31 protein-coding genes (2 of these 31 cut by a window edge) are annotated in these 57,671 nt (G+C 42.5%); 16 read left to right on the forward strand and 15 right to left on the reverse strand.

All coding sequences use genetic code 11. The annotated features are described in order from the left end of the window. Window positions 1-611, forward strand: the final stretch of a protein-coding gene (locus tag BUB08_RS04640; RefSeq protein ID WP_072999367.1) for a PD-(D/E)XK nuclease family protein. Its footprint begins 2,257 nt before the window's first position; only the last 611 of its 2,868 coding nucleotides appear in the window; its start codon lies off the left edge, out of view; it ends in the stop codon at window positions 609-611. On the opposite strand, the gene trmD is transcribed toward BUB08_RS04640, so the two are convergent. From trmD to BUB08_RS04655, 3 genes are all read right to left on the reverse strand, one after another. Continuing rightward, window positions 608-1,303, reverse strand: coding sequence for a tRNA (guanosine(37)-N1)-methyltransferase TrmD (trmD, locus tag BUB08_RS04645; RefSeq protein WP_072999369.1), 696 nt, complete (start codon window positions 1,301-1,303; stop codon window positions 608-610). The genes BUB08_RS04640 and trmD overlap by 4 nt on opposite strands. A 53-nt stretch (window positions 1,304-1,356) precedes the next feature. Continuing rightward, a complete protein-coding gene (locus tag BUB08_RS04650) occupies window positions 1,357-2,100 on the reverse strand; it encodes an SIR2 family NAD-dependent protein deacylase (RefSeq protein WP_072999370.1) in 744 nt (247 codons plus the stop codon). A 74-nt stretch (window positions 2,101-2,174) separates the two neighbouring features. Beyond that, window positions 2,175-4,865 carry a bifunctional acetate--CoA ligase family protein/GNAT family N-acetyltransferase gene (locus BUB08_RS04655; RefSeq protein ID WP_072999372.1) on the reverse strand — a complete coding sequence of 897 codons (2,691 nt, stop codon included), beginning with the start codon at window positions 4,863-4,865 and terminating at the stop codon, window positions 2,175-2,177. Window positions 4,866-6,114: 1,249 nt separating this feature from the next. Here BUB08_RS04655 and BUB08_RS04665 point away from each other — a divergent pair. Then, window positions 6,115-7,503 (forward strand): hypothetical protein, encoded by a 1,389-nt coding sequence (locus BUB08_RS04665; protein WP_072999376.1) that lies wholly within the window; start codon window positions 6,115-6,117, stop codon window positions 7,501-7,503. Between the two features lie 1,090 nt (window positions 7,504-8,593). Here the strand turns inward: BUB08_RS04665 and acs are convergent. The 3 genes from acs to BUB08_RS04680 form a co-directional block, all read right to left on the reverse strand. Then, window positions 8,594-10,519: an acetate--CoA ligase gene (acs, locus tag BUB08_RS04670; RefSeq protein ID WP_072999378.1), complete on the reverse strand. Its 1,926-nt coding sequence runs from the start codon at window positions 10,517-10,519 to the stop codon at window positions 8,594-8,596. Window positions 10,520-10,775: 256 nt separating this feature from the next. After that, a complete protein-coding gene (locus tag BUB08_RS04675) occupies window positions 10,776-11,135 on the reverse strand; it encodes an acyl-CoA thioesterase (RefSeq protein ID WP_072999379.1) in 360 nt (119 codons plus the stop codon). A gap of 25 nt (window positions 11,136-11,160) precedes the next feature. Next, window positions 11,161-12,522: an acetyl-CoA hydrolase/transferase family protein gene (locus tag BUB08_RS04680; protein ID WP_072999381.1), complete on the reverse strand. Its 1,362-nt coding sequence runs from the start codon at window positions 12,520-12,522 to the stop codon at window positions 11,161-11,163. A gap of 470 nt (window positions 12,523-12,992) precedes the next feature. Here BUB08_RS04680 and BUB08_RS04690 point away from each other — a divergent pair, with 470 nt between their 5' ends. The 5 genes from BUB08_RS04690 to BUB08_RS04710 all read left to right on the forward strand — a co-directional run bounded on the left by BUB08_RS04690 (window position 12,993) and on the right by BUB08_RS04710 (window position 24,271). Next, entirely contained in the window at window positions 12,993-15,206 is a 2,214-nt protein-coding gene (locus BUB08_RS04690) for a polysaccharide lyase family 8 super-sandwich domain-containing protein (protein WP_072999385.1), read from the forward strand. Between the two features lie 10 nt (window positions 15,207-15,216). Next, complete coding sequence (locus tag BUB08_RS04695) at window positions 15,217-17,220, forward strand: alginate lyase family protein (RefSeq protein WP_083570609.1); 2,004 nt, start codon at window positions 15,217-15,219, stop codon at window positions 17,218-17,220. A 12-nt stretch (window positions 17,221-17,232) separates the two neighbouring features. After that, a complete protein-coding gene (locus tag BUB08_RS04700; RefSeq protein WP_072999387.1) occupies window positions 17,233-18,633 on the forward strand; it encodes a BNR-4 repeat-containing protein in 1,401 nt (466 codons plus the stop codon). A 79-nt stretch (window positions 18,634-18,712) separates the two neighbouring features. Further along, a complete protein-coding gene (locus tag BUB08_RS04705) occupies window positions 18,713-22,231 on the forward strand; it encodes a sulfatase-like hydrolase/transferase (protein ID WP_072999389.1) in 3,519 nt (1,172 codons plus the stop codon). A gap of 105 nt (window positions 22,232-22,336) precedes the next feature. Next, on the forward strand, window positions 22,337-24,271 hold the full coding sequence (locus BUB08_RS04710; protein ID WP_072999391.1) for a heparinase II/III domain-containing protein: 1,935 nt from the start codon (window positions 22,337-22,339) through the stop codon (window positions 24,269-24,271). 192 nt (window positions 24,272-24,463) lie between these two features. On the opposite strand, the gene BUB08_RS04715 is transcribed toward BUB08_RS04710, so the two are convergent. The 7 genes from BUB08_RS04715 to BUB08_RS04750 form a co-directional block, all read right to left on the reverse strand. Continuing rightward, window positions 24,464-25,543: a glycoside hydrolase 5 family protein gene (locus BUB08_RS04715; RefSeq protein ID WP_072999393.1), complete on the reverse strand. Its 1,080-nt coding sequence runs from the start codon at window positions 25,541-25,543 to the stop codon at window positions 24,464-24,466. A gap of 94 nt (window positions 25,544-25,637) precedes the next feature. Continuing rightward, window positions 25,638-26,660, reverse strand: a complete 1,023-nt coding sequence (locus BUB08_RS04720) for a family 43 glycosylhydrolase (RefSeq protein WP_072999394.1) — start codon at window positions 26,658-26,660, stop codon at window positions 25,638-25,640. 276 nt (window positions 26,661-26,936) lie between these two features. After that, the gene (locus BUB08_RS04725; protein WP_072999396.1) at window positions 26,937-28,082 is read right to left on the reverse strand and encodes a SusE domain-containing protein; all 1,146 of its coding nucleotides are present in this window, start codon (window positions 28,080-28,082) and stop codon (window positions 26,937-26,939) included. A gap of 33 nt (window positions 28,083-28,115) precedes the next feature. After that, complete coding sequence (locus tag BUB08_RS04730) at window positions 28,116-30,041, reverse strand: RagB/SusD family nutrient uptake outer membrane protein (protein WP_072999398.1); 1,926 nt, start codon at window positions 30,039-30,041, stop codon at window positions 28,116-28,118. 29 nt (window positions 30,042-30,070) lie between these two features. Further along, window positions 30,071-33,478, reverse strand: a complete 3,408-nt coding sequence (locus BUB08_RS04735; protein WP_217651560.1) for a TonB-dependent receptor — start codon at window positions 33,476-33,478, stop codon at window positions 30,071-30,073. A 130-nt stretch (window positions 33,479-33,608) separates the two neighbouring features. Further along, complete coding sequence (locus BUB08_RS04740) at window positions 33,609-34,787, reverse strand: FecR family protein (RefSeq protein ID WP_072999400.1); 1,179 nt, start codon at window positions 34,785-34,787, stop codon at window positions 33,609-33,611. A 327-nt stretch (window positions 34,788-35,114) separates the two neighbouring features. Next, entirely contained in the window at window positions 35,115-35,714 is a 600-nt protein-coding gene (locus BUB08_RS04750) for an RNA polymerase sigma factor (protein WP_072999403.1), read from the reverse strand. A gap of 426 nt (window positions 35,715-36,140) precedes the next feature. On the opposite strand from BUB08_RS04750, the gene BUB08_RS04755 reads away from it, so the two are divergent. The 8 genes from BUB08_RS04755 (at window position 36,141) to BUB08_RS04790 (ending at window position 55,931) form a co-directional block, all read left to right on the forward strand. After that, window positions 36,141-40,286 carry a hybrid sensor histidine kinase/response regulator transcription factor gene (locus tag BUB08_RS04755; protein ID WP_072999405.1) on the forward strand — a complete coding sequence of 1,382 codons (4,146 nt, stop codon included), beginning with the start codon at window positions 36,141-36,143 and terminating at the stop codon, window positions 40,284-40,286. A gap of 157 nt (window positions 40,287-40,443) precedes the next feature. Further along, window positions 40,444-42,759, forward strand: coding sequence for a fasciclin domain-containing protein (locus BUB08_RS04760; protein WP_175549947.1), 2,316 nt, complete (start codon window positions 40,444-40,446; stop codon window positions 42,757-42,759). A gap of 44 nt (window positions 42,760-42,803) precedes the next feature. Continuing rightward, the gene (locus BUB08_RS04765; RefSeq protein WP_072999408.1) at window positions 42,804-46,058 is read left to right on the forward strand and encodes a SusC/RagA family TonB-linked outer membrane protein; all 3,255 of its coding nucleotides are present in this window, start codon (window positions 42,804-42,806) and stop codon (window positions 46,056-46,058) included. A gap of 11 nt (window positions 46,059-46,069) precedes the next feature. Next, window positions 46,070-47,539 (forward strand): RagB/SusD family nutrient uptake outer membrane protein, encoded by a 1,470-nt coding sequence (locus BUB08_RS04770; RefSeq protein WP_083570589.1) that lies wholly within the window; start codon window positions 46,070-46,072, stop codon window positions 47,537-47,539. A 1-nt stretch (window position 47,540) separates the two neighbouring features. Further along, the gene (locus BUB08_RS04775) at window positions 47,541-49,115 is read left to right on the forward strand and encodes a fasciclin domain-containing protein (RefSeq protein ID WP_072999411.1); all 1,575 of its coding nucleotides are present in this window, start codon (window positions 47,541-47,543) and stop codon (window positions 49,113-49,115) included. Between the two features lie 14 nt (window positions 49,116-49,129). After that, window positions 49,130-50,671 carry a fasciclin domain-containing protein gene (locus tag BUB08_RS04780; RefSeq protein WP_072999413.1) on the forward strand — a complete coding sequence of 514 codons (1,542 nt, stop codon included), beginning with the start codon at window positions 49,130-49,132 and terminating at the stop codon, window positions 50,669-50,671. Between the two features lie 117 nt (window positions 50,672-50,788). Beyond that, window positions 50,789-54,055, forward strand: coding sequence for a SusC/RagA family TonB-linked outer membrane protein (locus BUB08_RS04785; RefSeq protein WP_175549948.1), 3,267 nt, complete (start codon window positions 50,789-50,791; stop codon window positions 54,053-54,055). A gap of 28 nt (window positions 54,056-54,083) precedes the next feature. Then, window positions 54,084-55,931, forward strand: coding sequence for a RagB/SusD family nutrient uptake outer membrane protein (locus BUB08_RS04790; RefSeq protein WP_175549949.1), 1,848 nt, complete (start codon window positions 54,084-54,086; stop codon window positions 55,929-55,931). A gap of 79 nt (window positions 55,932-56,010) precedes the next feature. On the opposite strand, the gene BUB08_RS04795 is transcribed toward BUB08_RS04790, so the two are convergent. Further along, window positions 56,011-56,958 carry a hydrogen peroxide-inducible genes activator gene (locus BUB08_RS04795; RefSeq protein ID WP_072999418.1) on the reverse strand — a complete coding sequence of 316 codons (948 nt, stop codon included), beginning with the start codon at window positions 56,956-56,958 and terminating at the stop codon, window positions 56,011-56,013. Window positions 56,959-57,053: 95 nt separating this feature from the next. Here BUB08_RS04795 and BUB08_RS04800 point away from each other — a divergent pair, with 95 nt between their 5' ends. After that, the gene (locus tag BUB08_RS04800) at window positions 57,054-57,494 is read left to right on the forward strand and encodes a Dps family protein (protein WP_175549950.1); all 441 of its coding nucleotides are present in this window, start codon (window positions 57,054-57,056) and stop codon (window positions 57,492-57,494) included. Between the two features lie 108 nt (window positions 57,495-57,602). Here BUB08_RS04800 and BUB08_RS04805 read toward each other — a convergent pair whose 3' ends face one another. Beyond that, window positions 57,603-57,671, reverse strand: the 3' portion of a protein-coding gene (locus tag BUB08_RS04805) for a hypothetical protein (RefSeq protein WP_072999421.1). 1,104 nt of this gene lie beyond the right edge of the window; 69 of the gene's 1,173 nt are visible here — the last part of the coding sequence; its start codon lies beyond the right edge, outside the window; its stop codon occupies window positions 57,603-57,605.

Consider the following 57,671-nt stretch of genomic DNA (forward strand, 5'->3'; position numbering starts at 1 on the left):
CTGCTGCGAAAACGGTGAAGCTGGAGGGGAAAACCGTGCTGATTTACGAAAATATAAAAACCTTTATTCAGCGGTTGCTTGAAATTGATTTGGAACTGGCACCTTTTGAACTGGTTGCGCTGGAAGGGGGTTACTACACCACATTGCAAGTTAACGTTGGCGAAAAAACTTTGCAGGTTCCTGTTGGTGGCAAAATCGACCGGGTGGATCGGGTAAACGGAAAGCTGCGAATTATTGATTACAAAACAGGAAATGTGGAGTCGTTTTCTTTTAAAGAATTGGGCGAGCTTTTCGAAAAAGACAAAGAAAAACCGAGAAAGGAAATTCTGCAGGCGCTGATTTATTGTCTGGTGTACGTTAAAGAAACCGGGAAAACAGAAGACATTCAGCCGGCGATTTACAGTCTGCGGAAGTTTTTCGATGAAAAGTTTTCTCCGGAGATAAAACAAGACAGGCATGCTGTTGCGTTTCATCAGCTGGAAAAAGAATTTACGAAACAACTTCAGGTTTTAATTTCTGAAATTTTTTCGGAAACCGGACGGTTTTATCAAACGCCGCATGAAAAATATTGCCAGTACTGCCCGTACAACAAAATTTGCCAGCGGTATTAATCCTGTTCTCCCATAAACTTTTTGTACAAGTCGGGGCGCAGTGTTTTTGTGCGTTCAATGGCCTGTTGCTGTTTCCAGTCGTCAACCAGCTTGTCGTTGCCGCTAAGCAATATTTCCGGCACTTTCATTCCTTTGTACTCTGCCGGCCTGGTGTACACCGGCGGGCTCAGCAAATTATCCTGAAAAGAATCGGTGAGGGCAGATGTTTCGTCAGAGAGCACGCCGGGCAACAACCGCACAACACTGTCGGTAATTACTGCTGCAGCAAGCTCGCCTCCGGTAAGTACGTAGTCGCCAATGGAAATTTCTTTGGTAATAAAGAGGTCGCGCACCCGCTGGTCAACACCTTTGTAATGCCCGCAGAGGATAATTATGTTTTCTTTTAACGAAAGCATATTTGCCTCCTGCTGATCGAATAATTTTCCGTCGGGAGTAGTAAAAATAATTTCGTCGTAGTGGCGCTCCTTTTTCAACGTTTCAATGGCTTTTTCGATGGGCTGAATTGCCATTACCATTCCTGCTCCTTTGCTGAAGGAATAATCATCAACCCGGCGGTGTTTGTCGTCTGAAAAATCGCGCAGGTTGTGCAGATAAATTTCGGCCAGCCCTTTCTCCCGCGCCCGTTTTATAATGGAATGATCAAGAGGGCTTTCAATCATTTCGGGCAGTACAGTTATGATGTCGATACGCATATGAGCAAATTTTTATGCAAAAGTAGCTTTTTTGGGGAAAGGAAGAAGGATTGTTACAGATAGAGCATTTCGCCAATTTCCTTCATGGCATCTGCGGCGCTCGCTTCAATAAAAATATCGGTAATGGTGTTTGTGAATGGCGACGGCTTAATGTTTATCTCGATGATTTTCGCATCGCTGTTTTTTGCTATTTCCGGTATTTCAGCAGCCGGCAGCACTTCTGCGTTGGTGCCAATAACGAGAAGAAGATCTGCTTTTTTTGCTTCGTTAAAAGAATGGCGTTTGGCGAAATCGGAAACGGGTTCGTTAAAAAATACCATGTCGGGTTTTAAAACTCCTTTGCACACAAAGCAGGTTGGCGGCAGAAAGTTCAAATCGGCAAAACTCATGTCGTATTCAGAGCTGCACTTGGTGCAAACAAGCTGGCGGTATGTTCCGTGCAGTTCGCACACTTTTTTGCTTCCGGCCTTTTGGTGCAGGTGGTCGATGTTTTGTGTAATAATGAATTCCAGAAAACTGCGCTTTTCCATTTTTGCCAGAACTTCGTGTGCAATGTTGGGAGAGGCATCGCTTAGTTTATCATAAAAAATGTCTTTGATTTTTTTCCACGATTGCAGCGGTCTTTTTTGAAAATACTCAATTTCCAGAAAAATGGGATGCGTGGTGTTCCACAATCCTCCGGCGCCTCTGAACGGCGGAATTCCGCTTTCCACAGAAACTCCTGCGCCGGTAAAAGCCACCATGTATTTCGATTTTCTGATTAGTTCAATCGCTTCGCTGATTTTTTTCAAATCCATTTGCCTGTAAATAAAAACTCCCGGCAGCTTTGGTTTCAGCTGCCGGGAGTATTAACATTTCAGAAATTAAAAAGTTAATTTTCTGTCAGGTCTTTTTTAACCGAAACGCTTCCGTCTTCGTTAAAATGAATTTTGAAATTCAGTTTTCTGAATACAGAGAGCATAGGTTTGTTGTCCTGGGTAGTTTCAGCCAACAGCGTTTTTATCTGTTTTTGTTTTGCAATTTCTGCGCAATACGCTGTAATCATATTCCCCAACTCTTTTTTCTGCCATTTGTCGTTAATCAAAATAGCATATTCCATTGTTTCCAAGTCGGGGTCGGCAATAAGGCGTCCTACACCAACCAGTTTTTTCTTGCCTTCTTCTTCAATTTCTGCTACAATTGCCACTTCGCGGTCGTAATCGATAAAACAGAATTGAGTGGCTACCTGGTGAGATTCGAAAGAGAAATCGTTTCTGAAACGGTGATAAATTGACTCTTTCGAGCAACCTTCGAGCATTTCCTGCCACATCGGTTCATCTTCCGGTTTTATGGGCCTCAGTGTGATTGTCTGACCATCTTTCAATTCGCATGTTTTTACCATGCTTTCCGGGTAAGGTTTCAAAATCAGGTGGTCGTAATCTTTAACCGGGTTTTTCATGATTTCTTCGTCAACCACAATACGTGCATCCAGTGCAATAACGTCGGTGTTTGTAACAATCAACGGGTTGATGTCGAGTTCTGCAATTTCCGGATAATCTGCTGCCAGGTACGACATGCGGATGAGCACTTCAATAAGTTTGTCGATATTTTTCGGTGCATCGCCACGCCAGCCTTTCAGCAATGGATAAATTTTCAGCGATTCCAACATCTGGCGCGCCAGTTTTTCGTTCAATGGAGGGAATTCCAGCCTGTTGTCTTTAAACAGTTCGGCTGTTGTGCCACCCATACCAACCAGCATTACAGTACCAAATGCTTTGTCTTTTTTAATTCCCACAATCAATTCGATGGCACCTTTGGTGTCTACCATTTTCTGGATGGTAACTCCGTCAATCCGTGCGTCGGGCTGTTTTTCCGAAACGGTTTTCATCATGTTACGGAAAGCGGCACGTACCATTTCTTCACTTTTGATGTTAAGCGCTACACCGCCAACATCAGATTTGTGAGTAATATCGGGAGAGTAAATTTTCATTACCACCGGGTAGCCTTTGTCTTCCGAAACGCGAACAGCTTCGTCTTCGTTGGCTGCCGGAATTGGGCTTGTGGTATCAATGCCGTAATCGTTAACAAGCATTTTTGAATCGTCTTCGTTCAAAATTCTTGCTTTCGGGAAAACGTCTTTCAGGTATTTTTTACGCAACTCGTTGCGGTCGTATTCAAAAGAAACAGGAACTTCTTTCGGTGTTTCATAAAGCATAGAGAGGTTTTGCGAGTAATCGGAAAGCGTCATGAATGCTTTAATAGCCTGTTCCGGAGCCTGGAAACTGGATATTCCTGCGTTGTTGAAAACCTGCATTCCTTCGCGCATACTTGCGCCACCCATCCAGGCTGTCATAATTGTTTTTGTTGTTTTTGAAGCCAGTTCAGAAATGGCTTCTGCAATTGCTGTAGGAGCGGTCATTGCCTGCGGTGTCAGCAGAATAAGAGCTGCGTCAACGTTTTCATCGTCAAGAACGATTTCGGTTGCAGTGGCAAATCTTTCAGGAGTAGCATCACCCAGTACGTCAATCGGGTTACCGTGCGACCAGAACGGAGGAAGGTATTCGTTCAACCTTTCCATGGTTTTGTCTGAAAGTTTAACCAGTTTTCCGCCCAGCGAAATGAGTGAGTCGGTTGCCATAACTCCGGGACCTCCGGCGTTGGTAACAATGGCCAAACGGTTTCCTTTAGGCATTCTTTTACGCCCTACCAGGTCGGTAAAGTTGAAAATATCGCCAAAGTCGAAAACCCTTGCAAGTCCGGCTCTGCGGAACACTGCATCGTAAATTGAGTCTTCAGAAGCCATTGCTCCGGTGTGGGATGCTGCTGCTGCTGCCGATTCCGGGAAACGTCCTGATTTGTAAACGATAATCGGTTTTTTCCTGGAGAATGCACGTGCAGCCGACATAAATGTGTGCGCATCGGCAATGGATTCAACGTAAAGTACAATCGATTTTGTTTCGGGGTCTTGTCCGAAATAGTCAATAAGGTCGCCAAAACTTACATCCATGGAGTTACCGATGGATACAAAATTGGAGAACCCGATGTTTGATTCGTAAGCCCAGTCGAGTACTGATGTACAAAGTGCACCCGATTGTGAAATGAAAGCAACATGACCTTTTTTAGGCATGCCTGCAGCGAAACTTACATTCATGTTTAATCCAGGTACCAAAATACCCAGGCAGTTTGGCCCAATTACCCGCATGTCGGGAAATTTAGCCCTTTCGTCTTTTACTTGTTGTTCCAGGATTTTCCCTTCTTTCCCGGCTTCTTTAAAGCCTGCCGACATGATGATGATTCCGCGAATTCCTGCTTCTCCGCATTCGCGAACAATCTGAGGAACAAATTTGGCAGAAGTCATAATCACAGCGAGGTCAGGTACTTTCGGCAAACTCTTTACATTCGGAAAACAAGGAATACCTAATACAGCTTCGCGTTTTGGGTTTACCGGGTAAACAACTCCGTTGTATCCTCCGCTAACCAAATTACGCAAAGTAATTCCTCCAACACTGTCAGGATTGTTGGAAACTCCGATTAAAGCAATTCTCTTTGGCTTAAAAATACTGTCTAAACTCTTGATGGCCATTGGTATATTTTTAAATTATTTGAACGTCGTTTAATGAATAATTAAGTTTTTTAGAATATTTTGCAAAAATCTTTAAAAAAAGTCGTGTAAAAAAATTTTACAGTCTTTTTTATCTGAATCACGGGCAATTGTTAAGATGTGTTTTACTCTTTAAGCGGATTGCCCTTTTTTGCAAAATTTGTGATTATATGTTTAAAAACAATCCTGCAATGACCTGTTTCATAACATTGTTTTTGAATGTCTTTCCGCTTTTGTGAAATTGCGTTATTCTTTTTTTCCGGAGGAGTGGAAATAAGTGAATCCGTGCTCCTGTTTTGTCGCGTTTTCGGGGGATCCAAAAGATGGAGACTGCCGGCGGGAAAACGCCCGCTGCTCCCAGTGGTATTTTGACGTTGTCAGGTGCTGCGCACGCTGACAAGTCGAAGTCCATGTCACAAACCTGTCAACGTCGTTAGACTTGACAGCGTTGAATAACCGATTTTGTATAGAACGTACGCACTTTTGCCTTGATGCAAAAGTTCCAAAAAATCAAGGCTGCGCCTGCTTCGCACGAAAAAGCTACGTTTGCCGGCTAAAATCTTTGAAACTTCTCGTCGTTCCTCCTCGCCAAACAACAAAGATTTTTAAACGCCGTCTGCACTTGTTTTTCGGCTCACCAGCCGAGGCCGGGGAAACTGCTTTGTGTTTATAATTGTGAATAAACGAAGAACGTTTTCGGGCTGAAAGCCCAATTTATTTCAGCCCGAAGGCAACGCCTCGGGAACCGGAAGCCCAACCGGCCTCCGCGCCCTGAAGGGGCAGATTAACAGGATTTGTTTTTGCGCTGTTAGGCGTTGAATAACCGATTTTGTATAGAACGTACGCACTTTTGCCTTGATGCAAAAGTTCCAAAAAATCAAGGCTGCGTCTGCTTCGCACGAAAATCTACGTTTGGCGGCTAAAATCTTTGAAACTTCTCGTCGTTCCTCCTCGTCAAATAACAAAGATTTTTTTCGCCGTCTGCACTCGTTTTTCGGCTCACCAGCCGAGGCCGGGGAAATTGCTTTGTGTTTACTATTGTATTTGACGTTGTCAGGAGCTTCGCACGCTGACAAGTCGAAGTCGAAGCCGCCAACCTGTCAACGTCGCCAGACTTGACAGCGTTGAATTAACTAAAACTTCAACCATCTGGCACATAGTTCTTACAGCGTTGAATTAACAGCACGATTCCGAAAAATGATTACCTTTAAGCAACTAAAAGTCAAACACCATGTTACCATCATTCCTTTTTCCTGCCAAAGCTGCGTTGCCTGTTTTTTTGCTCTTTTCTGTTTTGTCTGCCGGTGCGCAGGAGTTCGCTTCTGTAAAAAATGATTCTCAGGAAACCCTAGAAATAATTACCTGGAATTCCACTGCTGCCGAACCATTCAACTATGAAATTCATCCTGTAATGGACCCATATTCAGTAGTTGACCCAACAAGAGGAGTCTACGGTGGAGCAGATTTCCATAACATGGACGCACAACAAAAAGAAGATTTCTTCCAATCCCGAATCAAAGCAAATGTTAGAAAAATAAATAATGGGTATTACAATGATTGTGTAATATATTCAAAAGTGTTACAATTAAATTTTACTGGCTTAGAAAATTTTACTAACTTTGGGGGAGTTGATGACAATCAGGATGGGCTTTATGAGGGATACGATTATTATAACCCCTTAGTTGAACTTGGAAAAGAAAATTTACCTCTTTATTTAATTGGTACAACAACAAGTGACGGAAGGCCACACATGATTGTGGGGGCATATACGGGACCAAAAGAAAAAGGAATAGAACACGACGCAACAAAATGGAACCAATGGAGTTTTTGGAATTTTGAAGATGGAGAAAAAATTGTTCCAGCTTATGGACCAATGGATCCAAATGGCCCCTGTGAAATTATGCAATTAATTTACAAACCTCATACGGATTTATTTAGTGTTAATCCAATTTTAAGTTTTAAATTAGAAAATGGAGTGGGAATTTTAAACAAAACATTCGGAGAACCTGGAAACGAACAAGGATATGATCCAAGAATTTTAAGAGACAACGCCCACCAAAGTAAAGTAAAATTAAGCCAAATAGAAAATAAAATCTTCACAGACAAAGAAGACATCTACTTTGAAGACCCCGCAATCGAAACAAACATAAAACACTACTCACCAACACTAGAAAGAATATTGTCCGACACAATAAAAACAAGCCCAAACTATTATTCATTCAAAGTAACAGACATTGCAAAATACAAAATCGGACGTTGGAACACAGACCCCACTTCCCCAACTTTTTTAAAAAACCTAAGCGACACATCCTCATACATAGTAACAGTCGACCTAACATCAGGAATAGAAGAACTCCAAACAGAAAACAAAAAAATTGACCTAGACTTCTGGGGTGATTCAAAATTAGTCGTATCAACAAAAGACTACCTAAGACAAGGAGAAATTTACATCTACGACATGAACGGAAAAACAATCGATGTCTTACGAGTAAACGACTTAATGCCCGGAGAAGAACGACAAATCAATTATTCGGGTTTTCTTCAATTTGTTCCGGGCGTGTATTCCATAAGTTTTATAGGCAATGGTTCGGTAGCCACCGTAAAGTTTGTTAACCGGTAACAAAAGTGTTTTGACGTTGTCAGGAGCTTCGCACGCTGACAAGTCCAAGTCGAAGTCACCAACCTGTCAACGTCGCCAGACTTGACAGCGTTGAATAACCGATTTTCGTATTGTATCTACGCACTTTTGCCTTGATGCAAAAGTTCCAAAAAATCAAGGCTGCGTCTGCCTCGCAAGAAAAAGCTACGCTTGCCGGCTAAAATCTTTGAAACTCCTCGTCGTTCCTTCTCGTCAAACAAGCAAAGATTTTTTACGCCGTCTGCACTTGTTTTTCGGCTCACCAGCCGAGGCCGGGGAAACTGCTTTGTGTTTATGATAGTATTTGACGTTGTCAGATGCTTCGCACGCTGACAAGTCGGAAACCTGTCAACGTCGTTAGACTTGACAGCGTTTAGATAAACGAAGAACGTTTTCGGGCTGAAAGCCCAACTTATTTCAGCCCGGGGCAACGCCTCGGGAATAGGAAGAACAACCGACCGTCGCGCCCTGAAGGGGCAGATTAATAAAATTTGTTTTTGTGGGGGGTCCCGTTGTAGTTGTATTTGACGTTGTCAGGTGCTGCGCACGCTGACAAGTCGAAGTCGTAAACCTGTCAACGTCGCTAGACTTGACAGCGTTGAAAACTGAAACGACAGTTCGTTTTCGGGCTGAAAGCCCAACTTATTTCAGCCCGAAGGCAACGCCTCGGGAACCGGAAGAACAGCCACCCATCACGCCCTGAAAGGGCAGATTAATAAAATTTGTTTTTGTGGGGGTTCCCGTTGTAGTTGTATTTGACGTTGTCAGGAGCTACGCACGCTGACAAGTCAACGTCGTAAGACTTGACAGCGTTGAACCGAAAAATATTGGGCGAGAAGCTCTGTCTGAAATAACCTACTTCTGCAAAAGCATAAAAGATGCTGTTCAAAAAGTGACATAAATTAGGATGAAACTTTCAATTTATAATCAATTTTGTTTTACTTCCAAACCTCCCATAAAGAGGGAGGCTTAAAGTCCCCTGCAGGGGATTTAGGGGTGAAAAACTAAATGGATACTTCCAAATTGCAGTTTGATTTCATTCCTAAAAGATTTTTGACACAGCCTCTTTTTTTTAGCGTTTTACTTCAACTTTGGCTCCGTTTATTATGGTGTCAACAATTCCCGGGTCGAGCAGGGTTGAAGTATCGCCCAGGTTGGTGGCGTCTCCTTCGCCGATTTTCCGGAGAATGCGCCGCATAATTTTTCCGGAGCGGGTTTTGGGAAGCCCGCTTACAATCTGAATTTTGTCGGGTTTGGCAATGGGCCCGATGAATTTATTTACGGTTTCCCTGATTTCATTTTCGATGCCGGCCATTTCTCTGTCTGTCAGTTCTTCGCAAATAACGTAAGCGTAAATGCCAGCGCCTTTAATATCATGAGGGTAACCAACCACTGCCGATTCTACCACTTTGGGATGCTGGTTAATGGCGTCTTCCACCTCAGCCGTTCCGATGCGGTGCCCGGAGACGTTAATAACATCGTCGATGCGGCCAATGATGCGGTAGTACCCTTCTTCATCGCGTTTGGCGCCATCGCCCGTAAGGTAAAGGCCCCGGTACGAAGAGAAGTAGGTGTTGTAACAACGTTGGTGGTCGCCGTAGGTTGTACGCAACATTCCCGGCCACGGAAATTTAATGCACAAAATACCTTCAACACTGTTCCCTTTCAGCTCATTTCCTTCCGGGTCGACCAAAATGGGCTGGATGCCCGGTAACGGCAGTGTGGCCAGCGACGGTTTTGTGGGGGTGATTCCGGCCAGTGGCGAAATCATGATTCCACCGGTTTCTGTCTGCCACCAGGTATCCACAATTGGGCATTTGCCTTTTCCAATCATGCTGTGGTACCAGCGCCACGCTTCTTCGTTAATGGGTTCGCCAACGGTTCCAAGCACTTTAAGAGAGCTTAAATCGTGGCTTTTTACCCATTCGTCGCCTTGGGCAACCAGCGCGCGGATTGCTGTAGGCGCGGTGTAAAAATGTGTGACTTTGTATTTGTCAACAATATCCCAGAACCTGCCGGCATCGGGCCACGTTGGTACGCCTTCAAACATAATTGAAGTAGCGCCTGCCAGCAACGGCCCGTAAATAATGTAGGAATGACCGGTAACCCAGCCGATGTCTGCGGTGCACCAGTAAACATCGCCGTCGCTGTACTGAAATACATTTTTAAATGTGTATTCAGAATAAATCATGTACCCGGCCGTGGAATGCACTACGCCTTTGGGCTTTCCGGTTGAGCCGGATGTGTAAAGGATAAAAAGCATGTCCTCTGCATCCATCTCTTCTGCTTTGTTTTCAGTACTTGCGTTTTCAATTAAATCGTGCCACCAAACATCGCGGCCTTCTACCCAGTTAATATGTTCTTCGTTGGTTCGGTGCAGAACAACTGCCTTTTCAACAGTGGGGCAGCTTTGCAGTGCTTCGTCTGCAATATTTTTCAGGTGAATGGATTTGGCTCCCCTGAAACCACCATCGGATGTGATTAGTATTTTCGATTTTGCGTCGTGAATTCGGTCGGCCAAAGCTGATGCCGAAAAACCGGCAAAAACGATGGAATGAACAGCCCCGATTCGGGCGCAGGCAAGCATGGCAATGGCCAGCTCGGGAACCATCGGAAGGTAAATGGCAACCCGGTCTCCTTTTTCAACGCCAAGGCTTTTTAGGGCATTGGCAAATTGTTTTACTTTATCAAAGAGTTCTTCGTAGGTGAATTTCAATGTGTCTTCATCCGGATTATTGGGCTCCCAGATCAGCGCTGTCTGGTCTTTCCGCATGAACATGTTCCGTTCAAATATATTTTCGGTGATGTTCAACTTTCCGTTTACAAACCATTTGACATCGGGCGCGCCATCGCCATCAAATTTCCAGTCGAGAACACGATCCCATTTTTTGCGCCAGTAATAGTTCTCGGCAATGTTGCTCCAAAAGCCTTCGGGGTTGGCAACACTTTCCTGGTATTTTTGGAAATATTCTGCAAGACTAGTTATTTTATCCACCATCCTGAATAGATTTAAAAAGTTTGACTTAATTTATTAATATAGAATAAGTCAATAGCACGCTGTTTTGTTCGTTAGGGGATGCCAAACTTTTTAAAATGCCGGTTTTTAGTGCTTTTTTTTGATGAGGATTTGGATGTTTTTATCTGCCCTGGTGGCGGGTGAAATAAAGGAAAACAGAAGCTGAAAAAACAATCCCGGGCAATGAATTGAATCGCTGCCTGGGATATTTTTTTTGTGATACTATTTGCAATTTTGCTCAAATACTATTGAGCGATTTTTTTGCTCCGTTTTCGTCCAGATTGACAAAAGTGATGTGTGTTGAAAAAATAATATCCATATCTGCATGACACTTACTTTGGCAATAAACATTTACAAAATACTGAACCGAAGTATTTCCTTCAAGCGATTTTTCAATAACGAATTTTAAAATTGCACCTTTCCGCACACTTCTTTTAAAGGTGACTTTGTCGAGGCCAACAGTAACAAAACTGCTTCCCGGATATTCGAGAGTTGCCGCAATCCACGCGTATTCATCAATCCATTTTAATAAATGACCGCCATACAGATATCCGTTTTGATTGAGGTCTCCCGGTAAAACCAATTTGTAATTTTCCATAAAGTTTTAACGAACTAAATTATTTTTATTTTTCTATTGCTTCATAAGGAACAAATCCTTTGGGGCTTTTGTTGCTCAAAGCTTCTCTGGGTTTGTAAAATTCCGGGCTGTCGTATATTTTTCGCAACAGCATTTCTTTTGTGTTCGGCTCGGCAAGGTGTGCGATTCCGATGGCATGTTCCGCCAGGTTCAGTCCCATGGGGTTGAATACACCATTTTCGGTGGCAATTACAACCGGGTCGGCAGCAATTGCAGTGGTTGTAATTCCTTCGGGACACATGTCAATAATTTTTGATATGCCGTTGTTGGTTGTTGATTCCATGGCAATTATTGCGTACCCGTTTTTCGATAAAATTGAACCGCGCAGAAAATCGGCCTGGCCACCAATTCCGCTGTAAATTTGCCGTCCTTTTAGCGAGTCTGCCCAGATGTTTCCATGAAGGTCAACGCCAATGGCGCTGTTAATGGCCACCATTTTATGTTGTTGCGCAATGCGTAAAACATTGTTGGTGAAATTGCACGGACGGTTTTGTATGGAACTGTTGTAGTCGAGCCAGTCGTAGCCCGCTTTGTCTTTTGCCAGAAAAATTGAGGAAGTGGAAAAATTGACGTCAGAGAATTTGTTGGTGACAATTTTTTTCTCAATCAGTTTTTGCATCGAATCGGTAAAAAGTTCCGTGTAAATGCCAATGTCTTTTACTCCTTTGTCGATTACCGCATCTGTAACGGCTTCGGGCACTTTCCCGATTCCATATTGCAGCGTGCATCCGTCGGTAATAAACAGCTCGGTAATTAGCCGGCCAATTTTGTGTGCGGTTTCATCCGGCCGCAAATAGGGAATTACCGGAAGCGGGTAGTCTGTATCAATAAGAAAATCGATGTTCGACTCGTCGATGGTGGTTCCCAATATAAATGGCATTTGTTTGTTGCGTTCGGCAATTACAATCCCTCCGTTGGCTTTTGCAGTATTAACAGCAGCCTGAATTCCTTCAACCGTTGTTCCGTAGCTGTAATTTCCGCCTTTATCGGGGCCGCTGACCTGAATGAAAACGACATTTGGTTTCAGAAAGTTTTTAATCTGAAACGGCACGTTTGAGAGGTGCATCACCTGGTAAGTGGCCATTCCTTCGTTAAGTGCGTTTCTGGAATACGGCCCGGAAAAAATTACCCGGTGTTTAATCCGCTGGCAGGATTCTTCGCTAAACAATTCCTGGATGTCTCCCAGTAGTAAAATGCTGATTAACTCAACATCTCTGATTGACGTATCGCTGGCCAGTTGCTTCAGAAGAGTTTGCGGACTTGCGGCATTGCCTCCGGTATATATTACAGAACCGGGTTTTAAAACTGCTGAATTAACGGCTTCCGATACATGTTTGATGATTTTCATACCATTAAAATTGTTCGTTATTAACTGTGTCTTTTAAAACGTGCATTTTAATCATTAACCTTTAGCGTCAAAAAATTATCATGCGCTTCAATTTTTTTTTGATTTCCATTTTTGCGTCGACAAGTTAAAGCTATTGCATGTAACAGGACAAGAAAAAAATCATGTTATATTCTCGCGCCTGGTTGTCCCTTGTATGTTTTTAAACAGTATGTGCCTTTGCTTCTTTTTGTTATCGGGATTGACGAAACTTGTAAAGCGAAAATGATATTTAAAGAAGTATTAAATAGACAAGGCTTGTCTTTCACGTTGTTTTTTTTATATATTGCTACAGAAAATCATCAGATTGTACCGCTTGTTTTCTACGCTCTGTTAGTTCTATTTCGTGGAGAAAAAGAGAAAATCAAGATTTCTTACAGAAAGCATATTTGAGATTTTTTACCAATAAAACGAAAATCAATAAATCGGATTTTATGACTATCAATCTAAAACCAGTAGCCCTGCTTTTTTGCTTGTTGTTAGCCCATTCTGCACAAAGTGACGATTTCGTGTTGATAAAACAACGCGTATTCCAAAATCTGATGGAAACGCCTGTCGACAAAAATGAGGTGGCAAATCTGCTTAATTCCATTCAGGAAAACGGTACCTGGCCCGACATCAATTATCAGGATGTGTCGCGCGAGGGATTTCAACACAGCCGCCACTCTGCAAATATTGTAACGCTGGCAAGGGCTTACAACACAAAATCATCCCGGTTTTTTAAAAGTACGAAAGTGAAGAATGTAGTTGAACTGGCGTTGAAAAACTGGGTGGACCACGATTATATTTGCGACAACTGGTGGCACAACCAGATTGGCACCCCAAACAACCTTGTGCATGTGATGCTGCTTATCGGCGATGAGTTGCCGAAAGATTTGGTGGAAAAAGCGCAGCCCATCATTAACCGGGCAAATATTGATGCGCCGGGTGCGCGCCCCGGAGGAGACCGAATTAAAATAGCAGGAATTCAGGCCAAAAATTTGCTTTTTCTCGGAGACCGGGAAACTTTTGACGAGGTAGTCAGGGTAATCGAAAATGAGATAAAATATGTAGAATGGATCGGACGGAAATATGGATATACATACCGTATTAATAGCAGCGGGTTTGCCAACCGGTCGGCCGGCGGGCGCGGGATTCAGTACGGAAACAGTTTTCATCATCGGGGCGATGGCGTAAATAATACTCTTTCTTACGGATTGAGTTATGCTGATGCGTTTGTGGAGTGGGCTGTTTATACGGCAAACACACGGTATTCATTTGCCGATGACAAACAGGAACGGTTGGTCGATTATTTCCTGGATGGAATCTGTAAAACTTCCATCTATGGAAAGTTCCCCGATCCGGGAGCAAAAAATCGCAGTGTCTGCCGTCGTGGAACTTTGCGCCCGTACAGCGCCAAAACCGCTGAAAATTTGTTGCTTGCTACCGCGTATCGAAGAAAAGAGCTGAAGGAAATAGCTGATATCAGAAATCAGGGAATTAAGCCAACTGTTTCCCACGCTACTTTTTTCTGGAATACCGGACACTTTTCTTACCAGCGTCCCGACTGGTTTACGTCGGTAAGAATGTATTCTACGCGAACGCATAATATGGAAGAACCATACAACAGCGAAGGATTATTGAACCACCATCGCGGCGACGGGGCCAACCACATTTCCCGCACCGGCGACGAGTATTATGACATTTTTCCGGTGTTTGATTATCAGAAGGTTCCCGGTGCTACTATTATGCAAAAAGCAGAGCTGCCGGCTCCAAACCAAATTCAGAAACTGGGGCTGACCGATTTTGTGGGAGCAGTTACCGATGGCATTTACGGAGCTGTGGCTTTCGATTTTAAAAGCCCGCACGATCCGTTGGTTGCCCGTAAATCCTGGTTTTTTTTCGATGAGGAATACGTGTGTCTCGGCGCAGGAATTTCGTGTAAACAGAATCTTCCGGTGGTAACAACTGTTAATCAGTGCCTGCTTCGGGGCGAGGTGGCGCTTTCTTCGCAAAACAAAAAAGTAACCGTTGAAAAGGGAGAGAAAACATTTGAAAATGTGGACTGGGTTTTTCACGATAGGATAGGGTACGTTTTCCCAAACCCGACAGATGTCGAATTAAAAAACAGCGCTGCAACCGGCTCTTGGTGGAACATCAGTAAACAAATTTCCACACCGAAAGAAGAAGTTACAGCAGATGTTTTTAAACTTTGGCTGAATCACGGTTCCAGACCGTCTGACGCGGCCTATGAGTACATTGTTGTTCCTGCAACATCAATGGAAAAGATGGAAGAGAACCGTTCAAAAAATAATATTACTATTTTAAAGAATACTCCCGAAATACAGGCGGTGGAAAATACTAATCTGGAAATTTGTCAGGTTGTGTTTTATAAAGGCGGAGAAATTGAGATTTTCCCGACTGTGAAGCTTTTTAGTGACAACCCGGGAATTGTGATGTTAAAAATGAAAAACGGAAGCATAACCGAAATCTCGGTAGCTGATCCCAACCGGGAATTGAGCCGGTTCAATTTGTCTGTTTCCACGAAGATTGAAAAGAGCGGTGAGACTTTTACCGCAAGCTGGAATGAGAATACCCGGATGACACACATTTCCATTGAACTTCCCGGTGGAAATTATGCCGGTAGCAGTGCAACTGTCAAACTTTAAAAGCCTTTCAATGAAATTTGTTGTGTTGTCTCTTTCGTTTTTGCTGTTTTGCGGAGCTGTTTTTGCCCAAAACTGGCAGCAAATTAAAACGGTTGACGATGTGTGTAAAGCTTATCCGGAAGCGATGGAAAAGATGCTGGGGCAGTTTAATGTTGAATACCCGGGAATGGAGAACGTGAAAAAAGCCCGGGATTCGGGAAATCTTACCAAAGCGTGCACACAACTTTTAAACTATTACCGGCACTGCGGCAATGCCGGGCATTTGAGGAACGTTTTGCCTGACGAGTCGAATCGCACGGATGCTGAAGCGGACACTATTTTGAAAAATGTTTTTGTAATTCAGAATGTCAGGGGTGAGGTTCCTTTTTTGGAAGACGGACACCGCGACTGGTATTACAAAGGCCCGAACAACGATAGGGAGTGGGCATGGCTTTCCAACAGGCACAGCCAGATTAGCTATGTGCTTTCAACCTATTTAAAAACCGGGAATCCAAAGTATGCTGCTTACATCGATTTGTTTTTACGCGATTTTATTATCAAAAGCATGCCTTATCCGGAGAAGAAAAGCAGCACTTCGGTGTGGCGTGGCTTGGAAGTTAGCTTCCGGGGGAAGGTTTGGTCGCAGATTTTTTATGGATTGATGGACAGTAAATACCTTTTGCCGGCAACCCGGTTGCTGATGTTAAGCAGTTTGCCCGACCATGCCCATTATAACCGTAATTTTCATGGCGAAAATAACTGGCTCACCATGGAAATTTCGGCGCTGGCAACCGTTGCAACCAATTTCCCCGAATACAAAGATGCGCCCGAATGGTTGGATTATTCAGTCGGCACAATGGTTGAAAGCATGAAAGGCCAGATTTATCCCGATGGTGTACAAACAGAACTGACTTTGCATTACCATATTGTTGCGTTAGCCAATTTCGAGCTTTTCAAAAATATTTGCGAAAATGCCAATCGCACGCTTCCCGACTATTATTTGGAAACCCTCGAAAAAATGCAGAACTATCTGGCTTACACCATGCGGCCTAATGGTACCGGCATTTTAAACAACGATGGAGATTTGGATGACAACCGGCAGCGAATACTTGATGCTGCAAAATCGTATGTCCGGCCCGATTGGGAATTTATTGCTTCAAACGGAAAAAACGGAGAAACGCCCGCAAACAGACCTTCCTTTTTCTCTCCCTGGGCAGGCCATCTTATTTCCCGCAGCGGGTTCGATGCCGATGCACATTGGTCGTTTTTTGATATTGGCCCTTGGGGAAGCGGACATCAGCATAACGATAAACTGCATATTTCTGTTGCTGCTTACGGGCGGGATTTGCTCGTGGACGCCGGCCGGTTTGCCTACACCGGAGAAGTGGCGGAAAAGTTTCGGAATTATGTTCGCGGAAGCGCCGGCCACAACGTTTTGCTCATCGACGGAAAGGGGCAGGGCCCCGGTCCGCGGCTGGCAGAACAACCGGTGCCTGAAAAGCACTGGCGTGTAACTGATGCGTACGATTATGCCTGGAGTTCGTTTGGTGAATTTGCCGGTGTTGAAGGAGTGTGTGAGCATACCCGGAGGCTGTTCTACGCCCGCGGCGATTTGTGGGTGGTGGTTGACCAGATTAAGACAGACCGCCCCAGAAAAATTGATGCGCTTTGGCACTGGCATCCCGACTGTGATGTCCAAATTAACGGGAGTAAAGTGGTTACAAAAAATGAAACCGGAAATTTGCAAATTGTTCCGGTGGGCAGCCAAAAGTGGAAATTGAATCTGGTGAAAGGCCAGGAGGAACCTGAAATACAAGGTTGGTACAGTAGAGAATACAATAAATACGAACCCAATGTTGCATCGGTTTATTCAACCAAAATTGAAGGTGACGATGAATTTGTCTGGGTTCTGTTTCCATCGAAAAATGTGGCGGATGATGTGAAAGCAGAAATCGTTTCGAAAACCGATGATGAAATAAGGTTGAGAGTTTTCAATAGTAAAAATGATGAGTGGTTTGTAACCATTCCGTTGTAAAACCGATGTAAAATGAAGCAGGGAAAGAAAGTACTGGTCACGGGTTTTTTGTTTATGATGCTGTGTTATGCATTTGGTCAGAATTCGTTAAACAATACGAAATTTGACGGCTACCGCGCCATTTGGTTCGAACTCAATCAGAAATACGAGTACGGCGATAAATATTCGGGTGCGTTGGGAACTTACACGGCCAAGCATGTGCCACTGGCTATTTATTCGGCCGAAGCCGATAAAACCTATTTTGTTTATGGCGGAACAACCAATGAGAATGAACGCTACCTGCTGTGCATGATTGGCGAATATGATCATCAAACCGGAATGGTATCGAAACCAACCGTGGTTTTCGACAAACAGGGAGTGAACGATCCGCACGATAATCCGTCGCTGATGATTGACGACGACGGTTACATTTGGGTGTTTATAAGCGGCCGTAATGTGCGGCGAATGGGTTACAAATTTAGAAGTAGCGCGCCCTTTTCAATCGAAAAATTTGAACAGGTTACTGAAGAGGTGATGACCTACCCACAGCCCTGGAACACCAGTTTTGGCTTCTTCCACTTTTTTACAAAATACACCGGAGTGCGGCAACTGTTTTACGAAACCAGTGTTGATGGTGTAACCTGGACTGAAGACCGCTTGCTGGCTGCAATGCCTGTTAACGAAGGCGAAAAATCAGGCCATTATCAGACCAGCGCCGTTTTTAACAGGAGAAAGCTGGGAACGTTTTTAAACCGCCATCCGCAGGGGAATGTAGATAAACGTACTGATTTATATTACCTCCAGACCGAAGACTTTGGCGAAACCTGGACCAACGCATCGGGCGAAATTTTGAAAATGCCCTTGGTCACTGTTGAGAACCCGGCACGGGTAACTGATTATGTTTCGCAGGGGAAGAATGTTTATGTGAAAGACATGGGTTTTAACGATGAGGGAAATCCCGCCTGCTTGTACATTCGAAGCAACGGCCACGAGCCCGGGCCGGGAAATGCCCCGTACGAATGGTGTGTAACACGTTGGATCGGGGCTGCTTGGAAAACATCTGTTGTTACGGAGTCTGACCACAATTACGACATGGGCAGTATTTTTATCGACGGAAGTAAAATGAGTGTTGTGGGGCCTACCGAGCCGGGGCCTCAAAAGTGGGGCGTTGGCGGTGAACTTGCTGTGTGGACTTCAGGAGATGGAGGCGGAAAATGGAAACGAGCCCGGGTTTTAACCCAAAATAGTTTGGCAAGCCATTCGTATGTTCGCCGCCCGGTAAATTTTAAAGCACCGTTTTGTTTTTTCTGGGCTGATGGCAATTCGCACGAATTCAGCAAATCGGAACTCTATTTTGGCGACTTTGAAGGGAATGTCTGGAAACTGCCCTACCACATGAAAAATGATTTTGAAAAACCGATCAAAATAAAATAGCAAAGCAGGTAACCACAGGATAAATAAACTGTTGAATATTCTTTTCTTAATGGATTAAAGCATAGTTAAATCAACCGATATGAACCGTAGAAATCTCGTCCTGATTCTTGTGTGTTTTCTCCCTTTAATAACTATTAATGCTGCAAATGCAGCGCATAAAAAGAAAGAGCAAAAAAGGCCGAATATTATTTTCATTCTGACCGACGACCAGCGTTGGGACGCGTTGGGCTACTCAGGGAATGAGATAATTCAGACTCCTGAAATGGATAAGCTGGCCGAAAGTGGCGCATATTTTCGTAACGGCATGGCAGCTACCCCTATTTGCTCTGCCAGCCGTGCCAGCATTTTTAGCGGCTTGCACGAACGCACACATAAATACACGTTTCAAACCGGCCCGATACGAACTGAATTTATGGAAAAATCTTACCCGAAATTGTTGAAAGAAGCCGGTTATTTTACCGGGTTTTTCGGAAAATTCGGGGTTAACTATTCCGATAAGGAAGCCCTTTTTGATGTGATTGACGATTACGACAGGAACAACCGGTTTCCCGATTATCGTGGCTATTTTTATAAAACGATTAACGGAGACACTGTTCATCTCACAAGATATACAGGGCAGCAGGCGCTCGATTTTATTGACAATGCGCCTTCTGGAAAACCATTCTGCCTGTCGCTGAGTTTTAGCGCACCACATGCTCACGACGGGGCTCCGGAACAATATTTCTGGCAAAAAGAGTCTGGCAATTTGTATGAAGATATGGAGATGCCGGAGCCTGATTTGAGCGATGAAAAGTATTTTTTGGAGCAGCCAGCCGCGGTGCGGGAGGGCTTTAACCGTTTACGCTGGACGTGGCGGTTTGATACTCCTGAGAAATATCAGCACAGTGTAAAAGGATATTACCGTATGATTTACGGCATCGATTTGGAAATTGCAAAAATCAGGAAAAAGCTGGAAGAAAAGGGGTTGGATGAAAATACTGTTATTATTTTGATGGGCGATAACGGCTATTTTTTGGGAGAACGGCAACTGGCCGGAAAATGGCTTATGTATGATAACTCGGTGCGCGTTCCACTTATCGTTTTCGATCCGCGGGTAAAGCAGCATCGCGATTTGGATGATATGGCGATGAATATTGATATTCCGGCAACCCTCCTTGATCTGGCCGGAGTTGACCAACCAGAATCGTGGCACGGGAAGAGCCTGGTGCCGGTGGTGTCCGGGCAGATGAAAGCGTTGCCGCGCGATACTGTTTTGCTAGAACATCTTTGGGAATTTGAGAACATTCCGCCGAGCGAGGGACTGCGCACGTCTGAATGGAAATACTTCAGGTATGTGAACGACAAGTCGTTGGAAGAGTTGTACAACCTGAAAAATGACCCGGGGGAAATCGAAAATCTGGTGTCGAAGCCGGAATACGCGGAAGTGGTAAAGAAACTCAGGAATAAACTGGACAGGCTGACGAAACAGTATGCTGATCCTTTTTCAGGTGTTCCGTCGGGGTTGGCGGTGGAATATATTCGCGACCCCCGTTATGCACAAATTATCGATAGCAAGCCCGAATTTAGCTGGATTGTGCCCCGGAAAGCTGTGTTGCAGAAAGCATATCAGATTTTGGTTGCTTCACAAAAAGAGCAGATTGATAATAATATTGGAGACATGTGGAACAGCGGGCAGGTAAGAACCGGAGCGTCCACAAATGTTGAGTACGCCGGAGCCCCCTTAAAACCGAATACCGGATATTTCTGGAAAGTGAGGATTTTTGATGAGGATAACCGGACTTCGGAATATTCAGCGCCTCAAAAATTTGTAACCGGAACTTTTAACCAGCGCCAAATTACTACGCCCAATTGGTTTTTGGTTGAAAAAATTAAACCAACACATTTTACCCGCAGGGCAGATGACAGCTATTTTATCGATTTTGGAAAAGACGCATTTGGAACGTTTGAAATTGATTATTCAGCGGCAACTCCCGAAATCCTGACCATTCATTTGGGTGAAAAGCTGCTCGACGGAAAAATCGATCGTGCGCCTGGGGGAACTATTCGGTATCAAAAAGTTCTACTGGAAGTCGCTCCCGGAAAAAAGAATTATCAGATTCGTTTAACGCCGGACAAAAGAAATACCAACGAGATGGCAGTGGCGTTGCCCGATTCGTTTCTGGTGATTATGCCGTTTCGTTATGTCGAAATTGAAAATGCTAAAAACCTGACTGCCGATGATGTTACACAGGTCGCTTATTTCAACTATTTCGAGGAAAATACAAGCGCTTTTTTAAGTTCCGATACCATTTTAAACCGCGTTTGGGAATTGTGTAAATATTCTCAGAAAGCAACATCTTTTGCCGGCTTTTATGTGGATGGCGAGCGCGAGCGGATTCCTTATGAAGCAGACGCCTATCTGAATCAGTTGAGCCATTATGCGGTAGATAACGAATATGCCATTGCGCGGAGAACCATCGAGTATTTCATGGAAAAGCCCACCTGGCCAACCGAATGGCAACTGCATGTGGCAATGTTGTTCTTCCAGGATTACATGTACACCGGAAATACGGAGCTGATTGAACATTACTACGACGAATTGAAATATAAAACGCTGATGGCGTTGGAGGTAGAAGATGGGTTTATTTCCACATTTTCGCCCGCTCACAATGGCGAGTTGATGATGAACCTCGGATTTGCCGATACAACCAAGCGACTGCGCGATATTGTTGACTGGCCGCAAAAAGGCGGGTTTGGCGGAGTGGTTGGCGAAGACGACGGCTTTGTGTTTAAGCCGGTAAATACCGTCATCAATTCATTGTACTATCAAAACATGAAAATTATGGCGGAGTTTGCCGCTTTGTTGGGCCGGACAGACGATGAGCTTGATTTTAATCTGAGGGCTGCCAGGGTGAAAAAGTCGATTAATCAACAATTGTATAATCACGAAAAAGGATATTATACCGATGGTTTGGGAACAGAACACGGCTCGGTGCATGCAAATATGTTTCCGCTGGCCTTCGGAATTGTTCCAGACGAATACAAACAACGTGTAGTCGAACACATTAAATCGCGCGGAATGGCATGCAGTGTTTACGGGGCTCAGTATTTAATGGAAGCGGTTTACAACGCAGGCGCAGCTGATTATGGGCTGGAACTAATGACTGCAACCCACGACCGCAGTTGGTATAACATGATAAAAGTGGGGTCAACCATTAGTATGGAAGCCTGGGATATGAAGTACAAACCCAATTCCGACTGGAATCATGCATGGGGAGCTGTGCCGGCCAATATTATCGCTCGCTATTTGTGGGGAATCCAGCCCAAAAAACCGGGGTTCGAAGTGGTTTCCATAAGTCCGCAGATGGGCGATTTAAAAAGCTGTTCAATAAAAGTACCTGTCATTCGGGGCGAAATATCAGGTGAGTATCAGCGTATAAATAATCGGCTAACAAAGTATTCGATTGATTTGCCGGGCAATGTGTTTGGTGAGTTTAAAATAGCCTTGTCGCCACAGGATGTAGTAACGCTTAACGGCAAAATTGTAATTCCTGCTTTTGATTCCATACGGCTGAATCCCGGGAAAAATGATATCGAAATTCGAATAAATTCATTTTAAACAGAATACTAATTTGAAATGAAACACCACGCAAATTGATGCGCTAAAGTTCATGATTAAAGAATTGATTTCAGATAATTACTGTTAAAAAATAAAACTGGTCAAATGAAAAAAATAATCCTTGTCGTTTTAATGGTGTGTTTTTCCGTAGGCGCATTTTCTTACGAAAAACGCAATTTGCTTCAAAAAGAAGCCGCAGCATGTAACCTGAATCAGGAGCTTATTGCTGATTTTTCAGAAATTGGCTTTCCTGATTACGCTGAAAGAACGTTTTGGAACGCTCTGCCCGAGGTTGTTCGTAGCCAATATATTGGGCAGGCCGAGAAATATCTGGACTACAACTGGCCGGTAGTAAAAGCAACCGACTACCTGGAAATTATTCGTTCCGGCGACCGCCGGCAGGAAGTTTATGCTGCGCCACGAGCTGCGTTGGTCGCTTTGGTAATGGGAGAACTTACCGAAGGCGAAGGTCGGTTTACAGACCAGATTGTAAACGGCGTTTGGTATTACAGCGAACAAACCTGGTGGGGGTGGTCGGCGCATCTTACCGCGCAAAAGGCGCCACACGGACTACCCGATGCCGACGAGCCGGTGATTGACCTTGGCGTGGGAGAGATTGCCAATATTCTTTCGTGGACCTGGTTCCTGTTTAAAGATGAATTCGATAAAATCCACCCGCTCATTGCCAAACGGTTGAAAGATGAGATTATGAAAAAGGCAGTCGTTCCGTACTATGAACGAAATGATTTCTGGTGGCAGGGGCTCGACGGAACACGTGAAGTGAATAACTGGAACCCCTGGACCAATCACAACATGCTTACTGCTATTCTGATTCTTGAAGATAATCAGCAACAAAAAATTAAAGGCGTGCAAAAAGTGGTTCGCTCTCTGGATGAATTTGTTAATGTTTATCCTGATGATGGCGGCTGCGACGAAGGCCCTTCGTACTGGGGCAGGGCAGGGGCATCGCTCTATCAGTGCCTCGATTTGCTTAAGCGGGCCACAAACGGAAAGTTTAATGTGTACGACAATCAGCTGATAAAAAATATGGGCAACTACATTTATAAAGCCTACATCAATTATCCCTATTTTATCAACTTTGCCGATGCCGATGCAACTACCGGAGGCCGCCCGCAAATAATCTACAGCTACGGAAAAGATATTGGCGATCCGGTTATGCAGAAGTTCGGCGCATTTTTGGCACAAAAGCAAGCGTGGGGAGAAAAAACTCCGGGAGGGAAAGTAGATGAGCAAATTATGCAGCTGATGTACCTGAAAGAGATAGAAAATGCCGATGCTGAGAATGCCCTTGTTAGTGATTTTTGGTTGCCACAAACCCAGGTTGCCGGCGCACGTGACAAAGCGGGCTCTTCCGACGGATTCTTTTTTGCTGCCAAAGGTGGGCACAACGCCGAAAGCCATAATCATAACGATTTAGGTTCCTTCGTTTTATATTTTGATGGAAAGCCCTGCCTGGTGGACATTGGCCGCGAAACCTACACCGCAAAAACATTTAGCAGCCGGCGTTACGAAATATGGACCATGCAGTCGCAGTTTCATAATCTTCCCAAAATAAATGGGGTAGATCAAATGCAGGGAAGAAAATATGTGGCTACCAACACTAATTTTAAAGCCGATGCAAAAAAGGCTGTTTTTTCAACCGATATTTTCAATGCTTATCCGGAGCAGGCTGCTGTGAAGAAATGGGTGCGTTCTTATGAACTCGACCGTGGAAAGCGGTTTGTAGTGCGCGATGATTACGAACTGGAAAAAGTATTGGAAGAACCGACTACCATCAATTTTGTAACTTATTGCGACGTGTCTGAATTACACCCCGGAGTATTGTTGCTGAAAGGCGATGGTTTTAAGCTCGAAATGAAGTATAATTCTAAAAGTGTTTCACCGGAGATTGAGTTTATTAAAGTAACAGATAATGGTCTGAAGAGGTACTGGCCCGATGGCATTACCCGAATTGTTTTTACCGTAAATAACTCGAAAACAAAAGGGAAAAATGAGATTGTGATAACCGATGCCAGGTAGTAGTTATGTAAATTAACAGTTGATATTTGTTCCTGTGCTGCTGCAAGTTTATACTTTGCTTCAGCAGGAGAGATTCCAATTTTTTTATCAAGAGTTGAGGCAAAAACCCGTGCTAACGGGGCATTAAAAAAGAGGGAGTATGTGGCTCCCTCTTTGAATGTATAGAATGATCTTTTAAAATGATGTCCCTGTTTATTCCCCGGTAAGGCTTTTTATTAACTCAACTTCTTCCTGTATGTAAGGAGTGCCGTCGGGTCTGAAAATTTCATGAAACCAAAGTGGCGGTTCCGATCCATCTGGAATTGGTTCGTCCCAAGCGTATTTGGTGTTCGATTTTCCGGCAACCAGTCCCCAGTTGATCGCGCCAATATTTTCTTTTTTTAATATCGGCATTATATTCGAAAACAAACTGTTGTTTCTGCGAGCCATATATTCGGTACAAACCAACGGGCGTCCGTAGCTTTTCAATGTGTCAATTGCAGCCTGATGTTGCTCCGGCCCTTCGTAGTTATGGTATGTAATTATATCTGAGTTTTCAAGTTGAAACTTGTTTAAATCGGTTAAAGGGGCGCTCCAAACTCCTGCTGTCAATGGCTGAGATGGCCTAACTTCCCATCCCCATTCGAATACTTTCTTTAAAAGCGGCATCGATTTATTTTTGTACCCTGAATTGCCCGGCTCGTTGTACAAATCCCATAAAACGATGCGGCTGTCGTCTTTAAAGGTTGATAATACATCCTTTACATAAGATTCCAGTGTGGTAACCAGCGTTGAGTCCTGAAATAGTAGATCGCCCGGATCGCGCACCCATCCCGAATTATGAACGCCCGGTTTTGGATCGGGTTGTTTACCTGCATGGTATTCTGCATTCCAGCAGTCGTCGAAGAAAACAAAAATGGTTTTTATGCCATAACTGTCTGCAATGTCGAGGTATTTGTTAATGCGGCCTTTAAAGCCTTGTTTGTCTTGTTGCCACGCAACATGATGCAGGTAAACACGCATGCAATTCATCCCAATATTTTTAGCCCATCCCAGTTCACGGTCAATGGTCTCCGGGTCAAATGTTTCAGCCTGCCAGTTCTCCAACTGGTTAATGGCAGTGCTCGGATTAAAATTACAGCCCCGCAACCATTCGTTTTCGGTTTGCCAGTTTTGAGCCTGTTCTTCTGTCCAAATTGCCGGAGTTTTTTCTTTAGTTTGAGTACTGTTTTTGCAGCTTGTTAACGCGAATAACGCTGCAAGTACAATCAAGTAAATCTGGTTATTTTTCATTCTGTAAGATATTTTTTGATATGTTATATGAACTGAAAAAGGGTTACATTGTATTTGGTAAAGATAAACAGTAATTTGAAAAATGTATTATTATCTAGTTAAAAACAGGAGCAGTAGCTTCTGAAGAAGGAGATTGATTTGTTACCACCGGCCATTCGTTAATCCAGTGAATCTGATCCATCAACAAAACCCGTCCTTTGTCCGGGTTGCTTTTAAAATAAGCATGGTAAAAGATCCATTCATTTCCTTCGTCATCAGTAATAATTTCAGAGTTGTGGCCAGTCCCTACAAACACATCGTTTCCTTGAATAACAACTTCATAATTGTTCTCCATCATCGATTTGCCTGTTTTATCTACATAGGGGCCAATTAATTTTTCTGAGCGTGCAACAACGGTTTTGTATGTACTGTTTGCTCCTTCGCAGCAGGTGCCCGCAGAACCAAATAAATAATAGTAGTTTCCTTTTTTATAAATGTATGAACCTTCTATCGCTGTTCCTGAAATTTGGATTTTTTCAGCTCCCGACCTGATTGATAGTCCATCATCGGCCAGTTCGATGCAATAAATGCCACGGAAACTTCCCCATGTGAGATATTTTTTGCCGTTTTCTTCCCAGTAAAATGGATCGATAGAGTTTTTAACACCAATTGTGTTGCTTCTGAATAATTGTCCTCTGTCGGTAAACGGCCCATCAGGTTGTTCGGCAGTTGCAATACCAATTCCACATGTCCATTCTCCTCCCCAAACTGAAAGGGAATAATAAAGAACATACTGTCCATTGATGTAGTTAATATCAGGAGCCCAAATTCCACTATTTGGTTCCCAGTTTGGGCGAGTTTCCTCTGTGAAGGCAGTGCCAATAAGTTTCCAGTCAACCAGGTTTTTCGATTGGAGGATAGGTGTGTTGTGGATATCTTCAGTAGCATACAGATAAAAGTAACCATCATTCGCTTTTATGATTGTAGGATCCGGAAAACTTGATGAAACTACAGGATTTTTATAGGTTGTGGTTATGTTTTCGTTTGAAGGCTTTTCTTTTTTTTCCGAGTCACTATTGCAGGAACTGAGGGAGAGAGTGAAAAGTATTAGTGCGAGAGCAAAAAGGCGTGTTTTCATGTGATTAAAAAATGTTTGTTTATAAAGGTGTTAAATGAATTTCGCATGGATTGTCATTCCTTTTGATAGGAGTATTTGACATGCTATTTTTATAATTTCTATTTGTTGATATAATTGTTTTCTGCCGAACTTTAATCTTTTTTATGAAGAACTTCATCGGAATTCTTCACGAAATGTATAAAAAAAAAATCAACCGGAAGAAAATAGCCTCCGGTTGAATTCTGTATGAAGATATTAATATGTAGTATGTTTTTTATTTCTAAAATTAATTACTTTTTAATTCGATTTCTTCTCCAAACTGATGGTCATATTATAGGCATCGATTGTGAGGATGCAATCGCCAGCCTGTTCTTCGGTAACCGCCCATTTTAAGTCGGGAGAGTACCCTGAAGGTGTAGCCTGTAACTGATTGTCTTCCCAGATATTGGCACTGGCATTTAATGGCCTTAAGAAAGGAGAACTCCACTTGGCACTCTGATCGTTATAAGGCAATTTGAAATCCTGGTTAGCCTGAGTGGTACATTCCAGCGTGAAAATATTCGGATTATTTGGGTTCCAAGCAAATTCGTCGGACGAAGGCATTGACCATGCAATACCAATTCCCAGTCCTACTCCCCATACATGACTAAATCCTTTATACCCGTGAATAATTTTTAAGTCATTTTTATCAAGTATGATGGAATACAAACCGGCCTTGGTAACCGTAAATTCAACATCAGAACTGCTTACTGTTTCATTTTTTACCAAAGTTGTTTCGTCTTCTCCTTTACTCCACGAGCCTTTGTCTTCGGTTATAGAATTTACAAACTTAAATGTGCCTTCCTGTAAAGTTCCAATCCATTCGTAGTTGTTCCCGATATTTCGGCCTTCAATAATCTCGGTAAGTTTAATGCCATTGGTTGTTTCCGGTCCTTTAGGATTGGCGGAGCCGACGAGATAAAGATTGACCGGTGCAATTTCGAAGGTTGTTACAGTAACGTTAGTTGTTGATATTTCCGGCTTTACAAAATAATCTCCTTCCGACCAGGCTATTACTTCTGCTTCCAGTTGAGTGGTACTGCCAAAGTTCACGCCCAAACCATATAGCATTGAATTTAAATCGAAATGATTGATGCTGTACTCTGAGACTCCTTCTTCTATTTCAATTTTGTCGATAGCTGTGGTTAATCCCGGCAAACCCATTTTAAAATAATAGGTTATTTGTCCGTTATTACTACGTTGCTGTGCCGTATCCCAACGGAAAGTAAGGGCCGTTTCATTCATTAAATCTTGCGACAAAGATATCTCATCAACATTGGCAGTTAAATGCATTCCATCTTCAACGGTATCTATAACAATGTTGACATCATCGTCATCACCGCAACTGGCCATTACTAGCAAACTGATGACAAAAAATATTGCTTTTATGTTTATTTTTTTCATTGAATCTCTGTTTAATAAATTGATAAGTTGTTTTTATTCTGACTCTGTCCAGTAAGGTGATTGTACCAGGTTAGGGTTTTTGTCAATTTCGGTCTGGTAAATCGGGAACCAATAGTATTTCTTCTGATAAACCCTTTTTTGGTATTGGGTACGGACAAAGAAGGCATTTGGATTGGCTGGGTCATCCGATTTTTCGGTACCTGAAAAATTCATTCCATAGAAATCACCATCAAGTGTTTCTTCTGCTTCTTTCCAGCGTCTAAGGTCATCGTAACGAACGCCTTCTCCGCAAAGTTCAACTCTGCGTTCTCTGCGGATAAGATTCCTCATTTCATCTTGGTTTTTAAGGTCTACTTTTATATAACCTTCAATTTGCGACGTAGCGTATTCTGGAATACCTGCCCGTTCACGTATCAGGTTGAGGTAGGTTAAAATTTCCGCATCCCCCGGACGCACTTCATTTAGTATTTCACAGTAGCTCAAGTAAGCTTCAGCCAAACGGTAAACAATTCCCGGGCGATATTTATAAGAGTTATTTTTTGAATCGGAATTAGGATGTTTCCGTTTTAATCCTAAATACCCATTTTGTGGAGCGTCGTGGGTGTAGTTATTATCTTTTCCGTATTTATAAAAATCCACATTCCGTTTGTCCCAAATGTAATAGCGTTCGTTCCAAAGTATTGCATTGTAAAAGCGGGGCTCGCGGTTTACATACATGTTAAATGTTCCGGCCTTGGCAGCAACTCCTTCTTTTCCATCGTACCAATTCCAGTTGTCGGCGGTTCTTACATCGTCAGTGGTTGAAAAACCGATTTCAGTATAACCCGATTCTGGATTTATGACGGGTTTGGTTTTATCGCCATTTTCGTAACCTACTATTGCAGGAAGTCCGTTTTTCATAAAGAATGCATCAACCAATGACTGTGTCATTCCCAAACCACCGTTTCCTTTTGCACCGTATGGAGATGTGAATTTGTCCAAGGAGGTGTGATTCTGAGGACGGGCGAAAAGGATTTCTTTATTTCCATCAGCATAAGTACGGGCATGTACCCAGGCTGTAGAGGCGAAGGCATCTATACTTCCATCATTATTATACATTTTGTATAACTTGTGGCCTGCTTCTTCTGCTTTCTCCAGTAGCAGTTTATGTGCATTTAAAGCCCTGGTCCATTTGGATTGATCATAAGTACTGTTAAAAAGCGGCGTCCCTTCTGTATCTGTAAAATCAGCATAATCAGAATTGCCGTTTACAAGCGGAGATGCTGCAAATAGTAACATACGGGCACGTGCAGCCAGACACATAACTGAAGTTATTCTTCCGTATTTAATTTCCTGTGTATATGTCGCAGGCAATGCTTTTGAAGCTTCAAGCATTTCATTATCACACCATTCAATTATTTTGTCGTAAGGAACAGGACCGGTAAGCAGTTCCTCGGTTGAACCATCGGAGGGGGCAATGTAATCGGGTTGAAATGGACAAACGCCGTAGCAATTCAGAAACAAGCTGTAATAATAAGCTTGTAAAAATCGGCATTCTGCTTTTATGTATGTCACTTCTTGTTCATCTATAGTTGTACCTTCGATTGGAATAGCATTTTTTCTTAAAATATTTGCAGTACGGATTCGTCGTGGAAGGTCAGCCCAGTAATTCCCTTTCCATGCGGTTGCTGTATTCCAATTCCCGGTAATTTTTGGGATAGCATCCCATCCCCACTGTTGCCACCGTTCAGAAGGAGTCCAGTCGTCGCCAAAAACACTCCAGCCGGTAGTTGATAGATATCCCCAGGAGGGGTCTGGAATTCCGAAATATACATAAGCCAACATACCTTCCATCCGGTCTTTATCTGTAAATACCATGTCCATGGTTAATTCTGTATCAGCTTCTTTATCCAGATAATCAGAACAGGAAATCAGAGTACTTAACAGAACTAGTATTATATATCTAATTTGTATTTTCATTTTTAGATGTTTTATTATTGTTTGCTATATCAAAATATTAGATCAACGCCCAGCATGACAGATTTGAGGGATGGATATTTACATCCGTTGGAGGTTGAGAGTTCAGGATCCCATAATTTGAATTTAGAAAATGTCAGAAGATTGTTTCCACTGATATAAATACGACAGGCTTTGACTTTGTTTTTTGTTATCGACTTCGGAATATTGTAGCCAAATTCAACCTGTTTCAGACGAAGAAAACTCATATCCTTTTTCCACCAGGTGGAATTTGCATTATTATTATAATTTGTGGCGTACGACAAGCGTGGCCAGAATACGTCTTGGGAAGGGCTTTCTTCCGTCCATCTATCGGTGTAATTTGTGAAAATATTTCCCAGGATTCCCTGTCCTGACCCCGGTATAAAATAATCACTTTCATCTCCAATAAAACGATAAGTATCGCCTATTCCCTGAAAGAAAATACTAAAGTCGAAGCCATGGAATGAAATATTACCGCCGAAACCGTAAACCATACGAGGGTCGTTGGTTCCACCAATATATCCTTTGTCTTTCGAGTTAATCACTCCATCGTCGTTCCAGTCTAAGAATTTTATGTCGCCCGGACGTACTTCAGCCAATTCGTTTTGTGGTAAATCGGACAATAAATTTCCGTCAGTATCAAAATCTTCGGCAGTATATAAGCCCAATGCCTTATAACCATACATTTCGTTGATCGAATGACCTGTAATATCCTGATGCGTTCCTTGCTGACCGATTGGAACATCGTATTCCAGAATCTCATTCTTGGCATAACTTACATTGGCAAATAGGGATATGTTGGTTTGGTTAATTTTTTTATTATAAGTAACCGCAGCTTCACCTCCGCGGTTTTTTACTTTCCCAAAGTTGGCGTACGGTGTAGATAATAAGCCCGCCTGAGTAGGAATGGTACGCCGCTGCATAAAAATATTGTTCCTGTATTCATCAAATATATCTAGCTGTATGCGCAGCGAATTTAGCATTCTAAGTTCCAGCCCCAGGTTTTTTTTGGTTACAGTCTCCCACGTAAGGTTATTTACGCCAATTTCACCTTCAGTAACACCTTCTCTATAATAATTGCCTGTGGTTCCCCAGTCATATCCTGTGGCAGACGAATTCATTGTTGTGAGGTATGCAAAACGTCTGTTGGAACCGATTTGGTCGTTACCTGCTTGTCCCCATGACGCTCTGATTTTCAGGAAGTCAATTGTCCCTTTCATTCCTTTCCAGAAATTTTCTTCGGAAACCAACCAGCCTACTGCAAATGAAGGAAAAAAACCATAACGCTGCCCTTTGGCAAAGTTCTCAGATCCGTTGTAGCCAAAGTTGAACTCTCCCACATATTTGTTTTTGTATGAATAGGCAGCGCGGCCTGCAATTCCTTGATTTCTGTATGGTTGAATTCCTCCGTTGTCATAACTTCTCTGATTATAAAGTAATAACCCTGTAACATTATGAACTTCGTTAAATGTATGATCGTAATTAGTTACCCATTCCAGGTATGTTTGATTGTTCCCATAGTCACTTCCTTCAGAGTAGTTTAAGAACTCCGAACCGGAACTGAGAAGGGTTAGCATCAGTCCCCCCTCGTCATCACGAGTAGTTGCTGGCAGATAATAGGTAGGACTTTTACTTCGTGTTAACGAGCTGTAGCTGTAGTTGTCGAAAGAAAATGACAGCTTTGAACTTAACCCCTGGGTTATGAAATCAAGTTTTTGTTCGATGGAAAACAACGACTCAATTTTACTGCTTGTATAGATACCATACCCATATTGAGTTAAATAGGCCCAGGGATTTACACGTCCGCTACGCACCGGAATTTTACCATCTGAATAAACGGCAGGATGTACCATTGGCGGAGTTTGAAAAGCATAGTTCCATGTGGAGGAAGTTGATTTGGCCTGTTTATGTAGTTTTTGTAAGTACCCGCCAACACTAAAACGCATGGAAGTAGTTTTTGTCAGGTTCAAATCTACATTAGAGCGAAGATTATAGCGGGTTAATCCTGTGCCGGTATCGTAAGGGAGTGATTCATCCCGTTTCATAATACCATCTTCCGAGTAAACCGATCCGGTAAGGTTGTATCGCAATATCGCAGACCCTCCGTTTACGTTTAAGCTCGCACGGGTATTGTAAGCATTCGTTTTTGAAATTGATTTAACCCAATTAACGTCTGGATATAATTCAGGATCGTATCCTCTTCGAGTACGATCAATCGTTTTTTGCTCGTAGTAAGGAACCTTGAATTCTTCAGCAGCAAGGTCGTTTAGCAACTGCATGTGGTCGGCAGCATTAATAAAAGATGGCATTTGTGTTGGGGCGGTTACCGCGTGTTCTACTCTTACGTTTACAACCGGTTTCTGTATTTTCCCTCGTTTGGTGTTTACCAGAATAACCCCGTTTGCCCCGCGAACGCCGTACATGGCACTTGCCGCAGCATCTTTTAATATCGAGAATGATTCAATCTCTGATATATCCAGATCGTCAAGAGTACGCTGAACTCCGTCAACTAAAACCAGCGGGTTGGTGCTTCCCGAGAACGAAGAAATTCCTCGAATCCAGAAATTCGACTGATTATAACCAGGCTCGCCGGAGCGAGTTACTGCAATTACTCCGGCGAGTTTTCCTGCCAGGGTGTTTGAAATGTTTTTTGATGAACTAATTTGCAATTCACCAGGATTGATGTTCTGGATGGCACCAACCACTGATGCTTTTCTCTGTGTTCCGTATCCCACAACCATAACTTCCTCCAGGTCGGTTGTCTCATCTCTCATTACCAACTCAAGTGGAACTTGATTGGCTGGTATTTGCTGTGTTCTCATCCCCACAAACGAGAAGACTAGTATTGCGTTCGCTTTGGAGGGCGTTAAAGTATAACGCCCATCGTCATTTGTAATTGTCCCCTCCATAGTTCCTTGCACAACTACAGATAATCCTGGAATTGGTTGACCACTTGAGTCAATAACCCGACCCGAAACAGAATTTTGCTGGGGTTGTTTGATTTCAGTCAGAATTTTTTTGTTGAGGTCAGTAGCTCTACTTTCCAGCCTTTTGTCTTTTTTTAATCCAATAATAATTTGCCTGTCGCTTATTATAAATGAATTTTTAGTTCCTGCAAAAACCTGTTTCATTATGGACTCCAAGTCTTGCTCTGAGCAATGCAGGCTTACCTTTCGGTTTAAATCCAATTGATCTTCCTGGTAGAAAAACAAAAACTCACTTTGTTGTTCTATCGTGTTGAAAATCGTCTTCACTGTTGCGTTTTCGAAGTTCAGTGTGAATTTTGCTACTTGGGAATAGGAAGTAGAGCTAAATGCCATTAATGTGTTCATCAATATTAAAAAGATACTTAATCGCATAATTCGCATTATTTTACGGAGATCATATACTAACCCTCCGCCGGGTTGCTTTTTTTTCATAATTTTGTTTTGACTTTTTATTATTAATAAGAATTCGTTTTTAACCGGGGTCTGTTGGTCGCACATCCCGGTTTTTTATGCTTTTGGCTTGTCTCTTCTATTTCATAAGCAATTTTTTAGTTTAACATAGTTATTGGTTGATGAAAAATGCATCATTTTCGTATCTTACGGAGAAAGAGGCTGAGTAACCAATGTTCTTCAGAACCTTCTCTAAATCGTCGGCCAGATTGAGTTTTCCTGAAAACTTTACATGGCTGGAGAGTTCCCCGATAAAAATCTTTTCATTATAGTAGCGTTCCAGTTTTTTTAAGATATTTTCCACCGGTTCGTTGTTGAAAATTATGTACCCGTCAATCCAAGAGGTGTATAATTCAACATCAACTTTGTCTTTCGCCAGGTCATTATCTGTTTTATTATAGACAACACGTTCGCCGGGATTCACTTCAATAGATCTGGCAAATCGTTTATTCCTGGAAGCATCAATTTTGCCGGAAAGCAATACCACCTGCGAGTTGTCTTCCCCGGCATAAGAGGTCACGTTAAAGCGAGTTCCAGTCACCTTCACCTTTACGTCTTCTGTAATCACATAAAAGGGACTGTCTTGATTGGCTTTTACATCAAGAAATGCTTCTCCTGTTAGGTATACTTCCCTGATATTTTGATCAAATTTGCTTGGATAAGAGAAATGACTGCCCGAATTTAACCATACCCTGGTTCCGTCGGCTAATGTAATTTCCGAGCGTTTTCCATATGGAACAACCACTTGTATTAGTGAATGTTTTAGTGGCTTTTTTTCGGTTCCTTTTATAACAACAGTGTCATTGTTAATTGTGAGCCCTCCCGCTAATATCTGTTGGATTTTTGTCTGTTCCGTTTCAAATTCTGTTACTGTTCCGTCAGGCAAAATAACTTTTCCTTTTGCCAGTGATGCAGTGTTTGTTGCTTTAATTGGGAAAGCACTATTGTTTAGCTGAAGAAAATACGTCAGACTACCAATGGAAAGAATAAAAAATAAAATTGCAGCTATCCTTGCAAAGCGCCACCCAATAATTCTGCCGGACTTAAAAGATAAGGGAGCTTTTCTATAAAGCGTTTCAAGTCGTTCATTCGAAACAGATGGTTCAGTTACCTGAAATGATTTTATAATAAAAACAGCCTCTTCTACCTGATGTTTTTTATCCGGATTGTTTTTTATGAACTCATTCCAGAATTTTTCATTCGACTGGTTGGGGTGTAGAACCCACTCCATAAAATTGTCGTCAAGAACGAAATCTTCGGTGGAATAATTTTTATAATTATTAATGTCCATACAATTCAGTTTTTTAATTGAAAATACATTCAATGTAAAAACATCATCAATTTTTTCTTAAGTTTTTTGCATGAAAAATGAGGCGTTTTTTAGATTGTTGAAATTCAGTTTGCTAGACGTTTATATGAGGGAGACGAAATTGTTCTTAGTAATCGGAGGTGTAACTGGAAGGAGAAATAAAAAAGAACTCAAAACAATTTTATCAATCAGAAACAACTGGAGAATAACAATTATTGCGCTATTATTCTCACGACTTTTTTTGATGTCCATTTGTGAATTTAAATACGACGTAGGCATATTAAATAGGCTTGTGTGTTGAAACACAGTCTACACATGTTTTACTATCAATGCGAATAAAGCCATCAAATTATTTTCTTTTTCAGAAACGGAACTTTTTAACCCCTTTATCGCTTTTGAAATAAGATTACGGCACGCTTCAACGCTAATATCCATAATTTCTGCTACTTCGGAATATTTCAGTTCTCTGGTAAACCTTAGGTAGATTGCTTCCTTTTGCCGTGGAGTTAGGCCCAGTAACGCGTCCTGAACCATTTTTAATTTTTGTTCGGAATCTTCTTCAAGGATAATATTGTGCTCAACCGACCAGGTGACATCAAAGCTGTAATCATTAATAGCTTCATTAACAAACCTTTGTTCTCCTTGCAGTTTTCGTAATAGTCTGTTTTTGAATATTTTTAATAAATAGAAGAGAATATTGTCAGTATCTCCCAATTTTTTTCGGTTTTGGATTAAATGTACATACATGTCCTGAATAACGTCTTCAACCAAAACATGGTTTGACGTGATTTTTAGTCCATATAGATAAACATTTTCAGAATACAGGGAATAAATATGCGCAATCGCCCTCTTGTCTCCTTTTTTGAAGAGCTCCCATATTTCTGCATCTGACAATCCGGGAAATTTCATTATTCATTTCGATTTGCGTCTGCAATTTTAGCAATAACAATCGAAAATCTAAAACTCAGTTTTCAGTATTTTTACTTCTGTTTAAAGCAAATATCTTGATTTTGCCATTTCTGGAGAGTTGTATTATACAGCGTTTTTACATCGGCTTTTTTTGACTTTTTGTCTGTCTATTGAGTTTAAGGTTTTCCTTTGTTGCTTTCCCTTATATTAATCACTGTGTGGAAGAAATGTACTAATGAGCAGCCCCTTTTGTAAGTACTCCGGCATCGAATTTTTGTCAAACGGAAATGTTGATATTTAGTGTTTTATTGGTTGTTTGTTGTTTGCCTTTTTTGTGTCTGTTTTCTTATTGTGAAATCGACAATTTTTTGAAAGATATGTTGTAAAGTATATTTCATACATGAACGATTCTTTATGTTTGTATGTATGAAAACTTGCATTATCTCGTTACTAATTATCCTTTTAGCTGCAATAAACGGAGTCGGTCGCGATTTTCGTTATCTGCAATCGGAAAACGGTTTGCCAGACGGCGAGATAAATTCCATTGTTCAGGATAGTGACGGTTACATGTGGTTTGCAACATGGACAGGCCTTGTTAGATACGATGGTTTTCGCTTTGATATTTTCAGGCCCGAACTGGGAGATACAACCAGCTTGCCGGAAAAAAAGATAAAGATACTTTTAGTCGATTCTCACGATAACCTCTGGATTGTTGGTTCTAAAAGTTTAAGCAGACTAAATAAGCACGACAACACATTTACTACATATCAGTTTGAGGATATTTCCAATGGGAGTGTAAATATTTTTCATATTTCTGAAGTCAATAATCAACTTTTAGTGCATACAGTCGACGGTCTTTTTTATTTCCCGTTAAACGATGTTGGCAGCCACAATATTACACTAAAAAGGTTTCCTGTAATTTACCTGGGAGAACAGGTAAATGCCTATTTCGATTATTCGGCTTCGGTTGGTGATAAATTAATGTTGGCAAGTAATGGTACGGTGGCTAATCAATTGTATTTGGGTACGGTGAAAGAGGTAGATGGACTTTGGCTGTTGGCTGCCGATACGCTGTTTGAGGTTAACCACCTGATAAATGCGATTGAATATGTACCGGTTGAAAATACATTTTATATTGCTACCACTGGTGGAATTATGCCTTTTTCGGTAAGTCAGGGGCGTTTTGTGAAAAATACTTTTTTTCGGGGACAAAATATTCAGCAGGTGTTTTATGCGGGTAATCATCATATCTACGCAACTTTAACTCAGCCCAAGCTTTTGTATATCGATTTGCATACAGGAATAACAGGTGTGTACGAATCTAATCCGCACAAGGCAGGAAGCCTGCTTGATAATGAGATACATTCACTTTTCGAAGATTTTTCGGGTAACCTCTGGATTGGGCACCAGGGGCGAGGCATTAGCATTATGGATTTGTACCGGAAAAAGTTTTATTCGTTTATGCGCGATCCTTTTCAGGAAACCACATTGAGTTCGAATGCCGTGATGTGTTTTTGCGGAACAGAAAACGAAATAATAATCGGTTGCCGGAGCAACGGGTTGAATATTGTGGAGAAAAGAAGAACGATAGATAATGATATTTTTTACGAAACTCTGTCAATAAAACCGGAGAACGCTCCTGCCACTGTCAGCGATGGCGTGTGGGACATCGAAAAACAGTCAGACTCTCTGTTTTGGGTGGCTACTGATTTGGGGCTTTATCGTCTTTTAAAAGGGAAATCGGGCTGGAAGATGGAACCTTTTTCCGGAAATCCGGAAATTACTTTTCCTGTAAGAAAAATTTTTGTCGATTCAAACAATAATTTGTGGTGTGGTAGCCATGGCTCCGGATTGATTTTTATTCCGAATCCCGAACGAAATGAAAAAGGTATTCACTTCCAATACCAGGCAGACCCTGCAAATCCTCAGTCCTTATCTGATAATGTAATACTGGATATTTTTCTCGATAGTAAAAAACGGTTTTGGGTTGGCACCAATAACGGATTTAACCGGTTAACAGACAATTACGAAAACCTGGATCTGTCAGGGAAAAGTGTGCCTGACTTACATTTTTTGCAATATGTGGCAACGCAACGTAGTTCTGATTATCTGAATAATAATGAGATTAACTGCTTCTACGAAAATTATGACGGCAATTTATGGATTGCCACCCAGGGAGGTGGAATAAACATTTTTAATCCTGTTACCGAAAAATTTAGTCACATAACCACTGAAGATGGTTTGCCGTCAGACGATGTAATTTCTATGGTGCCCGATGAGGATGGTAATTTGTGGATTGCAACAAATGCCGGGTTAGCTCGTTACAACCGTTTTGAAGCAGACTCCGGCTTTACATTGTTTAATTCTGCCGACGGTATTCAGAGCGATATTTTTATGATAAACTCGTGCTACAAAGCAACTGACGGACAAGTGTTTTTTGGCGGAGACCGTGGATTTACCTGTTTTTATCCGCGCGAAATTCAGGTCAACGAAATCGAACCAAAAGTTTCTTTAACTCAGTTCAGGATTCGGAACAAAGTGGTTGAAATAGGAGATACGTTGTACCGGGGAGAGGTTTTGAGTTCTGTGTTGAATGATGTGGAGAAAATTACGCTTCCGTTCAAAAGCAATAATTTTAGTATTGGCGTTTCTTCCATTCATTTTCAGTATCCCGAAGATAATCGTATCATTTACATATTGGAAGGAATGTTTGAAACATGGTATACGGTGCCGGCTTCCAACCAGTTTGTATATTTTTCAAATATCCCGCCGGGAACCTACACGTTCAGAACAAAGGCGGTAAGTGCCGATCGCGTTCTGTCTGCCGCCGAAAGAACTATGCTCATTGAGGTTAGACCACCGTGGTATCAAACCTGGGTGGCGGTGATTTTTTATGCAATAATCGGACTATTAATGGCGTACGGTCTTGTTTATGTTTTGGTGAACCGGCAAAAGTTGATCTATCAGAAAAAAATTGACAGAATTACCATTGACAGTAACGAAAACAAGATGCTTTTCCTGACCAATATTGCTCATGAACTTCGTACGCCGCTGAGCCTCATCGCTGCTCCTATTGACGATATGGTGAAACACATGAATGTAGATTATAAATGGAAAAATCATTTGCAGTTAATTTCCCGGAATTCAAATTATTTGTTGCGGTTAATAAATCAAATTATCGATTTCAGAAAATTGCACGCGGGAAAGCTCTCTTTTAATCCGCAAAAGATTGATATAGTGAGGGTAGTGAAGGATGTCGTGATGAATTTTAAAGGGTTTGAATCAAGTCGGAACATAAACCTCCAGGTAAAAGTTCCGTCTGAGTCCATTTTAATTTATGCCGATATTCAAAAAATAGAAGAGATTTTGTACAACCTCATTTCCAATGCGTTTAAACATACATTCGACCACCATTCCATAATAGTATCCCTTAATATTCTGCCTGCTGATGAAGACGGGGAGCGAAAGTTGCAGATTACAGTTTTTAACGAAGGAAAAGAAATTGGCGAAGCGGACCAAACAAAGATTTTCGACCGGTTTTACAAAGTTGACGACACCTCGGAAGGAGCGGGAATTGGATTGTCTTTTTCGAAATCGTTGGTGGAGATGCACAAGGGTACAATCGATGTTGAATCGATGCCCGGAAAAGGTGTCGCTTTTCATGTGATACTGCCTATCCCGGATGTTGAAGTAAATCAGTTGGAGGAATCCGTATCCGTGGCAACTTCTCTGGCAGAAAAGAATTCTGTAACTGAAATTGATGACGATGTCTTACTCTCGGGCAATGGAAAAGCAACGGTTTTAATTGTTGAAGATAACGCCGAATTAGGCGAATTTCTCAAGGGAATTTTTTCGCGGAAGTATAACTGCTTATTTGCTGCCAACGGATGGGAAGCCTGGCAAATAGTTCAGCGAAATTGTCCTAATATCATTATTTCGGACGTGATTATGCCCCGGATGGACGGACTGGAGTTGTGCAAAAAAGTGAAAGAAAGTAAGGAGACTTGTCATGTCCCGGTTCTTATGCTTACTGCCAAAGATTCTCCCGAGCAAATTGAAGAAGGATACAGCGTTGGTGTGGATGCATATGTAACCAAGCCATTTAAACTGAGTTTGCTATTGTCTCAGACAGAACGTCTCATAAAAAACCGGGCATTAATCAGGGAAAAATACCGTACACAAAATTTTATGGTTGAAGTGGAGAGTAACAAAAAACCGCGCGACGAAGAATTTGTGCAGACGGTCAGAAAAATTCTCGAATCAAATATTTCTGACCCTGAATTTAATGTCAATAAACTGTCAAAAGAGCTTTGCATTAGTACAACTCAACTTTACCGCCGGATGAAAGAATTGACCAATCATTCTCCGGTAGAATTTATCCGCATTGTGAAACTTCAGAAGGCATATAGCCTGTTGGGCGCTGGAAATAACACCGTTAAGGAGGTGTGTTACCGAACGGGGTTTAACAACATGTCTTATTTTATTAAGTGTTTTAGGGAGCAGTTTGGGGTAACGCCGGCTAATTTTCGGGATAACGGATTTCTTGAAAAGGATGCAGAAAAAAGTGAGTAGCATAATTTTGAAAACAATTTTGTAGAAAATACAATAATAAGGGACTCAATGTATGATTTGTGTTAATCATGATTGATTTTGTAACCTGTTGTAAGTTCTAATTTTCATAGTTTTGATGTACAAATTTATGCAATCTATGGCTAAAAACTTATCAAAAATGATTAGGTCAAAAATACCTATTCTACTCACTATAGGTATGGCACTTTTCGTGCTAAGTTGCCGCGATTATCTGGATAATAAATACGAAAGACCCGACTGGCTGGCCGGGAAAGTTTATTCGCAGATTCTGGAACACCCCGAATTGAGCACTTTCGCACAGTGTCTCGAACTGACCGGATACGATACCATTATTAATGTGTCAGGAAGTTATACGGTTTTCGCTCCTTCTAACGAAGCATTTGATAGTTGGTTTTCCAAAAATCCTGATTTTAGCCGCATCGATGATGTTCCTGCTGACGAACTTCAGGAACTGGTGAAATATCATATTGTTCAAAATGCCTGGTCGAAGCAGCAATTGCGGTCGCTCGATGTATTTGGCTGGATTGATACGCTCGATTTGAACAACAACAAACCGCGCGGATTTAAGCGGGAAACTCTTTTGAAAGATGATGACCGAAAATATGGATGGACACAAATAGGAGTGAGAAACAAGGCCCGGCCAATAATTATTGATACACTAAAAGCACCCATGGCCAGAAGGGTTATTACCGATTCGAGAAAATATGCTCCCGTGTTTTTCAGCGAATACCTTAATATTTACGATTTAAAGCGAGACGATTACCAGTTTTATTTTGACCGATCGTTTGACGGTGCTTCTGAGCTTTATTACGGAAATGCGAAAATTTCAAGCGCTGAAATATTTTCTGAAAATGGCTTTGTGTACATTGTAGACCAGGTGGTTGATCCGCTGAGAAATGCATATCAGATACTTGAGGAAGGGGATGGCAGCGAGAGTTACGCACAGTTTATGGACTTAGTTAATCACTTCCCGGCATTTTCGTACAACCAGGATGAAACCGATAAACAACCGGGAGCAAAAGAAGGGCTGGCTGTGGATTCTCTTTTTAACCTTACTTTCCCGGAACTTGCATTCAATCTTACCAGCGAGCGGACAAAAGCTCCGGCCGGAGTGGTTGGCCTCCCCGAAAATGTTACCTACCGTTATCATCATGGAATGGTTGCCCCAACCGATGATGCTTTTGACGAATTAATCGAAACTTACATTAAAATACCCAACGGCTGGGGAACGCTTGACGGTGCTCCCGATAACATCAAACGAATTATTGCCAACACGCATTTGTCAATTAATCCGGTTTATCCGTCTGATTTTTCCGCGGGATTTTACAACGGGGAGCTCGACCTGGTGAAGCTGGAGTCTTCCAATATTGTTCATAAAGAGTTTAGCAGCAACAGTACTTTTATAGGCCTCAGCAAAGCCATTGTTCCGAGGGCGTTTAGCAGCGTTACCGGGCCGGTTTATTTGCAGCAGGGTTTTCGAAATGTGATGGCTGCCATTGAACGTGCAGGTTTGTTGCCGGCGCTTAAAAGGCAGAATCGGGATTACATGTTTTTTGTAGAATCAGATGCAAATACGCGGGTCGATTCATCGTTGGTTTATAATGAATTAAACGAGGTTTTTTCAGTATTTCTAATTAGCCCGGGAACCACGCCGCAGCGTTTTACTCTATCGCAGAACGATCTCCGGATATTACTGATGAGTCACGTTGCAACGAAGCAACCCCGGGGGCTGGCGCGAAAAGAGTTTTTGCCGAATCTTGCAGGTAGTTATATTGTTGTCAACAACGAAACCGGAGAAGTATCGGGCACAGCGCCCACAACGCGCGGTTACAAAGGAACTTCAACTGTTGTGGAATTTCCCCGGATATTGAGCAGTACTGCCGATAACGGCATCACCTACGAAGTAAATAACTGGTTTAGTTTTTCGGTTACAAGTATTTATAATCGTATTCAGGGAAACTATCCGAAGTTTCATGCATTGTTGCAGCAGGCCGGGCTGGCGCTCGACAAACAATTCCGATATAGTTTTCTGTCTGATAATGAGTTTTACTCAATTTTTGTTCCGAGTGCCCAGGCTCTTGATGAACTTGACGTTTCTTCGCTAACCCAGGACGAGTTGCAGAAGTTGCTGATGCTTCATTTTGTACAGGGCGAACTCATTTTTACTGATGGCAGCTCATCTCCCGGATATTTCGAAACAACACGCGTCGATGAGAAATCAACATCGTTTTCCACCGTTTACACGCAGCTTTATGTAGAGCCGGGCATCGATTACATTCGCTTTAAAGATAAAACAGGGGCAACATACACGCAGGTGGAAGAGTCGGAAAAAACGAATTTGCTGACAGGTGTAAATCTTGGCGAAAGCAACGATGTTTTTAGCAACATATTTAACAACGCAGTAATTCACGAAATAGACCGGGTGTTAACGTTCGGCGATGTGGATACCCAATAAATCAGTCAAAGCAATTAGAATAAAACCTAAGGTTTGTGAACGAAATGAAAAGAATCAGAACTGTCCTAATTATTATAGTTGCACTTTCCGGTTGTTTTGCAACTCACGCCCAGGAGAAGATTATTCTTCGGGGTAGGGTGCTCGATAAAGGAGATAAAACAACTATTATTGGTGCCAATGTTGTGGAATACGACAGCGACGAAAGGGTAGTAAACGGAACCATTACGAACGTGAATGGCGACTTTGTTTTACAAATGGCTAATCCTGAAAATACGGTAAAGGTTAGCGTAATCGGATACAAAGCTCAGGAGATTGCAACAGAGCCGGGTAAAACAATTGTGGTTGAGCTTGAAACGGCAGATGTAGCTTTGGGCGAGGTTACGATTACTGCCGAGTCGCGTTCAACAGGCGGTTTAACAAATATTGAAGAGCGCGACCGTGCTTCTTCTTCTGTAAAAGTAGATTTGATGGACATGCAGGATGTTGGGGTACTTTCTGCCGCCGATGCCCTTCAGGGAAAAGTGAGCGGCCTCGATATTATTAGCGCTTCCGGAGACCCCGGCTCTGGTTCACAACTGGTAATACGCGGGTTGAGTTCCATGGGAAACAGCCAGCCTCTGATTGTTATTGATGGCATTCCACAGTTTCGTGTAACTACCGATTTCGACTTGAGCTCAGCCGACAGTGAAGATATCAGTAACCTTATTAATATTGCACTTCAGGACATCAAGTCCATCGAAGTGCTCAAAGATGCAGCTTCTACTGCTATTTACGGTTCGCGGGGCGCTGATGGTGTTTTGCTCATCGAAACCAAAAAAGGGAGAATGGGCAAGGTACAGTTCGATTATCAATACAAATATAACCTGAATGTGCAGCCGCCGGCTATTCCGATGTTGAACGGAGACGAGTATATTATGTTGCAGTTGGAAGAGTGGCACAACAGTCAGGGAGCTTTTGATATTCCTCCGGAGATTGCTTACGACCGCGATTACTCAGATTTTTACAACTACTCTGCAAATACCGACTGGCTAAAGGAAATTACGCAAAATGGTGCAACCCACGACCATTATTTCAGCATATCCGGAGGAGGTGAAAAAACAAGGTATTTTACTTCGTTTAGTTACGTCGACGAGGAAGGCACTACAATCAGTACTCGTTCCCGGAGGTTTTCATCGCGTGTAAACCTCGACTATTTTTTGTCCAGAAAACTGCTGTTTCAGATTAAGTTTAACTACATCAATAATTTTCGCGATAATAATGTCTCTATCCAGGGAAGTTACTGGCGCGCGCGCAATGTGCGGGAAATGGCCTACATAAAAGCGCCGAACATGAGCGTGTGGGAGCGCAATTACGAAGGGTATTACACGGGGGAATATTTTACGCCGATTAACAGCTACCAGGGCGATGGCGTCACCTATTTTAACCCGGTTGCAGTTGCCCTGCTTGGCATGAATGACCAGACTACTAATCGTTTGGAAAATACTTTTATGTTGCAATATCGAATTAACGATTGGCTGACTTTCCGTGAAACAATTTCTTTTCAGTACGAAGGTTCTAAGTCGAAAAACTACCTGCCATACAATGCAATTGGTGCCGACTGGCTTGCCTGGAATGTGAACAAGGCTGAAGAGAGCAATAACCTGAGCAACTCTATCCGTACCGAAACGCAGTTGGCATTTAGTTCGCCTTTTCAGAATGAAGACCACAGCCTTTCCGGGGCTTTGACCTGGCTGACCGACCAGTCGGGCTACGAGTGGATGAACCTGCAGGGAAACAAAACTCCAAGTGTGGATATAAAAGATCCGGCAATTGATCCACAGATTAACTGGATTGGTACCGGCTCTGGCGAAAACCGGCTGATTAGCGGTATGGGAAATATTAATTACAAATATTTGGATCGCTACCTTTTGCAAACCATTCTTCGTGCCGATGCCCACTCGTCGTTTGGGGTAAACAACCGCTGGGGCCTTTTTAAGGGGGTTTCTTTGGGATGGCGTTTTTCCAGCGAACCGTTTTTAAATGGTGCTGATTTTTTGGGCGAGAGCATGTTCCGTTTGAGTTGGGGTGTTTCTGGCCGCCAGCCGTCTGATGTGTATGCGCGTTTCGCTTCTTACGAATCAACCGGAACAGGTAGTTATATCCTGAATCCGGCCATCGCACCAACCAGCATTCAGTTGAATAACCTGAGGTGGGAAACCATTACTTCGTATAATGTGGGAATGGAAGTGAGCCTTTTTAACGAGCGGCTGTACGTTGAAGGCGATGTTTATCAGAAGGTTACGCAAGATATTTTGTTCGGCGGAACCAATGAATCCAGCTACTATCAAATCCCGACTTCTTCCGGCTATTCCGGCTTGAAGTACCTTAACGGTGGAGAGATGACAAACACCGGTTGGGAACTGATGATTGACGGTCGCCTGGTACGCACAAAGGATTTACTGGTTTCTGTCAATTTTAATGTCTCGCAGAATGTGAACAAGTTTAATAAATTACCGGAGAATTTTAATACCGAGCGCTCCACTTCAATCGGAAATGGCGAATATCCGCAGATTGTAATGGAGGGCGAACCCATCGGATCTTTCTTCGGGTTCAGATACCTGGGTGTTTGGGCAAGCGACGAAGATGCAGTAGCCCGCGACGCAGCAGGGGATATTTTGTTTGACGGCGACGGGAAACCGATTCCGCTGCAATACACCGATACTTATATTTTTAAAGGGGGTGATCCCATATACGAAGATGTAAACCATGACGGAAAAATAGATCTTAACGATGTTGTTTATATCGGCGATTCCAATCCGGATTTTATCGGAGGTTTTGGAACGAGTGTCCGTTATAAAAATTTCGATTTTTCCCTGGGTTTTCACTACCGCCTGGGTTTCGATATTATTAACGGCATTGCACTTCAAACCGAAGGAATGAACGACAGGAACAACCAGAGTAAAGCAACGCTTCGCCGCTGGCGTATCCAGGGACAGGACGAAGAAGGAATGCTGCCGCGCGCTTACATGAACCATCCGGCAAATAACCTGGGCTCAGATCGGTACGTGGAGAAAGGCGATTTTTTACGCTTGAACAATGTGAAAATTGGTTACGAACTCGGCAAAAATTTGTGCAGCAAGCTTGGCGTGCGCCGCGCTACATTTGCCCTGAGCGCCCGTAAACTAATAACTTTTACCAAATATACAGGCCAGGATCCTGAAATTGGACAGGATGCCAGCGACCCGTTTTGGATTGGTGTGGATGAGGCACGGACTCCTCCTCCTCAGGTTTATACATTCAGTATTGGTGTCGGATTTTAAAATTGAATGGTATGAAATCAAAAATGAAATATGTTGTCCTTACTTTATTAGTCTTTATGCAGTTTTCGTGTAACGACTGGTTGGAATTGATTCCGCCCAGCGGACTAATCAGGGACGAGTTTTGGAAGTCGAAGGAAGATGTGGAAGCTGTTTTAATGGCCAGCTACGAGTCGTTTGGGTCCATGGATCGTAACCTGTTTTTATATGGAGAATTACGCGCAGACCTGCTTCAGGGCGATGTCAACCAGTCGGACGATGAGCGGAATGTAATGGAGAGCAATATTTATCCGAGTAACTCCTTTGCCAGTTGGTCTAACCTTTACAAAGTAATTAACTACTGCAACGAGGTAATTAAAAATGCTCCGTTGGTGCAGGGAATCGATAATACTTTTACTGACTTCCAGTTGCGCAGCCTGGTGTCTGAAGCCGTTTTCCTGCGCAGTTTGGCCTACTTCTATCTTGTGCGTCTTTACCGGGATGTTCCTTTGGTGTTGGATCCGTCAGAAAGTGACGATACCGATTTTTATTTGCCGCAAACGCCTGAAGACGCAGTGCTTGAACAAATTGCCGGCGACCTGACAGCAAATCGTGATTTTGCGCCTACCGAGAGTTTCCCCACCATCGAAGAGAACAAGGGGCGAGCATCTAAAGCGGCATTTGATGCTTTGTTGGCAGAAATTGCCCTGTGGCGTTTTCAATACGAAGAGGCGTTGACTCACATTCAGAAGATTGAGCAGAATATTGAGTTTGAAATGATGCCCAGCTCACGGTGGTTCCAGATTTTTTACCCGGGTAATTCGCTGGAGAGTATTTTTGAGTTTCAGTTTGACGGAAACCGGAATCAGCGCAACAACACTTTTGGCCTGACAGAGCAAAATGCCTATCAGTACGATCCGAGCCAAGCGTCAGTTGAAATGTTCGGACGCGAGTTTTCAAAAGAAATTGTACGTGGTGAGGGCGCTACCATTGCAAAAATTGGCGACGATAATTATCTCATCTGGAAATATGTGGGGCAGTCGCCCGACGGGTTGTCGGTAAGAGCCGGAGCACAACAGTACAGTGCAAACTGGGTTGTTTACCGGCTGGCCGATGTGTTGCTCATGAAAGCGGAAGCGCTCTCACAACTCGATCGCTACAACGAAGCTTTAACCATTATCAATGAAATTCGTGAGCGTGCAAATGTTCAGCCCGTTTCCATCCCGTTTAACAAGGTCGCGTTTGAAGATGCCATTTTGGAAGAACGGGCGCTTGAACTTGCATACGAAGGGAAACGCTGGTTCGACCTGCTCCGCATGGGACGGCGCAACAACTTCAGCCGCAAAAGCAAACTGATTGAGATTATTGTAAGCAATGTTCCATCTACGCAAAAACGAATTTTATCGGCCAAACTTACCAACCCGTCCGGATGGTATCTGCCGATTCAGAAAGATGAAATAGAGCGTAACAGAAACCTGGTTCAAAACCCGTATTATGATTTTTAGTATGAAAAAGCTAATATATTTTTTGATTTTGGTGATTGCTGCCGGAACTTTTTCCTGCAACGATCCTGATTTGGAGGCTTCTTTTGAAGATCTGGAAAAGCTGACCATTTACGATTATCTGATGGAAAATGAAGAGGATTTTTCCAGCTTTATTTCTATTCTGGAAAAGGGCGGTGTGTTAAAAACATTAAGCGCTTATAATCCCAACGGAATAGGGTACACGCTTTTTGCTCCCAACAACGACGCAATTAATCAGTTTGTAACCGAATCAGATCAGTTTTCGTCGGTTAACGATATTCTAAGCGATGAATCTTATGCTGCTACGTTCAGTCGTTATCATATTGTAAACGAAGGTGTTCATTCCAACGAGTTTCCGTTTGGTGCATTTTCTGAACAAACACTTTCCGGCGATTACCTCACCGTTAGTTTTGTTATTGAAGCCGATACCTCTTACTATAAAATTAATAACCAGGCTGCTGTAAATAAACCAAACATAGAAACCTCCAACGGGTATGTGCACCACCTTGAAGTTGCGCTAATTCCAATCACTTTTACAAGTTACCAGTGGCTGGAAAACAATGCTGCTTTTTCCATTTTTAAGCAGGCAATTGACTTAACCGGGCTAAAACCGTTGATTGACTTTAATACAAAAGAGGAAGAAACAAAACAGGCAGTAACTGTTTTGGCCGAGCCCGATTCCATTTACGAAAAGTTCGGTATTTTTTCGGTTGATGATTTGGCGGCAGTTGTTAGTCCCAATAATTCAGATTTTACCAATTCGGCAAACGGGTTGTACAATTTTGTAGCCTATCATTTTTTAACGGGCAGCTACTTTTTAGACGATTTTGTAGATGAAAACACCAACTACAACACCATGTCTGAAATTCCGCTTAACATTAACGGCTTGGGGATTGATATCGAAATTAATCCCGGAAAAGAAATGTTCGATACCATTGTTCACCAGGTGGGCGACACAACTTTTGTCGATTACGTGGGCGTTCTTTACGACGAAAGCAATGTGATTACCCAAAGCGGAGCCATTCATTTCATTAATCAGTTAATGAAACAACAGGCTCCGTCGAGAGCCAATCTTACTTACCAATTTTACGAAGAGCCTGTTATAATGGAATTCTACCAGGAAGGAGAAGGAAGCTTCCCCATTGAAGACCCCGAGTCGTTGACAAAAATAGAATATTCGGGTTCTGACCTTTCCTACGAAATTATTAAAGAAGATGGCGAAGAAATAACCAATGCTTGGAATAATGATTACCTGATTCTCGATGGCGATTTTACAATCTCTTACACCACTCCGCAAATTGTGGCCGGCAGGTACACCGTGTTTCTGGGGGCAGAGGCGTTTAACGACGAAAATGCGTTGGTGGAAGTGTTTATTGACGGGAAGAAAATTGGCGGGTTGATTGATTTAACCACGCTCGGAACTGAAGACAGCCCGTTCCAGCAAATCAAACTTGGGAATGTGGATTTTAAAAGCTATGCGCCCCATAAAATAGAAATCAGGCCTTTAATACCGGGTAGGTTTTTATGGGATTATATACGTTTTGAGATACCAAAATAAAAAATTGGAGAAAGATGAAATTGACTTCAGGTATATATGCGGTGATTTTCCTTTTGTTGCTCTTTTCGTGTACAAAAGAGTGGGAGGATCATTACGATGTTTATGGCGAAACCGTTGACCAGAATTTTTGGGAAGCCATGTCGGCTGACAACCGGGTTTCGGAATTTGTAAAAATTCTGAAGGAATTTAAATACGACACCCTGTTTCAGAGCGATATGCCATACACCGTATTTGCGCCGTCAAATAGTGCATTGTCTCAGTTTGCAGGCGAAGGAAGCATCGATACTACTTTGTTGAACTATCATATTGCAACGCATTTTATTCAGTCCGGAAGCATTCCCGCTAAACGAAAAGTACAAACACTGTCAAGAAAATATGCCTTGTTTGCAAGGGATGGCAATAAAGTGACTCTGGATGGTATTGCGTTAACACAGGAAAGTCCGTTGTACCGGAACGGAAAATATTTTGTGCTCGACGAAGTTGCCAAACCACTGGCAAATCTCTACGAATATTTTGTAGTAAACAACCCTGTTTTAAGAGATTATATCGATGGACAGGATTCCATTATTCTTGACCGTGAACGAAGCAAACCCATCGGTTTTGATGAAAATGGAAACACCATTTACGATTCGGTAAAAATTGTATACAACAAGTTTGAAGCGAAATATTTTCCGGTGAGCGAGGAGTTGAGAAACTATTCGGCGACCATTGTTTTTCCCAAAAAAGATGATTATGAAAGTGCCCTGACGGATATGGCGCTGGCAATGAATATTCCGTCTTATAACGATTACAGCGACATTCCTATTGAATGGCAGGAAGATGTTTTGCTGCCGCATTTGCTGGATCAGGGCGTTTTTCTGAACATGCTGGAACCCGAGGAATTTATCTGGAAAACGGAAGAAGATACACTTAAACTTCAAAATATTTTGGGCGACAGTATTCAGATTTTATATAAACCGATAGAAAAAACCATTTGCAGCAACGGTTACGCATACAATTACGAAAGCTTTGTAATTCCCGATTCTCTGTATTCCGGATCATCTAAATACGAAGCCGAGTGGCTGCTCGATGAAACAGGGATTAACCGTTATGCCTGGTACGACTTTGTGAAAGTCAGCAGCTCGGCAACCTATTCTCCGTTGCAGGAATACATCAGTACCGCGTCAAACGACAGCATCATCCGGATATTGTTTACCAAAGGCTACCAGGGAACTTACTCTGTAGAATTTTTAACGAAAAGCGTTTTCCCGAGAAAATACGCCATGGAAGTGGCCACGCACATGGATGTGGGAGGTGTTTACGATATTTATGTAAACGACGAGCTGGTTAAAACTTTTGATTATTACGATTTTATAAGGTATCGCGGAGTTATTCCGAGTGTTATTCCCGGTAAAAGGTACATTCCCAAAGGCCGGTTCAACAGTTTCGATATGGTTGTTGACAACATTCCGGAGTACAGCAGGGTGAAAGTCAAAATTGTGTACAAAGGCCCGAGTAGCGGATTATCATCCAACGGGCTTGTTTTGGATTACATTGATTTTATCCCGTTTAATTGAATTGAAAACAGATGACGATAAAAAAAGGAGCAAGGATTTTTGTGGTAACAGTTAGTATGTAAGATGAAAAATAGTTTCAACATAACATCTTTTTATTGCAACAATAAATTGTTTGTAATGAACCGGAAAAAACCAGACAGTAGAGCCGTCCTCTTTTCGCGGAATGTATTCTCCCCGGGGTTGGCTATCTGCAATAAGCAAAAATACAGCATGAATAACCAGGCATTTTTCACAAAAATTTTGCACGTGCTATTTTGGGGCGCAGTGCTGTTTTTATGGGGATTTAATTCTGCCCGGGCTCAGGATACACTTCAGGTTCGGGGCAAGGTTTTGAACGAAAACAGTCAGCCTGTATCAAACGTGGCCGTGGGAGTGGAAGGTTCGTTTGAATTGCCTGCTGTAACAAATGCTGCCGGAGAATTTACCATTAACGTGTTGCTCGGTAACGAGTGGTTAAACATTTCGCCATCGAGCGGATACAAAGAAAAAAGGGTTTTCCTGAACGACCGGACTGAGATTACCATTTACCTGACCAGCTCCGATATATCGGCCGGAGATGATCCCATTGCCGTGCTTAATCAAACACGCCTCAAAAGAAATATGATTTCTACATTTTCGGTTTTGAATACTGACCAGATAAAACAAACACCGGCATTAACTGTCGAGCAGTTTATGCAGGGGCGTGTTTCCGGGTTGTATGTAATTAACCGGACCGGCGATCCGGCCGGCGGGGCAGCCACCTTTTTGCGCGGGGTAAATTCGTTGAATGCTTCCAACGAGCCGTTTTATGTGGTGGACGGTATTCCGGTTTCGTCAATGGGAGTGTTTAACTCAATCCTCGACGGTTTTTCGTACAACTCGCTGCTGTCACTTAATAACCTCGATATTTCGAAAGTAACCGTAATTAAAGATCCACTTTTGCTTGCAGCCTACGGCTCGAAAGCTTCTAACGGGTTGGTGATAATTGAAACACTCGACCCCAGCGCTACTCAAACAGTAATAGATCTCGATTTACGAAGTGGTTATTCGCTGGCTCCATCAAACCAGATTCCGCAGTTGAGTGCAGGCCAGCACAAAACACTGGCAAGCGAAGTGCTTTTCTCGTCGGGCAAGCAGGAAGAGTGGATTCGGGAAGAGTACCCTAACCTGTTTTTAACGCCTAGAAGTGAGCGGTGGAAAGATTATCAGCACAACACAAAATGGCAGGACATTATTTTTAACAACGCCTTTTTTTCAAATCTGAATGTGAATGTTAAGGGCGGTGACGAAATTGCGCGGTACGGCCTTTCGTTTGGGTACATGAATGCGGACGGAATAATTCGAAACACCGGGTATGACGGTTACAATCTCCGCTTTGTCAGCCGCTTGAATATTTTTCAATGGTTAAAAATGAATGCCGGCGTTTCCATGAGTTATAACCTGTCGCAACTGAAAGAGTCTGGAAAACTGTCGGCAACTAATCCCATTCTTACGAGCCTTGGAAAATCGCCGATGCTGAATCCTTTTCGATACGACGAAGAAGGACGGGAGCTGAATACGCTGGCGCCGGTGGATGAGTTGGGAGTAAGTAACCCGCAGGCAGTAATCGATAATTACGAAGCCAAAAATAGTAATTTTCATTTTATTTCAACATTGGGGTTCGAAGCAGATTTGAAAGAGAACCTGGTAATTAATACCAATTTCGGATTGACCTACAATGTGTTGAAAGAATTGATTTTTATGCCAAATCAGGGAATGGAGCTTTATTATAATCGCGAAGCAATTAATGTGTCCAAAGGCTCGAATAACAGCTTATCGTCATTTTACAACAACACCTACCTGAAGTTTGAAAAACAGATTGGAAACGATCATCACATCACCTCAAATACCGGGGTTAACTTAATGACAAACGATTATGAATACGATTGGGGTTTGACAAAAAATGCGCACGAAAACGACCAGTACCGCATGTTACAGGACGGAACCAACAGTTTGCGCGAAATTGGAGGAGCCAATCGAAACTGGACCTGGCTGTCGTTTTACGAGAATGCAACTTACAGCTATAAAGACAGGTATTTGGCTTCTGTTACTTTGTCGCTCGATGGTTCTTCCAGAGTTGGCGACAATGCTGCAAATACAATAAAAATTGGAGGCGTGCCTTTCGGGCTTTTTTACGCAGGAGGGCTTGCCTGGCGACTTTCCGGAGAGCCTTTTATGAATCACCTTGCCTGGCTCGAAGAGATGAAATTCAGGGTTTCCTACGGAAGAACAGGAAACGATGATATTGGTGAGGCAAATGCCACCAATTATTACAATGCCGTTAAATTCCGCGAAACCGTGGGCTTGTTCCCGGCACTGATTCCCAACGACGAGCTGACTTATGAAACTGTTGAGCAGTTAAATGGCGGGTTCGACCTCGCATTGTGGGGAAACAGAGTGGCTGCCAGCATCGATGTGTATCAGTCTACAACTGAAAATATGTTGATTTATAATCCGCTTAAAGCCTATTTTGGTTACGATTTTAGGCCGGAAAACGGAGGAAAGATGCAAAATAACGGCATTGACCTCAGCTTGTTTTTCCGGATTGTTGACCGCCCGTCGTTTAAATGGGATGTTCAGGCATCGGTTTCAACCGTAAAAAATCAAGTGCTCGAAATGAAAGGCGGTAAACTTGTTACGGAAATGGAAGGGTTGGAAATTGTAAATATGCCCGGCGAGCAGGCAAACAGCTTTTACGGATTTGTTTTCGAAGGTGTTTACGCATCTAACCAGGAAGCCCTGGATGCCGGGCTGGTAAACGAGCGGTTAATTGCCTACCAGGGCGGTGATGCAAAGTTTGCCGATTTGTCGGGGCCAAACGGAACCCCTGATGGTATTATTAACGATTACGATAAAACCGTTTTGGGAGCTTCTTTGCCGGAGCAGTTTGGCGGAATAAGCAACACTTTTACCTATAAACGGTGGGGATTAAATACGTTCCTGCAGTTTGTGAAGGGAAACGAGGTGTATAATTACATCAGGTACAAAAATGAAAGTATGAGCGGACTGGAGAACCAAAGCACCAATGTTTTGAACAGGTGGCAATACGACGGACAGGAAACCGGCGTGCCACGGGCATTGTGGCAGGATCCAATTGGAAACAGTTCATTCTCTTCGCGCTGGATTGAAGATGGTTCCTATTTCAGGTTGAAAAATATTTCTTTGACGTACACCATTCCAAACGAATTTTTGGCATTCAGAAATGCGCAGTTTTATCTGTCGGCCAGTAATGTGCTCACCGTTTCGAAATACCTTGGGTACGATCCGGAATTTGCTTACTCGTTTGCGCAAATGGAGCAGGGAATCGACTATGGATTAACGCCACAGCCACGGCAATTTATCGTTGGTGTTAAATTGGGTTTATAAACTTTTATTTAGTTGAAGTATGAAAAAAATGGGAAAATATACCAGGGGCATTCTTTTGATATTTGTCGTTCTGTTGGGTGTTTCATCGTGTAAAGATTTTTTAAACCCCGAGCAGGAAATAAATATTACTGAAGATAAGCTTTTTGATGACTGGTATGAATACCGTTCCATTGAAATGGGACTTTACGGACTTCAGCAAAAGCTTGTTGAACAGCTGGTTATTCTGGGAGAACTGCGAGGCGACCTGCTTACCATAACCGAAAATGCTGATGCGGATATGATCGAGATTTATAATTTCAATGTTTCAAAAGAAAACAAGTATGCTTCTCCAACCAATTTTTTCAAATTGATTTCTGCCTGCAACAATTTTATCAAGGTGCTCGAACGGGAATATCCGGAGGTAACGAATTCGGCAAGCCCGGTAACCAACTACGATCGGCTTTATGGCGAAGCGCTCTGCATGAGGGCGTGGGCGTATTTCAATGCTGTTCGCATTTACGGCAAAGTGCCTTTTATTTACGAATCGCTTACCACCATAGAAGAGGTGGAGAGCTTTTTGGCATCCACCACACCTTATGTCGATAGTGTGGACATCAGGTTTTCTCGTGACGGTTATTACAACGACACCATTTTTAATAATCCAATTACCCTTGAAAAACAGTATTACGACAAAGAACTTATTATCGATTATTTTACCAACGAATTGGTTGCCAAAGTAAAGGCAGTTGGGGTAAATCATGCCATCGATAACAACGACAACACCTGGGAAGTGTCTATCTGGAATACGCATGCCATGAATGCTTTGCTGGGGCAAATGTACCTTACACAGGGCGATTTGGTTAACGCTGCCGGCTATTTTCAGAAAATTACTAACCTGGTAACAGATAATTTTCGTTATCAGTTAGATAACTCTTTTTCAGGAGGAAACTGGCAAAACATTTTTGTAAATATTGATAACCGGGAACATATTTTTACGTTGTGGTTTAACAAAGCTAACTTTCAGCAAAATAGTTTTCAAATGATGTTTGACTCCCGGGAACCCAATAAATACATGTTAAAGCCAACCCGGGCTGCCGTTTTGAAATGGGAAACCATTTGGGACAATTATACATTAATAGAAAATACAGCCATCCCATCGCGCACACGAATAGATGTGCGAGGCACTCCGGGCGACTTTTCGCGCGGTTACGGGGTTTCTTATGCATACACCGTAAATGGGCAGGCTGTATCTCCGGCACTTATACAAAGCATGCTTTACCTGAAGGCTGAAGATGATTTTAGAACGGCTGAATTACTAACTGCAGATGCAGATACCGTAGTCTGGAAGTATTCGTTTTACAAAAATATTTTTGACCAGGATGCTGATTTTATTGTTTACCGCGCTGCCGGAATTCATCTGTGGCTGGCCGAAGTATATGTTTGGTGGGCGTTTGACCGTGGCAATACGGTGAGTACCTTTACTACCCGGGCGCTGGATATTGTAAACAACGGCGCTCATTATAATATTCAGACAAACCGCGACCAGCTTGGTGTGCGTGGGCGCGTCGGTTTTGGTGGAAATGTGGACGGAATTAAAGTTGGAAACATCAATTATATTCACGACCCTTTTAGCAACAAAGTAACAGATTATATTGATTTAACAGGCGATTTGGTGGGGAAACAGTTGTATCTGGAAGAACAAATTTTGGATGAACGCGCAAGGGAACTGGCCTTCGAAGGAGAACGATTTTACGATTTGATGCGTGTTGCCAGGCGCAGAAATGATCCTTCGTTTCTGGCTGAAAAGGTTTCCAGTAAATTTCAGGAAGGGAAAAGGGAAGAGATTTATACCCTTTTGTTGGACGAAAACAATTGGTACATTAACTATTTCGATTGATATTTGCTACCGGGAATTAAGAAGGTAAGAGTTTGATTTTTTGAAAGAGGCTGTCCATTTAATTTTTGGACAGCTTTTTTTATATCCTGATGTTGGTATCAATAATTGCACCTTCGGGTTTTTGGCGCATTCGTTTGGGTACACTTTGTATAATGGCGTTTTTAACCACAGAAATCTGCCGTTCCTTCGGGTTGTTACGGGTAGTAACCAGACTGATTTCGCGAACCGGAGTGGGGCCGGCCAGCTTTTTTACCAGTTCTTCCTGTTCCGACGGAATATTAATGGTGGCCAGTTCCGGAATAAATGTTATGCCATGCTTGTTTTCCACTATTCTTCTTAACGATTCGATGGAATTGCTTCTGTAAATCAGGCTCTGCGATTTTGCTTTTTGCAAATTTACCTGGCAAATAGAATTCACCTGATTCTGAAAACAGTTGCCTTCTTCCAGGTACCAAATGTCTTCTTCCGGGATGTCCGTCATGTTCAGTTCTCTCTTTTTAAATTGGGGGTGTTTCTCCGAAACGTAGGCATAAAACTTCTCAAAAAACAGGCGTTCGAACTTTACGCCAACGGCAAAAACCGGGGTTGAAAGGATGCCGCAATCGAGGGTTCCCATTTTTATTTGCCGGATTATTTCTTCTGTTTTTTGTTCGGACACTTCCAACTGAAGATTGGGATAATCTGCGTTCAGATTATCGGTGAACAATGAAACGAGGTAAGGCGCCAACGTCGGGATTATTCCCACCTTCAGGTATCCTTTAACTTCTTCGCCCATTTCAAAAGAAACCTGTTTCAGTTCATTCATCAATTTCAAAATTTCAATCGTCTTTTCATAAAAGGTTTCTCCTTCGGGAGTGAGTTGAATCGGCCTTTTCCTTCTGTCGAGCAATTTAAAATCCAATTTTTCTTCCAGCTTGGCAATTTGCAGGCTCAGCGCAGGCTGTGTGATTTTTAGCTTTTCTGCAGCCAGCGAAAAACTGCCATGGTGAACCAACGCTTTCAAATATTCCAGTTGAGTGAAATTCATTATTAGTTTGTTTTATGCGTCCATAAAAATAGTAAATAATTTTTATGATACATTTGTAGCAGATAAAAACAAAAAACCATTTAAAATTTAATAAGATGAAAACAAATAATTCACAATTAGCAGAGAGATTAAACGTGTTGTTGTCTGATTACCAGATTTTTTACCAGAACCTGAGAAACATGCACTGGAATGTAAAAGGCAGTCAGTTTTTTATGCTTCACGAAAAGTACGAAGAGTTGTATAACGAAGCAGCAGCAACCGTAGATGAAATTGCCGAGCGTATTTTAATGATTGGCGGAAAACCGCTTCACACTTTTGCCGATTATTTAAAAACTGCCGGGTTGAAAGAAGCCGGTTATGTATCGGATGGTAAAGAAGGAATCGAACTTGTTCTGGAAAACAGTCGGTACTTGCTGAAAAGCTTTAAAGAAATTCTTGAGCTCGCAGAAGGAGATGAAGGCACTTCGGCACTCATGAGCGATTTAATTGGCTCAACTGAAAAACGTATCTGGATGTTGGGCTCGTGCCTCGGATAATATGTAATAGCATGACAATTTGCAAGGCTGTCTCAATTTTTGGGGCAGCTTTTTTTTGCTTTTTTTTGAAAGTTCAACTTAAAAAGAGGTCGAAAAAGAACACGCGAATTAAAATGCCCACTTCAATCTTCCATACAGCGCCTTTCCCAATTCTCCGTATTCCGTTCCTTCTTTCCC

It is taken from the genome of Mariniphaga anaerophila (assembly GCF_900129025.1).
Lineage (GTDB): Bacteria > Bacteroidota > Bacteroidia > Bacteroidales > Prolixibacteraceae > Mariniphaga > Mariniphaga anaerophila.

Bases quoted from the DNA above. Each gene is read 5' to 3' on its own strand.
- trmD (WP_072999369.1), bottom strand. From the start codon at position 1,303: ATGCGTATCGACATCATAACTGTACTGCCCGAAATGATTGAAAGCCCT.
- BUB08_RS04650 (WP_072999370.1), bottom strand. From the start codon at position 2,100: ATGGATTTGAAAAAAATCAGCGAAGCGATTGAACTAATCAGAAAATCG.
- BUB08_RS04655 (WP_072999372.1), bottom strand. From the start codon at position 4,865: ATGGCCATCAAGAGTTTAGACAGTATTTTTAAGCCAAAGAGAATTGCT.
- BUB08_RS04665 (WP_072999376.1), top strand. From the start codon at position 6,115: ATGTTACCATCATTCCTTTTTCCTGCCAAAGCTGCGTTGCCTGTTTTT.
- acs (WP_072999378.1), bottom strand. From the start codon at position 10,519: ATGGTGGATAAAATAACTAGTCTTGCAGAATATTTCCAAAAATACCAG.
- BUB08_RS04675 (WP_072999379.1), bottom strand. From the start codon at position 11,135: ATGGAAAATTACAAATTGGTTTTACCGGGAGACCTCAATCAAAACGGA.
- BUB08_RS04680 (WP_072999381.1), bottom strand. From the start codon at position 12,522: ATGAAAATCATCAAACATGTATCGGAAGCCGTTAATTCAGCAGTTTTA.
- BUB08_RS04690 (WP_072999385.1), top strand. From the start codon at position 12,993: ATGACTATCAATCTAAAACCAGTAGCCCTGCTTTTTTGCTTGTTGTTA.
- BUB08_RS04695 (WP_083570609.1), top strand. From the start codon at position 15,217: ATGAAATTTGTTGTGTTGTCTCTTTCGTTTTTGCTGTTTTGCGGAGCT.
- BUB08_RS04700 (WP_072999387.1), top strand. From the start codon at position 17,233: ATGAAGCAGGGAAAGAAAGTACTGGTCACGGGTTTTTTGTTTATGATG.
- BUB08_RS04705 (WP_072999389.1), top strand. From the start codon at position 18,713: ATGAACCGTAGAAATCTCGTCCTGATTCTTGTGTGTTTTCTCCCTTTA.
- BUB08_RS04710 (WP_072999391.1), top strand. From the start codon at position 22,337: ATGAAAAAAATAATCCTTGTCGTTTTAATGGTGTGTTTTTCCGTAGGC.
- BUB08_RS04715 (WP_072999393.1), bottom strand. From the start codon at position 25,543: ATGAAAAATAACCAGATTTACTTGATTGTACTTGCAGCGTTATTCGCG.
- BUB08_RS04720 (WP_072999394.1), bottom strand. From the start codon at position 26,660: ATGAAAACACGCCTTTTTGCTCTCGCACTAATACTTTTCACTCTCTCC.
- BUB08_RS04725 (WP_072999396.1), bottom strand. From the start codon at position 28,082: ATGAAAAAAATAAACATAAAAGCAATATTTTTTGTCATCAGTTTGCTA.
- BUB08_RS04730 (WP_072999398.1), bottom strand. From the start codon at position 30,041: ATGAAAATACAAATTAGATATATAATACTAGTTCTGTTAAGTACTCTG.
- BUB08_RS04735 (WP_217651560.1), bottom strand. From the start codon at position 33,478: ATGAAAAAAAAGCAACCCGGCGGAGGGTTAGTATATGATCTCCGTAAA.
- BUB08_RS04740 (WP_072999400.1), bottom strand. From the start codon at position 34,787: ATGGACATTAATAATTATAAAAATTATTCCACCGAAGATTTCGTTCTT.
- BUB08_RS04750 (WP_072999403.1), bottom strand. From the start codon at position 35,714: ATGAAATTTCCCGGATTGTCAGATGCAGAAATATGGGAGCTCTTCAAA.
- BUB08_RS04755 (WP_072999405.1), top strand. From the start codon at position 36,141: ATGAAAACTTGCATTATCTCGTTACTAATTATCCTTTTAGCTGCAATA.
- BUB08_RS04760 (WP_175549947.1), top strand. From the start codon at position 40,444: ATGATTAGGTCAAAAATACCTATTCTACTCACTATAGGTATGGCACTT.
- BUB08_RS04765 (WP_072999408.1), top strand. From the start codon at position 42,804: ATGAAAAGAATCAGAACTGTCCTAATTATTATAGTTGCACTTTCCGGT.
- BUB08_RS04770 (WP_083570589.1), top strand. From the start codon at position 46,070: ATGAAATCAAAAATGAAATATGTTGTCCTTACTTTATTAGTCTTTATG.
- BUB08_RS04775 (WP_072999411.1), top strand. From the start codon at position 47,541: ATGAAAAAGCTAATATATTTTTTGATTTTGGTGATTGCTGCCGGAACT.
- BUB08_RS04780 (WP_072999413.1), top strand. From the start codon at position 49,130: ATGAAATTGACTTCAGGTATATATGCGGTGATTTTCCTTTTGTTGCTC.
- BUB08_RS04785 (WP_175549948.1), top strand. From the start codon at position 50,789: ATGAACCGGAAAAAACCAGACAGTAGAGCCGTCCTCTTTTCGCGGAAT.
- BUB08_RS04790 (WP_175549949.1), top strand. From the start codon at position 54,084: ATGGGAAAATATACCAGGGGCATTCTTTTGATATTTGTCGTTCTGTTG.
- BUB08_RS04795 (WP_072999418.1), bottom strand. From the start codon at position 56,958: ATGAATTTCACTCAACTGGAATATTTGAAAGCGTTGGTTCACCATGGC.
- BUB08_RS04800 (WP_175549950.1), top strand. From the start codon at position 57,054: ATGAAAACAAATAATTCACAATTAGCAGAGAGATTAAACGTGTTGTTG.